The following is a 57,671-nucleotide window of genomic DNA, read 5'->3' on the forward strand; positions in this document are numbered from 1 at the left end:
AACTCTGGCACGTTGCCAAAACGTACCTTTAGCAGTAGACGATTTTGCCGGAATTAGCGAATACGCCTTGAGTCAAGGTTTTTCTTTGGTGGTAGTCGGGCCAGAAGTGCCTTTAGCTAAAGGAATCACCAACTATCTGCAAGATAAAGGATTAAAGGTATTTGGCCCAAACAGAGCCGGGGCGCAGATTGAAGCGAGTAAGGCTTGGGCAAAAGCGCTGATGCAGGAAGCAGGGATTCCCACTGCTAAGGCTGCGGTATTTACGGAGGCAGCAGCAGCTAAGTCATACATCAGAGTGCAGGGAGCGCCAATAGTAGTTAAAGCCGATGGTTTGGCGGCTGGAAAGGGTGTCACTGTTGCCGAGACAGTCGAACAGGCAGAAAGCGCCATTGATGCTATCTTTCAAGGGCAGTTCGGCAGCGCCGGGGAGTTCGCAGTCATTGAAGAATGCTTGATTGGGCAAGAAGTCTCAGTATTAGCGTTGACGGATGGAGTAACAATTCGCCCCTTACTCCCAGCCCAAGACCATAAGCGGATAGGAGAGGGTGATACAGGAGATAACACTGGAGGGATGGGAGCTTACGCACCAGCGCCAATTGCGACACCAGAGATTATGGCACGGGTGCAAACAGAGGTATTAGAAAGAGCGATCGCCGCCTTAAAATCCAAAGGTATAGATTACCGTGGTGTACTATACGCTGGCTTGATGATTACGCCCAATGGAGATTTCAAAGTTTTAGAATTTAACTGCCGCTTTGGCGATCCAGAAACGCAAGTCATTCTCCCCTTGTTAGCTACTCCCTTAGAGGAGTTGATTTTAGCTTGTGTAGAGCAGCGTTTAGGCGAACTACCCCCCATTACTTGGCAAACAGGAGCCTCCGCCACTGTAGTAGCAGCCTCTGGTGGATATCCAGGCGATTATGAAAAAGGGAAAGTCATTACAGGTATCCCCCAAGCAGAAGCCACAGGCGCGACAGTGTTTCATGCAGGCACAAAATTAAACGAGCAACAACAAATAGTTACAGACGGCGGCCGAGTCCTGAATGTAACAGGAATCGGAGAAAATTTTGAACAAGCCCTCGCACAAGCGTACACTGGAATTAAGTCCATTGACTTTTCAGATATGTACTACCGAAAAGACATTGGTCATAGAGTTCTTGGTTGACAACTGTCAATTGTCAATTGTCAACTGACCAAATGACCAAATGACCAAATGACCAAAATAACTGTTAATTTTTAAGTTGTTGGGGTTGATATCAAAAGCTACTAACAACTTTAATTGAGATGCTGGCGCTGTTAAAAACAATTCGAGAAGCGATCGCCAACTGGTGGTCAGAGTTCACTCTCCAGACCAAACTATTAGCCGCAGCCACTTTGGTGGTTTCCTTGGTAATGAGTGGTTTGACATTTTGGGCGGTGAACACAATTCAGCAAGATGCCCGAATGAATGACACTCGGTTTGGGCGAGATTTAGGGCTGCTTTTGGCTGCTAATGTTGCCCCCCTAGTGGCTGACCATAATCTTACCGAGGTTGCCCAATTTTCCCAACGCTTCTATAGCACTACTTCTAGCGTGCGCTATATGCTCTACGCTGATGAAACTGGAAAGATATTTTTTGGCATTCCTTTTTGGGAACCAGAGGTGGAAAACTCCCTCTCCATTGAGCGGCGCATCCAATTACCAGAAGATTACCCTGGTGATGGTGAGAAGCCAATGGTAAGGCAACACCTGAGTCCAGATGGAATTGTGACTGATGTGTTTATCCCCCTGATTGTCGATAAAAAATATTTAGGGGTATTGGCGATTGGCATCAACCCCAATCCCATAGCCGTCACCTCTACTAATTTCACCCGTGATGTGACCATTGCTGTGTTTATCACAATTTGGGTCATGGTGATTTTGGCAGGGGTGGTTAACGCTTTAACCATCACCAAACCCATCAAGGAATTATTGGTAGGGGTAAAACAAATCGCAGCCGGGAACTTCAAGCAGCGAATTGATTTACCCTTGGGAGGAGAATTAGGGGAGTTAATTCTCAATTTTAACGAGATGGCAGAGCGCCTAGAGCGTTATGAAGAACAAAACATTGAGGAACTAACAGCAGAAAAAGCCAAACTCGAAACCCTAGTTTCTACCATCGCCGATGGTGCTGTGTTGATTGACAACAATATGCAGGTGATTTTAGTCAACCCCACAGCACGACACATTTTTGGTTGGGAAGGGGCAGATGATGTGGTGGGGAGTAATGTATTACACCACTTACCCCCAACCGTACAAATGGAAATCACCAGAACCTTGTACGATATGGCATCTGGTGACTGCGAAAGTGCCGAGTTTCGCCTTACCCTCAGCCAACCCAGCAAACGCACAATTCGGATTCTTTTAACTACAGTCCTCGACTTGCAACGGGAAAATATCAAAGGCATTGCAATCACAGTCCAAGATATTACCCGTGAAGTGGAGTTAAATGAAGCCAAAAGCCAATTTATCAGTAACGTTTCCCACGAACTACGAACGCCGTTATTTAACATCAAATCTTTTATAGAAACCTTGCATGACTACGGCGAAGACTTAAGTTTGGAACAACGCAAGGAATTTTTGCAAACGGTTAACCATGAAACAGACCGTCTGACTCGCCTAGTTAACGATGTTTTAGATTTATCTAAGCTAGAATCTGGTCGTAGCTACAATTTTGATGGGGTGGATTTAGCCCAGGCAATTGAACAAACATTGCGTACCTATCAACTCAACGCCAGGGATAAAGGTATTGAACTCATTCAAGATGTCGCCCCAGGCTTACCACTAGTTTTAGGCAATTACGACTTGCTATTACAAGTTCTAGCAAATCTAGTTGGTAATGCCCTTAAATTTACTCCCGCAGGCGGCAAAATTGCCATTCGTACCTACAAGTTAGATACTAAACCCAATTCTCCCAATCATTCTGCTCAAGTGCGTATAGAAGTTTCTGACACGGGTATTGGTATCGCTTCAGAAGACCAACAAGCTATTTTTGACCGTTTCTTCCGAGTAGAAAATAGGGTTCACACCTTGGAGGGTACAGGTTTAGGTTTGTCAATTGTCAGAAATATCGTGGAACGACACCACAGTAAAGTCAATCTAGTTAGTGAAGTAGGTGTTGGTACTACTTTTTGGTTTGACTTGACCTTGTTTGAAGAAGAAGCACCAAAAAAGATGGCTGAAGCTATGGGTGAACAAGCAACACTACCTGCTGGTTAGTAAGGAGTAGGAAGTGAAAACCCTATTAAAAATTCCCCTAGTATGGAAAACTACTATACTGGGGAAAAATAGTTAATGAACAACAAGCTTGGGTTGGGTTAATTTACGAAACAACAAAATTGATTAAACAACTACGAAATTGCTGACGCTGAGTGAAGATACATTGTATAGTTGTGCAAGTTGTTGTTGAGTAAATCTACCACCGTTGCCATCTTGATCAAAATACAGCACTCCTGTGTTACTGTCGTAAATAAATCGTTGATTGCTCGTTGTGGCAACTGTACCCAAGGTAAACTGATTGGCAGATAGTAAACCTGCTGTTAACCCTCCACCAAAACCACTAGCAGATATTTGAATGATGTCATTCCGGTTTTCAAAGTTATAGATACTATCAACCCCTTCATCAAAACTATTGAAAACAAAGGTATCTACATTGGAACCACCAATCAGAACATCGTTACCTGTACCGCCGATTAAGGTATTCTCAGCACGCGAAGACTCAACATTTAAAGTATCATTACCTGCACCACCAATTAGAGTGTGAGATTTGGTGAGATAGCCGTTACTGGAACCTCTAGCAGATAGATAATCGTCTCCATCACCACCATCTAGGATATGTAGCCCACTTGAATAATCTGCGTCTAGGAAATCATTACCTGCACCTCCATAAAGGAAGTTGTTACCATAAGAACCGCTAACATCCAAAGTATCATTACCAGCCCCACCAATTAGGGTCTGAGTTCCGCCGTAGAAGTAGGAATAATTATTAGTAGCAGACAGATAATCATTGCCCTCTCCACCATCTAGTAAGTTGGTTCCGCCTGTAACGTCTGCATATAAAAAGTCGTCACCTGTACCGCCATAAAGATTGTTTTTACTACGTGAATTGTTGTTAACGCCTAAAGTGTCATTACCAGCATTCCCATAAAGTACTGTGTCTCCATAGTTGCCGACAATATTGTCATCATAGACCGTACCTCTAATCTCTAATCGTTCGATATTTTTGTAACTGACTTGATTTGTGTCGGCAGTAACTAAACCCTGCTTAGTAGTGGTGTTAAAGCTTGAGGTGATGGGAGCGATCGCCGTGCTATAGTCAATTAATAAGTAATCATTATCTATCCCTCCATCAACTGTTTGAGTCGCTAAGGGATGGACAACGGTGTCGGCTGGTGGGCTACTAATGTAGAATGAGTCGTTACCACTATCACCAGAGAAAGTGTTGCTACCTTGAACTCCATAGGCGTAAAAAGTATCATTTCCGTTTCCACCTGAAACTTTATTGCTGCCTTTCCATTGATAACTCACATCAAGGATGTCATTTCCATCATCTCCATATAGGACATTATTACCAGCAGAGAAATCAACTCCAAGATAATCATCTCCACTTCCACCCCGGAGTGTATTGTTTCCTTGTGAGTAGCGAGCGTAAAGTTTATCATTATCAGCACCGCCATCTAAGGTATTTTTTCCCGAAGAAAAGCGAATATCTAAAATATCTTTTCCACTTCCACCCTTGAGGGTGTTATTTCCACGGGAACTATAAGCGTAAATTTCATCATCTCCCGTTCCCCCATCTAAAAGGTTGTTCCCAGAGGAATTGGCGGCATCAAGGTAATCATTACCTGCTTCTGCATACAGAGTATTATTACCCTCTTCGCCGTCTAAATAGTCATTACCTTCACCACCGTAGAGTTTGTCATCACCTAAACCTCCATGCAGTTTGTCGTTACCTAAGCCTCCATAGAGAGTGTCATTACCTAAACCTCCATAGATGTTGTCATCTCCTGCAAATCCATTGATGATATCATCTTGATCAGTACCATAAAGGAAATCAATTTGATTGGGGTTATCTGTACCATTGATAATGGCCATAAATTTGACTCCTTTGAGATTCAAACTTGATAGAATTTTTCAGTTTTTAATTGGGATTTAAAGCTGTAGTCATGGAATAATGATTGACCAAAGCCCATGATGTCGGCAGACTTCGTTTCGCCATGAACCAGAACTATTTGTGCATGAAGATTAACTCTATTGATAAGCTTACTGATATACTTATCTAATCTTTTGCAAAAATATTTCTAGTTTGGCAATCTGTACACCAACAAATAATAATTTAGAGCAATAAATTGTCTCAAATACTAATTAATGCTCTTTTGAGTTAATGGCAATTTATTAAATTTATCTCCCCAATAAACCTGAATATTTTTGATATTCAAGGCGGTCATTGGGTAAATTAAATCCCCAACAATAGGGATAAGGGTAATAACTTACCACCCCTGAATTAAGCGCAATAAATACACAGAACACTCTAAATATAGAGATATAGTATATTGGTGGAAAAGTCTATAGATGTATAAGCATATTTACATACAACATAATTTCGTAAATTTTATAGTTCTCACTCATTACTTTATTAAAAACCTTCAGAGTCCCTGTAGGGGGTTTCCAGCGTTGTAGCAAGTGACATTGCGGCTGTGACGGGAGTCTTCTTTGGAAATTTAGATAAAATCAGATTATTTACTAATATTTTTTACTTTTAAGTTGTGGCGAAAATTTCCTGTCCCCAATGTCATCAGCAGGTTGATAGTCAGGCTATCACTTGTCCTTACTGCCGTACAACGCTCAAAGCCTACGGTCATCCTGGTATTACTCTACATCGTGCTGCTAAAGGCACATATTTGTGTGATACCTGTACTTATCACGTTGATGATAGTTGTACTTTTCCCCAGCGTCCTTACGCTAAAGATTGCACCCTTTACCAAAATATTGCTGACAGAAACGCTCAGATAGAAGAGCAAAAAAGCTCAAATAATTTTGACGCATCTATCAAAAGTTGGATTAAACGTAATCAAGCTTTGATATTGATATTGGGTTTATTGCTCATTTGTTTGCTGTTCGTCATATTCACTTCTTAATTTTGAATTGGTACATCCAATTGTGCCAACTCCTTACAAGCAAACGCCCTAACTTGCTCATCTGGGTCATTGTAGGCGCGATCGCGTAATAATTGTACAGTCTGGGGATGATGCGGATATTGTTCAATAATTGTTTCTAAGGCTAATTGTCGCGGGTTGTGCTGGAAGTTGTACTCACGGGTAAAGGGGTCGTTCATCGCACAGTGATAAAACACTTCAAACATACTTGGGTCATTTTTAAAACTGCGCGTTAATTCTTGCAGTGCTGTATGTCGCACATCTAAATGATTATCTGACATAGCACGTTTTTTGAGAATTGGCAAGGTGTCGGGGTCATCTTTAAAACCCCTAGCTAATTCCTGTAATGCGGCTTGGCGGACGTTGGCGTATTTATCTGATGTGGCGCGTTTTTTGAGAATTGGTAAGGTATCTGGGTCATCTTTAAAACCCCTGGCTAATTCTTGCACAGCCGCCCGGCGTACAGACTCATTATCATCAGATGTGGCGCGTTGTTTGAGAATAGATAAGGTATCGGGGTCATTTTTAAAACCCCTGGCTAATTCTTGTACAGCCGCCCGTCTTACATCCGAGTGTAAATCAACTACAGCACGCCCTTTGAGAATTGATAATGTCTCAGGGTCATCTTTAAAACCCCTGGCTAACTCTTGTACAGCCGCCCGGCGGACATATTTATCATTGTCAATGGTCGCACGCCCTTTCAACCAGGGGAGAGTTTGCGGTTCATCTTTGAAACCCCTAGCCAATTCTTGTACTGCGGCTTGGCGGACATCAAAAGATTTATCAGCGATCGCACTTTGTTGGAGAATAGATAAAGTATCAGGGTTATCTTTGAAACCCCTGGCTAATTCCTGCACTGCGGCTTGGCGCACATACTCATTATCATCATTAGCCGCACTCTGTTTAAGAATAGATAAGGTATCGGTGTCATCCTTAAACACCCTAGCTAATTCTTGCACTGCGGCTTGGCGGACAGTCCAGTCATTACTAGTAGCGCATCCTTTCAACCAAGACAGGGTATCGGGACTATCTTTAAAAGCTCTCACCAATTCTTGCACAACTACTTGTCTCACAGCCCCGGAATTATCAGTAACAGCCCGTTGTTGCAGCCAAGGTAGAGTATTGGAGTTATCCTTAAAACCCCTAGCTAATTCCTGCACGGCGGCTTGGCGCACGTACTCATTATCATCAATTGTTCCCCGTTGTTTGACAATTGGTAAAGTATCAGGGTCATCTCGAAAACCCCTAGCTAATTCTTGCACGGCAGCTTGGCGGACAGTCCAATCATTATCTGTGGTGGCACATTTTTTCAACCAAGATAAGGTATCAGGATCATCTTTGAAACTCCGTGCCAATTCTTGCAAGGCGACACGACGCACATAGTCGCGTTCATCACTTGTAGCTAGTTGTTGCAACCAAGGCAAAGTTTCTGAGTCATCTTTCCAAGTTGTAGCCACAGATGTCACAGCTTTAGTCCGAATTTCTTGTACTAGTTGAGTTTCTTCCTCATCTAAATAAGGTTGATAATAGTAGTCAAGGTCATATTTAGTTAATGCTTTGATTTGTTGCAGTAATTTATTGGCTGTGGATACCACTAACAAACGATTTCGTACTTCTGCCAGACATTTGGCGGCGAGAAACATATTAATAAACTTATCTTGTTCACCATTTTGAGCCATTAAGTATTCTAGAATTTCACAGACAAATCTTGGCTCAATCATGCCTGTAATTAGGCGGAGAACTTCATGCCAAGTTTCATCTTGCCAGTGTTTACTAAATACTTCTTGATTTAAGTCTTTAATTGAAAGAGTTTGAGTTTCTTTAAATTGCCAAACAAACTCCCAAGCACAGAAATATTCTAGAAAAGTTCGATGGACAAAAGCATAATAATCTGCGCCCAGGTAAGATAACATAAAGTTGCGAGTCCGTAGTTGATTAATCATGACTCTGGCAACTATCACAGGCTGGTCAAATTCGATATTTTTTAAATAACGAATTAAAATCTTTTCTAAATCACCTGTACTAATTAAATTCCCCGCTAAACCCTTGGCACTGGTTTGCATCTTATAAGCCACTTGGCGCAACATGGCTTGCTTATCTTTATAATCGATGGTTTTCGGGTCTAGGCGATAATCTTCCACCAAAGCGCGTTCTACATCCCATTGATGCAGAAGTACCCGTGATGCTTGCTCGTACAGCGTGGCTCTATCTCTAGGTAACTCTTGATTACGGTTGAGGATAGCCATCATAGTTAATAATAGGGGATTGCCTGCTAGTTCAGCGATCGCAACTGATGTATCAATTGCCCGATGCAGCCGTTCCTTCTTCCGTCTTCTATCGCCTTCATCACTGAAAGTTAATTCATGCCAACGATGGATAAAGTCTTGAATTTGTTCTGGTTCCAAATCTTGTAACATAAAATGGCGAAACTCTGCATCCCGTAACCTTTGAGGTTTGTACCCAATAACGCGAGAAGTGACAATTACCCTTACATCAGGATACTGATTTGTAAAACGGTGAATATCAGTAATAATATCTTCCCGTTTCCCCAGTTCAAATACCTCATCTAAACCATCAAACATCACTAAAGCATTACCAGTCTTTAGCTGTTCATGTAGTTTATGTTGATTGAGATGATGAACTATGCCACTACTTTTATGAAAAAAATCGAGAAAGTTACTACACTCATTATTTTCGCGCCGCCGCATATAAGTACGTAATTCAATTAATAAAGGTAGCGGCTGAGAAATGGCACTACCTAATGGTGTTTCTGCCCAATTTAATGCCAGGAATTGTAATAAAGTTGATTTTCCCGAACCTGGATCGCCTAAAATTACTATATATTGATAATTTTGCCGATTATTAATAATATCTAATACTGAAAAAGTGGGCTGATTAAGATAAACCTGTTTGTAATATGCTAATTCATCTAAAGAAATATCTTCTATTTGATGACTTTCTCTGAGTTGTTTTAAATGTTCTTTCGGCAGTTCATGGACTTGAGGCAAAACTTGATGAACTTCCCGCACATTTTGAGCGATGAACATACGCCACAACTTCAATTCGTTGTATGCGTAACCAGTGGTGTCTAAACTATCTAACCGCAAGTTCCCATATCGTTCCCGCAGACCTTCTTGATAACCAAGCAAATCAAATTCTGTAGGAATACCAGCTAACTGCTGTAAGTTGTCCTTGACTTCTTCTAAATGCTGAGAATCTAAAATTGGGCGTAACTTATCTGATTCTCGGATAATAGCTTTAACTTTCTTGAGATAACGTTTAGCTAATCTTTCCCAATCAAATTCTTGTGGTAGAAGTGGTAAATTATTCTCATGCCAAGCCTTGGTTAAACTTTGAGAATTAATAACTTGACAGTCTGGCTTAAAAGGAAGACCAAGAGTATTTTTTAAAGATTTATCTTGAATAAAGATACTTAAAGGCTGAGTATATTTTTGTAGTTCTGCTCCTTCTAAATCTGCATCTTCTAATTCCTGCTGCATTAACTGCAAAAATTCCTTCAAGGCTGTACCAGCAGCAGTTTCAATATCTTCCTTCTGCAGCTTCTGTAAGATATTATTAGGAACAGATTTTAATAAGTCTTTAGCCCAATCTTTAGCCGCGTCCTTTGCTAAGTCCTCAAAAATCGACTTAAAAGCAAACCCGACAGCTTGAGTTACGCCCCAAACAGCTAACCAATCTAACATAATACTCGCGTTTGCCTAGCTATAGACTTCGAGTATATCCATTAGCCGTTTCAATGGCTGTAGATTTCAACAAATTTGCAGAAAATCAATCTCTGGTGTTTAAGAGACTATTTATAAAGTAAATCTTAAGTAGGGTGTGTTAAGGCGTTAGGCGCTTAAGTTATTCTTTTCGTCAGACATCATCTCCCAATGTGCGCTTAACACATCCTACAGTAATTTTATTTTTACTGATGTTTAAGGATAGTTAAATCATTAGCGTTATCCCTACTCCCGTTTAAACATGGGGAAATTTCCGTACTTGATATTCTCCAGATTCCACGAACTCATAACAGTTACCCACAGCTTGCCTAAACCTTTGCTCAATAGCCTCTAAATCCTCTACTGGTATGGCTTGCCAATGTTCCTTTGTTTCCCAATGAATCACAAAGACAACCTCTGTAGAGTCGTGAGGATTAATCCAAACTTCTTTACCCAAAAACCCCGGATACTGCGCTAGTGCTGTTGTCCAAATCTCTGCATCCTTCTGGATATAAGCCTCTCGCAGATCAGGGTCAACTTTAAACTTCAGAAATTCTATAACCACATCCACTCATTCCTTATATTTGTCAATCTGCCAAAATAGAGTTGTATAGAATAAATACGCTTCCAGCATAGCTTGATTGCACCAGGAGCAAGGGTCGGCTGGTTTGAAACAAGGAACAGGAAAGGAATATGGACAGCAACAATTGGTTGCAGCAGTTAATGATGCTTGGTATCGGTACAACGTCTGTCGTAGCGGAAAAACTCAAGCAGGCTAGTGATGAATTGGTGAAGGACGGTAAGCTTAATCCAGAACAAGCTAAGGCGGTAATGGATGACATTGTACAGCAGTTAAAGTCGGAGCAAGGAAATTGGGATGCCCAAATGCAACGACAAATGCGTAATATGATGCAGGATTTAGGGGTGGCGCGTCAGTCTGAGGTGGATGAATTGCGGGGACGAATTGACCGCTTAGAACGTCAAGTGCGAGATTTAGAAAATAAGCTTTGGCGTTAGGATGCGCTTGTGTTTTAAACTAATTGTGTCCTGTTGGTAATTTTCGTTGCCAAACTACCTCATTAGGGGGCTAATTTTGAAAGCAATTTTATTCAGCATAGGTTTGATGCTGGTCTGTGTTGTAGTTTTGGTGGTAGCGCAAGTAGGCGCTAAACAGGATGCCATTGCTGCTAATTTACCTCAAACTCCACCAGCCGTCACAAGTGTTAAAGAAAACAATACTCCAACCAAGAAAGATAATATGTTTAATGCCGATAATGCTGCTAACGTCGTCACTACTGCTTCTGGACTCAAGTATGTAGAGATACAAGAAGGCACTGGTGCGACTCCTAAAACTGGACAAACTGTTGTAGTTCACTACACTGGTACTTTAGAAGATGGTACTAAATTTGATAGTTCACGCGATCGCAATAGTCCCTTCAGCTTCAAAATCGGCGTTGGACAAGTAATCAAAGGCTGGGATGAAGGACTCAGCACCATGAAAGTAGGTGGTCGTCGTAAATTAATCATTCCCTCAGAATTAGGTTATGGCGCTCGTGGTGCTGGTGGTGTAATTCCTCCCAACGCTACCTTAATCTTTGATGTTGAATTGTTAGACGTTAAGTAGGGGAAGTTGACAGTTGACAGTTGACTGGTTGTTTACTGTCCACTGTCCATTCCTTTTTAATAACCTGATCTAGCTAAGTTTTTGAACTTGGTAAATTGCGGGTCGAATAAGAGTTTTACTGTACCAGTGGGGCCGTTGCGGTGTTTGGCTACGATTACTTCGGCAATGCCGCGATCAGGGCTATCGTTGTTATAGTAATCATCGCGGTATAACATGATAACTAAATCCGCGTCCTGTTCAATAGATCCGCTTTCACGTAAGTCAGATAACATAGGGCGCTTGTTTGTACGTGCTTCTACTCCACGACTCAGCTGAGATAAAGCGATCACAGGCACAGATAATTCTCTGGCTAAACCTTTGAGCGAACGGGTAATTTTTGATAATTCTTGTACACGATTATCACCGCCTCCCTCCATTAATTGCAGATAATCTATAACTATCAAACCTAGTTCTACACCCTGTTCGGCTTGTAGCCTGCGGGCTTGAGAACGCATTTGGGTGACGGTAATATTTGGTGTATCATCGATAAATATGGGCATTTCCGAAAGCATACTAATTGCCCGGCTTAATGGTTCCCATTGTGTTTGACTCAAACGACCACTCCGTAAATAACCGCTTTCGATTTGGGCTTCACTTGCGAGTAGACGTTGTACCAGCTGCTCTTTAGACATTTCTAAACTAAAAACAGCAACAGGTAACTTCATTCCCGCAGCGATGTTATTAGCTAGGTTCAAGCAAAATGCTGTTTTTCCCATTGACGGTCTCCCCGCGACGATAATTAAATCCGATCGCTGAAAGCCACTGGTCATAGCATCTAAATCATAAAAGCCGCAGGGAATCCCAGGTAAAGCAATGCCTTGATTACGCTCCTCAATTTCTTGGAAGTTATTAATTAAGGTGTCGGCTATGTGAGCTAAACCTGATTGGGGACGTTCTTGGGTGACACCAAAAACTTTTTGTTCTGCTTGGTCTAATACTATGGGTAATTCTTTATCTGTCTCGTAACCAAGATGGACAATTTCATTGCCAGCTTTAATTAATTGCCGTCGCAGGTACTTTTCCATTACCAACCCGGCTAAGGCATCGATATTCACAGCCGACACTGTACGGTCTACCAGTGTGGCTAATTTATTTCTCCCACCAATGCGAGTTAACAAGTCGTTATCACTCAGCCAACTTGTTACCGCAAGTAAATCTGTAGGTTTACCTTGGGCATGGAGACGTAAGGCAGCTTGGTAAATATCTCTATGGGCGTTAACATAAAATGCTTCGGCAACGAGGCGATCGCTTACTCGACCAATCGCTTCTGGATCTAACAAAATTCCCCCCAAAATCGCTTCTTCTACTTCAATGTTTTGGGGTGGAAGGCGATCGCTACCATCGCCGTGAAAATTTAGTTCTTCAGACATAAGAATGGGAGTGGGGAGTAGGGAGTGGGGAGTGGGGGGAGATGGGGAAGATAAAGGGGAAACGGGAAAGGGGAAAGGAAAAAGACTTTAATCTCCGCCTTCTGCCTCCTGCCTCCTGCCTCCTGCCTTGTCTTCGACAGGCTACGCCATCTGCCTCCTGCCTCCTGCCTCCTGCCTTCTTCTAACTAGCTACAACTTCGATATCAACTACTGCTGTAACATCAGAGAATAGCTTGATTTCTGCTTTGTAAGTACCTAACTTGCCAATGTCGGGAATGGTAATACCACGACGGTCTACTTCTTGACTTGTAGCTGCTTGAATCGCATCTGCAACATCTTGGCTGGTGACTGTACCGAAAATAGCTTCGTTTTCACCAACTTGCTTGGCAATTTTCAAACTGCCAACTTTTTCTAAGCTGGCTTTCTGCTCTAAAGCTTGCTGTTTAAGTTCAGCTTGGCGTTGCCGTTCTTGTTCGCGGCGACGTTCTACTTGCTTGAGAATACCAGGAGTGGCATGAGTTGCCAAACTCTGAGGAATCAAATAATTACGAGCATAACCAGGAGCTACTTCCACTAAGTCGCCGGATCTGCCTAGCTTGCTGACATCCTTTGTTAAAACTAATTGTACGCGCTTCGCCATTGTTTTCTATTTTTCCTGTAAAATCTCATTAACTTGGGTTGCAGCAGGATAGCCTACGTTAGTGTAACCCTATTCCCAGCATTTCTATACCCTAAAGCTTACAGATCCTAGCGAACTGCTGGGGGCGATCGCAACTCTTTGCTGACAAAAAATCGAAAAATATTTTTAGTTAACTGTTAACTGTTGGCTGTCAGTGAACAATGGACAGTGGAAATGAGCTAACAACTGTCAACTGTCAACTGTCAACTAGCTAAAACCTATCTTTTAATCCCCGGATACGGGCAAAGGTTTGGATGGGGTCGTTACTGTTAACTGCTGTTTGTAATGCGGGTTGCTCCCAACGCAAAAAGGGGTTGGTGAGCTTTTCTACACTTAATAATGAGGGTACAGTGGCTATTCCTTGGGTGCGTTGTGTCTTAACTTCATCAAAGCGCTTTTGTAAGTCGGTATTCCCACCATCTACACTGAGTGCAAATTGTAAATTCTTTAAAGTGTATTCATGAGCGCACCAGACAAGGGTATTTTCTGGGAGGGAGCGTAGTTTAGTTAAAGATTCTACCATTTGTGTTGGTGTGCCTTCAAATAAGCGACCGCAACCACCAGCAAACAGGGTATCACCACAGAACAATTCTCCTGGCTCGTCTGGTATTTGGGGAGGGAAGTAATAGGCGATGTGGGCGCGGGTGTGTCCGGGTACGAAGATAACTTCGGCTACTCTATCAGCAAAGTGGACGCGATCGCCTTGTTGTAAAAACACTTGCTGTCCTGGGATTCTACCTTTATCTTCCGCTCCACCATAAACTTTTACTTGGGGAAATTTTTGGATTAACTGCTGATTCCCACCTACATGATCATTGTGATGATGTGTATTAAAAATTGTCACTAACTCTGCATTTAATTGAGCCAATTGTTTAAGTACTGGCTCTGCCTCTGCCGGATCAACAACAGCCGCGATATTTTGTTGAGGGTCATGCAGTAAGAAAATGTAATTGTCTGAAAGTGCTGCTAATCGAATTACCTGCATATTTTTAAATCTCTTTTACACATCAAGAGTCATGAGTGCTGTTAGCAGTAACGGGGCGATGAACAGCGTGCTGAGTACTAATAAAAATATTCTTACCCTGCCCCTCATTGCTCTCTAGTTAGCATTATAGGAAAAGCTTATATATGATTATTTCTATTTAAGCCTCCATAAACCATGATAGTATACAACCGTGATTACACTGGAAGTATACAAAAAAATTACAAAGGTATTGACTATTTATCAGTAATACTTCTCTGGAAGAGAGTATCAACACAAAGTTAGATTATTTGTGTTCTTTTTTGCTGAGGAATACCAAAATACTATGGATATACAGACATAAATATCTATTTTTAGTTAAAACTTGTCCAAACTTTCAGGATTGCTTACGTATTAATTTTTTATACCAAAGACCAAATTATTCCGACATTCAGTTGATGACCACAGGAAAAAATATGAGTAGTGACTACAGATACAGTTACAGCAGTGTTTATAATCAATCAGAAACAGCCGTTAAGCCAGTTGTAGATAAAATCTTACGTGCTGGTAAATTAAGTCCTGAAGATCATGCTTTGCTGACTTCTGTGGTATTGAATCATACTGATATTAGTGAAGCAGAACGTCGCCAAATTAACCGCATCTTTGACCATATCCAGACAGGGCAATTAAAACTGACTGACTGGTAAGGCAATTAAAAGAAGTACTGATGCGTTCATGATAAAGTATTATATTTAACCAAGAATGTAAAAGTACAGAGTTAAAAGGAGATGGAAATATCTTTTATCTGGACTCTAACTTCTTTTCTTATGGCTACATATCGTATGAGGATTTATGATTATCTTGGACAGGTTAAGTTATCCCACCAATATTAAATTGTGAATCTACAGACGAACAAATCTAACTTAAAAGTTTCCATTATTGTCAGCGACTTATCCAGTGCTGGGGCAGGAAGGTGGGGAGGTGGTTCTGTACGTTCTTTTCTCCTAGCTCAAGCACTGCAAAAGCTGAATTATGAAGTCGAAATTTTAGGATTTGTCTTTGGTGAATCAGCAGTTTTTCCACAATCAGAAGTTCAGATTCATCAATTTATAGGTCATAATTATCCCAAATTTCTGGGTTCGGCGGCAGAACTCTTAAAAAGAATTGATGGTGATATTATTTATGCAATGAGGCCTAAACCTACAACTTTAGGCCTATCTTTATGGAAAAAATTAAGAACTCGTCTGCCAGTAATTTTAGATATAGATGATTGGGAATTAAGCTGGTATGGGGGGGAACAATGGCAGTATCGTCCCTCTTGGAAGCAACTTTATCGAGATATTTTCAAGCCGGATGGAGCTTTACGCAATCCTGATCATCCTCTGTATTTAAAATTTTTGGAAGGGATTGCGCCAAAAGCTGATGCAGTGACAATTCATACTAAATTTTTACAAGAACGCTTTGGTGGAATTTATATACCTAATGGTAAAGATACTGATTTATTTAACCCCATCAACTACGATGCTGAAGAAAGTCGAGCTTTTTATGGGTTATCCGACTACAAGATTTTAATGTTTCCTGGTGCGCCTAGACCATATAAAGGAGTGGAAGATATCCTCATGGCGTTGGATATCCTCAACGAACCGGATTTAAGGCTCGTAATTGTGGGCGGTAGTCCTTATGATGACTATGATGCTCAACTTATGGAAAAGTGGGGGCGTTGGATTATTAAGTTACCTAAATCTCTACCTACGCAAATGCCAAAAATTGTTGCGGCTGCACATATTATTGTGGTTCCCCAACGCAATACACCTGCTGCTTTAGCCCAGTTTCCCTTGAAATTAACTGATGGGATGGCAATGGCCAAGCCTATTTTAGCGACAAGCGTCGGGGATATTCCAGAAATTGTTGGGGAAACGGCTTATTTGGTTGAGCCTGCTTGTCCTGAAGAAATGGCATCGCAGATTAAGTCAATATTTGCAGATTGGGATGCAGCTGGCGATCGCGGTCGTCAAGCTAGGATAAGATGTATAGAAAAATACAGTATATCTGCTATGGCTACTACTCTCCAGTCAGTTATTGCTAATTTGTAAGTATTCATCGGGATACGGTAATGATGAGTAGCCAATACAATGAGAAGTTAATCAAACCTTGATTGATTATGTTACAAATAATTCTAGTGTTACCCTAATAAACTAAATGCCTAATCGACGCATCTTACTAAAATTTGCGAAACCATACCCAGGATTAATTCTACTAACGATAATATTAGGATTTTCTGGGGCTTTATTTAATGGGATTAGCACAACGCTGATTGTACCGATAATTTTAAGAATAGTGGGGCAACCAGTAGACTTGAAAGGCGCTCCAGGATTACTTAAAGCCATCATGACACCATTTGATCATGTGCCAGAAAACTATCGTATTGGTGCAATGGCAGGGGCAATTGTCTTCACAATTGCTTTAAAAAATTTGGCAACTTATACTAGCACATTAGCATCAAGTTCTTTAAGCCGTCGGCTAACTGCGGATATGCGAGAAGCTGGTATCGATTTATTACTAAATATTGATATAGATTATTATGCCAAAATCAAGGTTGGTGACTTAATCAACCGATTAGGAGGAGAAATTGGCCGTGCTGCTAGTTATGTAAGTAATATTATCAAGTTAATTATTCTTGTTATTACAATTTTCGTTTTTGTTTGCCTATTGGTGTCAATTTCTTGGCAGTTAACCATTATGGCAACTATCTTGCTATCGCTAGTGACATTAGTAAATCAATTTACTATTACCCGTTCCCGCAAATACGGCAAAATATTGAGTGAGATGTCAAAAGCATACTCAATAGCTGTTTTAGAAACTCTGAATGGTATTCGCCTTGTCAAAGCTACAGCTAATGAGAATAGGGAGTTTGAAAGAATTAGAAAATTAGTTCGTGAGCGGGAATTGGCAGACTTTAAATCTCAAATGAACTCAGAGGCAGTTAACCCTCTCAGTGAGTTTTTGGGAGTCACAGCTTTATTATTAATTGTAATTTTAAGTAAGACCTTCTTTGCCGACCAAATCAGCACAATTTCGACCGTTATATTAACATATCTATTGATATTATTGCGCTTGCTGCCTCTAGTTTCTCAACTTAATAGTCTGCGTAGTAACTTTGCCAGTCTGGTTGCTAGTGTAGATATGACATCTGACTTATTACGAAGAGATGATAAACCATTTCTAGTCAATGGAAAAATCGCTTACAGCAGTTTACAAAAAGGGATTACTTTTGAATCAGTTTCCTTTAATTATCCTGGTCATAGTAAGCAGGTACTCAAAGAGGTAACTTTAGATTTACCTCGTGGCACAACTTTGGCATTAGTAGGCGGTTCTGGGGCAGGTAAGTCAACTTTAGCAGATTTATTGCCCAGATTTTATGACCCAACAGGGGGCAGTATTCGTATTGATGGTATTGACTTACGCGAATTTGATATTCCCTCGTTACGCAGATGTATGGGAATTGTTAGCCAAGATACTTTTCTCTTTAATAATTCAGTACGCAATAACATTGCCTATGGTAAACAGGATGCTACAGACGAAGAGATTTTATTAGCTGCTAAACGGGCAAATGCTTATGAATTTATTAGTAAATTACCGCAGCAATTTGATACGATGGTAGGCGATCGCGGTGTCATGTTATCTGGAGGACAAAGACAAAGACTAGCGATCGCTCGCGCACTTCTACAAGATCCTGATATTCTCATCCTTGATGAAGCAACTAGTGCTTTAGATACCGTCTCTGAACGTTTAGTACAAGCTGCTTTAGAAGAACTCAGCCGCAACAGAACTACATTAGTGATTGCACACCGTCTATCTACAGTCCGCAAAGCTAATCAAATTGCTGTCTTAGATCAAGGTAAAGTAGTTGAGGTAGGAACCCACGAAGAATTATTACAAAAAGGTGGCTACTACTCCCGTCTGTATGCAATGCAGTTTAGTAATACAGAAGCTAATAAAACCAATCAAAGTTTCTTACGAATTTCTCATGAAATTCGCAACCGCCTTAACTCAATGATTGGCATTTTACGCTTGTTACTGGATGATGTAACAGACAATAGCCAAGAACATCAAGAATTAGTTGAAGATGCTTACAAATCAGCTTTCAAAATTATTAACGCTCTAGATATTTTTGAGGATAGTTTGCAGCAACAAGTGCAATATTTAGCTAGTTCCTTAACCGAGGTCAATCAAAATCCTAAACAAATGGAGAATTTAAAAGACATCAACGAATTTCGTATAAACTTCAACAACATACTAATTTCGCTACGCTCCTTAACTGACATTACAGGAGAATTAGCTGAAGGAGAATATTCATTAATCAATGAGGCTCTAAATCTGTCAACAAATTTCCTTAATTACTTAGAAAAGTTTGAAAATAACCTCTTGTCAACACAACCAGAACTATTGACACCAAATAAATAATGAGAAATCAATACATCTTTTATAGTAAAATATTATCGCAGCAACCAGATACAGCCCATGAAATTCATGATGTTCTTTGTGCTAATGCTGCTGCTAATTTAGGCTATGATTCCGTTTTAGTATATCCAGAACCAAAACGGGGTTCTTTAAATACACTCTCATTGTTTTCGCCTTTCCAAGTAAGACAACCGGATAAAGATTTTATAGAATTTTACGATGTCCAAGATAAGTTAAAACTTGCCTCTTTACCAATGCCTTGGCCTATTGATTGTATTGGAGGTAAGTTTACTGCATCTAGTACAATTATATCACGCTATTATTTACCATTTCAGCTACTACGCCACACTAAAATTGTTCATACCAGAGATTGGAATTTTGTCCAAGCCGCAGTTAAAAATCGTATCCCTACAATTTATGAACGCCACTATTTCCAAAAAGAAAAGATTCCCACAGGCGTTGCTGAAAGTCCTTTTTTTCAAATAGCTATCACCCAATCAGAAATTATTAGACAAAGCCTAATTGAACAGGGGTTTCCACCAGAGAAAGTTGTTTGGTTACACAACGGTTTTGAGCAATCATTTTTATTAAGACAGCCACAAGAAGCCGCAGCATGGCGTAACGAATTATTAGGTAATGCAAGTCAGCCTCTAGTGGTTTATTCAGGTGCTTTATATCCCTTTAAAGGTGTTGATGTTTTAATTGATGCAGCTAAAGAACTACCACAGGTACAGTTTGTTGTCACAGGTGGTAAGGAAGAACAAGTAAAAGCATATCAACAAATAGCTAAAGATAAACAAGTAGAAAATATCAAGTTTTTAGGTTGGGTATTACCCCGCCAACGCTTAGTCAGTTTATTTCAAGCTGCTGACATTTTGGTTCATCCCCACTGTTCAGGCAAATCTGCTAATTTCACAAATCCTGTAAAATTCTTTCAATATATGGCTTCAGGAACCCCTATAGTCATTACAGAAATCCCGCCATTGATGCTGTTTAAAGAGATGCCTTTAGCTGCTGTGTGGTGTGAACCTGATAATCCTATTAAACTAGCTCAAGCATTAAAACAGGCTATAGAAATATATCCGAGAAGGATAGAAGGTTATACTAACAATATTGAATTAGCCAAGCCATTTTCTTGGGAAAATCGCATAGATAAGATTCTCAGTTATGTTGATGAATCATTCCGTCCTCAACTAATAGCTTCAGTTAAAAACTAACTTAGATAGCAATTGCTAAATAGGTGAGAATAACAACCAATATTAAATCCTTCATACTATAAATAATAAATCAATGAATATAAAAAAAATTGGTATGCTTACCAGCTATCGTCATATAGCAAAAAGAACAGATTGGTTATGGCAACAAACACCCCAACAATTTGGTAGTTGGCGCAATATTCAAATAGATGCACAGGCAGAAAAACCGGATTTTCTGTTGTTATATCAATTCGATTTTCCTAAAAATAATAAACAGTCAAGTTGGATAGATAAGTTACGGCGTAAACCACAAAATCTAGAAACAGATGTAAAATCTTTACTGAGAGATGTACCTAAAGAACGCATAATTTATCTATTACGTGAACCGCCTTTAGAAGAGATTGTTGAGAATAATAAAAATAATTATCAAGTAGCACAACAGTATTGTGGCTATATTTCGGGGCCTGATGACTTTGCGCCTCATCCTGGTTATATGCCAGCAATTTGGTATCATAACAACGCATTTCGTGAACTCAATGAAATGCCTGTACCTGAAAAAGTTTTCCCTTGCAGTTGGATAACTTCTGGTATTAGCCGCACTGCTAACCATCGTCGCCGCTTAAAATTTATCGAATTACTCCAAGCGAGTGAAGTTAAGTTTCATTTGTATGGACGAGGTTTACCTACATGGGCTAAATCATCGGGAGAATTAGGTAATAAGTGGCATGGTATGGCCCCTTATTATTACAATTTATCAATTGAAAATTATGCTGACAATGATTGGTATGTAAGTGAAAAACTATGGGATGCTTTATTGGCGTGGTGTCTACCAATTTATTATGGAGGCCCAGCAGCAGATAAATTATTACCTCCAGGCAGTTTTTTACGCCTACCCACCTTGGATGAAAAAGGTGTTGCTTACATTCAAGAAGTGACTGCTACACCTGATTTTTGGTATGCTGCTAAGGATGCGATCGCCGAAGCTAGACAAATCATCCTCCACAAATTAAACCTACTCAACTGGTTATCAGAATTTGTTAGTCAATAGTCATTAGTCAAAAGTTAACAGTCAACAAAACCAAAAATTAACAGTGAGTCCTATATGGATGGTATTTGTACCCTTGCTAATGATAGAGTTTACGACCAACTAATTGCTCTACTCAATAGTATTGAGGCAATTTACGGGGAGAAAATGCCTGTTTGTGTTTATCCTTATGACGACAATACAACACAAATTGCGGCAGAAATCGCTCGTCGTCCCCAAGTGCAGCTTTATAATAATCAAGAGTCAATTCAGCAATGGGATGAATTTGTTTGTAGTGTATGGGATACCCATCCTACCGCTCAAGCTCATTGGCAGAAAATTAGTCAGGAAAAATATCATCGTGTTGGTACTCATCGCCGTTACTGCGCCTTTGATGGCCCATTTGACCGCTTTGTCTACATGGATGCTGACACATTATTAATGAGTCCTTTAGACGCTATTTTTAATCAACTCAATCATTATGATTGGGTAGTATATGACTTTCAGTATAAAGATTTATCTCACGTTTATAATCTTCAATCTAATAAATTAACAGAGCTATTTACCAAAGAAAAATTACAAACACAAGTCTTTTGTTCGGGATTTTATGCCTCCAAAAAAGGTGTATTTAATGCTCAAAATCAACAAATTATTTTAGATAAGCTGCGTCAAGGAGAAGCCGAAGTTCTATATGATATGGCTCCTGATCAAACAGTGCTTAATTATATGGTTATGCGTCTAGGCATATCCAATTATAATTTTGCTCTCAGTTTACCTAGTAATCAAAAGACTGGTTGCTGTGTAACTTCTCCTCATTTTGAAACACAAAATAATATCTTATACGATAAGGGTAAGCAACTTACTTATATTCATTATATTGGACTAAGTTCTGCTTTATTTAGAAAACTTTGTGCAGGGGAAAACCTTGATTTTCCTTACCGAGATGTGTTCTTGTATTATAGATATTTACATGAACCAGACAAACGCCCACAGTTTACAACCAAAACAAAAGTTATTGAACATTATCCCAGTCTAGGTAAAAGAATTTTAAAAAAATTAGGTTTAACAGTGTGAGGTGAAAATATGTCTAGGGGAATTTATATTATAGCTAATGATAAAGTTATTGATCAGGCGATCGCCCTACTCAACAGTATCCGCTTACATGATGCGGACACACCAGTTGTGATGATTCCTTACGATAATAATTATCATAAAATTGCCGATATACTCAACAAACACTATGGGGTACAACTTTATAGTGATTTAGCTTTTATAGACGAACTTTCCGAAAGATTACACGAAACTTTCGGTGGCAAATTTTTCGCTCGTCCTAATCAATTTCGTAAGCAAGCTTGTTGGTTTGGCCCATTCGATGAATTTCTCTATATTGACACTGATATTGTTGTCTTTGAAAAAATTATTGATAATCTTAACTACCTAGCTCAAGCAGATTTTATTTGTTGTGATTATCAATATTCAGGCGGAATAAAAAACGTTTTTACATCCAAAGTTCTGGAAGACAAAGTTTTTACTGAAGCAGAAGTTAAAGATATTTTCAATGGCGGTTTTTGGGGTTCCAAGAAAAACTTAATCTCAGCAGATGATTTATATGCCACCTTTACAGAGTGTGCAGCCCATCCCGAATACTTCGACTTTTCCCAAAAGACTTCCGACCAACCAATTATTAATTATATGTTGCTCAAGCGCATTCCCCGCCGCTTCAACATTGTCCGCCGAGAAGGTAAAGCACCAGGTAATTGGGCTGGTTCACCCCAATTCCAAACTCAAGGTGATTTAGTATTTGACCCTAACGTCAATCAACCCCTACAATATCTGCATTGGGCGGGTATTCGTATTCAACCAGGTTGTCCTTACTGGGAAATTTGGGAACATTACCGCAATTTAAATCCTGAATTACCTCCGGCTGCTATACCCGCACCAGTAAAACAAAGCCAATGGCAAAAAGCCTTAAATCGCTTAAAAAGCCCGTTGCGGCAACTGAAAGTGAAGTAATTGAAATGGTTGTTTTGGTGGGTAATTGGTAATAAGCAATTGTTTTGAGCCACTACCAATTATCCATTATCCATTACCCATTACCCATTGCCAGCCCCCAGAATATGATCAGTATTTAAGCGAACTTAATATAAATCATAAAATTTTGATAAAGCTATTTTTATCAGGACTGTCTAGCCTGTAGCATGATGTTACCTTATATTTGCTGATGAAAAGACTACGGCTTTATATCAACTACAAATATTTACGCGGTTCTACTTAGTTAAATCTACATATCATTTAGTTATTTGATTGTCTACAATGACAGTAGATATAACTAAATAGAGTTTTTATGAATCAAGACTCGCAAAACTACTGTTTTTGTACATTGGCACTAAGAAAAAAATATCGTCTTCTGACTCAGCACTTAGCCAATGATTTAGCAAAATATGCCCCAGGCAAAATGCTGGTAGTTTACACAGACTTACCAGAAGATTTCCGTAATTACTCTAATGTTGTGGCTTTTAAGCATTATCAACGTGGTATTCTGCATTGTTACAATGATAAAAGCTTAGTCATAAAAACAGCTTTATCACAGTTTAATGCTGCTATATACATTGATGCAGACACAGAAATTCTATCTCCCATACCAGATAATCTAAAATGGCAGCCGGGAATTACAGCCGGACACTGTGAAAATCTGATTGGGCATATCAGTAAATATACCCCTGAGAGACTACCTCATATTCGTCAGGTAGCTAACAATCTTAATATAAATTTAGAAACTAGCAATTATATAGGGGAGTCCCTATTTATAATTGCCAGGGATGGCGGTAAAGAAATAGAGTACTTAAAATACTGGGAGAAAATGGGCAGGTATTTAGAACTAAGGGGTATCCATGCTGGCGAAGGTAACACTATGGGATTAGCAGCTGCTAAAGTAGGCTGGACTGTAGCGAAGGATGGCTGGGAACAAGTTAGAAATGCCGCAAAACATTTGGATGCTTCTTATACTAACAAGCCGACTACTTGGGATGCTTGGAAACGCAGAATTGGCTACCACTACCGCTTGAATAAGACTAGAATTATCGCTTTAACAGAATTTAATTTTTACTATAGTTAAGGAAATTAATCAAGTTCGTAGTAAGGACTTTATTCCTAATGTATCTCCAGCACTAAAGTACTTACTACAAACTTTCACTAAGATAAAGAATCTAAATCTAGTGATTTCATCCCCCGACGTTCGGCATAGGTTAACATACTGCCTAATTGCACCCAAATTAATAAACAAGTCAATAGACTCAGGGGTAAACCAATTCCTAAAGCGAGAATATTAGGAAAACCGAATATTTCTAAGCCACAGGAAACAAAGAAACAAACACCGACAGTAATACCTAAAAATGGGAAAAGCAATTGTTTCCTAGATGATGAAATAGGTTGGGATTTTTCTGTGCTATTGACACGCCAATCTTCTACTACCAATTTCAATGTTCCAGATAAAGCCAAGCCAGAGGTTAGCGCTACAAACAGACCTAAAACTAGTAAGAAATATGGCGGTTGTAAAGGGTAATAGTACATGAAAACTCCCGATTTTATTGGATAAAATTTATAAAAAATTTGTCAAATTTAATTTTTGGCTGAGGATTCATCAAAAAAGTTGAAAGATGCGGCTTTTGGTAAAATAGCAGCTACACTTTCTCTAGATAAATCTGTCAACAAGCCGATCGCTACATTGAAGATGCGATTTGGTTGGAGGTCATCCTTCACCAAAAACCACAGGCGTTGCACCTCTTCGGTGTGCAGGCGGTCATCTTCGGTAAGTGCTAGGACTAACTGGCGACGTAAGAATTGACCTTCATCAGATAGGAGAAATTGCAATCCCATTCTGGCTGTAGGTAATACATCAAAATTGTCATCGGTACGAGCGATCGCAATCAGATTTTCCAAGCGCTGCCACTGAAATTTACCATCTTTGAACAGCACATTCAACAACCGTCTTCTTAATTCGGGAGATTCACCAGTCAGTAGGCGTTTAGCTACGTAAGGATGACTCACTTCCACAATTTTGAAGTTGGGGTTGAGACTCAGTGCAATTCCTTCTTGCGTCACTAGGGAACGAATAATTAAAGCAAACTTGGCGGGAACGCGGAAGGGATACTCATACATCAGTTCGGAGAACTGGTCGGTAATGGTTTTAAAGTTAAAGTCCTCGACATTTTTACCGATCGCATTTCCTAATACTGCCTCCAATGCAGGAATGATGGGGCCAATATTTGTATCGGGGGTGAGAAATCCTAAATTGACGAAATCTAAAGCTAAATCGCTATAGTCTTTATTCACCAGATGCACTACCGCATCTACCAGAGTTTCTTTTGTAACTTCTTCCAACTGATCCATCATGCCAAAGTCGATATAAGCCATGCGACCATCAGGCATGGCAAATAAATTACCTGGATGGGGGTCGGCGTGGAAAAAGCCATACTCTAATAACTGTTGCAAACCGGAAGTAACACCAATACGGATAATCGCTTCTGGGTCTAGGCCAGCAGCGCGAATACTCTTGGTATCTGTTAGCTTAAAGCCGTTAATCCACTCTAAAGTTAAAACTTGATTGCTGGTAAACCGCCAGTAAATACTCGGTACTTTTACTTCTGGAGTATCGCGGAAGTTGTGGGCGAATTTTTCAGCGTTGCGCCCTTCGTTGAGGTAATCAATTTCTTCAAATAATTTGGTTCCGAACTCATCCACAATCAAAGTGAGGTCGTGACCTAAATTCAGGGGTAGCCACGGTGCTAACCAACCAGCTATCCAGCGCATTAAATAAAGGTCAAGGGTAAGGATAGGGCGCAGATGGGGACGTTGTACCTTGACTGCGACTTCTTCACCACTAAGTAAGCGTCCTCGGTAGACTTGACCCAAACTAGCAGCCGCCACCGGCGACGGCGAAAGTTCACTGTATATTTCTGATATGGATCTGCCTAATTCTGTTTCGATGATGTGATAGGCGATCGCATTATCAAAAGCTGGTAATTGGTCTTGTAGTTTAATTAGTTCTTCTAGAAAATCTTTGCGAATTAGGTCTGGTCTGGTGGAGAGGGCTTGACCTACTTTAATAAAAGTTGGACCTAAACGGGTGAGTATAGTGCGTAACTGACTAGCCCGTTTCCCCTTATTCTGCTCTACTTGATTTTGCCATTCATCCCACTTTAAGCCCAAAATAAAAGTCGCAAAGTACCAAGTTATTTTGAACAACCGCCCCAAACTTAGCCAGGGACGATAACGATAGTAACAAGCGATATCATCGGGATTGTAGCGCTTTAGCTGACCAGGTTGATACTGACCCACGCCTTTGTCTGCCTCTTCTTCTGGGAAATTTACTCTCAGTTACCAGTTATCAGTGAGCCAGCGCGGTCTTGGGGGTTTCCCCCATGAGCGACTGGCGAACCCGTAAGGGTTACTAGTTATCAGTTGAATCCCTGGAGAAACACCACAGCTATTGGTGCTAGGTTGAGTGGTGGGTTTTTAATCCTCCACTATATTATTTTGATAACTGTTCACTGTTTACTGTTCACTGATTTAATGTTGTGACCCGCAATTTGGTTGCTAGTCTGATTTGGGGCTAGTCTGCTGCAAAAAACTCTTAATCTACTTGATTTTTGCGTTTATTCGCAGCGACGCTAGCCTACTCAAACGCTTTAGATATTTCTATCTTTTTATTAATTATACTTTATAAAACTACAAGTTATTCCCTGTTATTTTCGGACTTAAGTTTGGGAACACTTTACATAGTTTCTTATTTACGGAATCAAATTTGGATATATTAGCTACAGCCATTTAGCTGCTTGCTTTTTTAATTTATCGTATGTACAATGGCTCAGGCTAAATCAAGCAGAGTTGCCCCGAATTCCTCTGCTGATGCCGTAAATAATAGCTAAGTTCCCAAGAAAGTTGCTGGGCTAGATTTTGATGAAATCAATTTCAATATTGAGGAACCGCAAATTCAATTTGCGTATATTTGCGGTGTCCATAAGTGTTTTTTTGACAATTATCTTGACAAATGCGATCACTACTAGTCAGACACCCACTACTAGAGATCCTTGGTTATGGCCATTTTCTGTTACGTCAATTTGGAATATGCCAATTGGCTCAGGTGCTAGATACATACCAGCCAACATTCAAAAGGCTGCTTGGTTTGGTGTAGATCGAGAGTACTTTTACAAGCTCAAGGCTAGCGATCCTTTACGTCCTGTATATTCTCCGGGTAGCTGGACTAATAGGTGTTCTGGCACTAACTCGATGAATATCTCTTTACCCGTTCCCGATAGCTTAATTATTCCTGACGCTACTTTGAATCCCTATAGTACGCCAAATAATGCCTCCGCTTTTCTCCAGCCTGATGGTAAAACTTTAGTACAACTTGAACCATTAGCACGTTGTCAAAATGGCGGGCCAGTTTATGGTTGGCACTATTACCCTGATTTAAGCCTATATGGCGAAGGTATAGGTGGAGCGCATTTCGGCTCTGGACTATCTTCCATTGGTGGTTCTATTCGTAAAGGTGAACTCATTAACGACCAACCAATTCGCCATGCCATCAAGTTATTGTTTTGGGGGCAAAAATACTATTACTACTCATCTAGCCGTCCTGGTTATCGCTGGCCAGCAGACCGAGCCGATAGTGTAGCCTCCACTAGTTATCAGGGTACAAACTCTGCTTTTGTCCAAGGAACCTTACTAGCAATTCCTCCATCCATCACAGAATCCAGCTTGCAATTACAAACACCAGCTGGCAAGAAATTGTTTCGGGTTTTACAAAACTACGGTGGCTACGTTGTTGATGATGCTGGTTGGGATGCTCATTACATAGCAGTGGAACAAGGAGTTCCAGAGGAGTTTAAAACTAAATATGGTTACGACCTTGAGAATTGGACTGGCGCTTTTTACGACGATGTGATGAAGCTATACAAAGCGCTTTACATCATTAATAATAACAGTCCAACTACCATAGGTGGTGGTGGTAGCAAAAGACGCGCACCTTTAGCTCCACTATTATAGTAAAGTGCTGAGTTGTAGTAGGGTGGGCAATGTCCCAACCCTACTATATTTAATTACGAATTATGAATTGCAGTCTGGGATTTAGCCTCTAAGCTTTCCAGGCGGCTTTTGAGTTCTTGGTTTTGTTGTTTGAGTTGGTCAATTTCCTCCCGTAATTGCTGTAAGGCTTTATCTGCACCGATGTTTTTCTGTACATGAGTTAGTTGTTCCTCTGCGAAACGACGCACACGTCCATCGGTTGTTTGATCAGCAAGCGATCGCAATACGCCTATTGCTTTTGGTGTCTCCATGTGTCCCAAGGAGGCGACAACTGCCATTAGGGTTAGAAAGAAGCTTTCTTTGGCCAGTTCGGCTAATCGTTCAATAATTCGTTCTAAGTTGATCAGATTTTGACCAACGCTAATCTTACCTAATGCGCGAATTGCAGATAAGCGTAATGGTTGCGGTACACCAAGTTTGGTATATTCAAGTATCAAATCTAACGCCGCTTCTGAGGTTTTGAGTGCAGCTAAACCGTTAATTGCCCCACTGCGAACAATTTCGTTCCAACCTGCTCGTTCTTCTAAAACCGATTGCAGGAGCTTAATTGCTTTTTCTTCTTTAGATTTGTCATCGAAATTAATGGCAGCGATCGCACCTAAAGCCTCACAAGCAGACGCTTCTACGTAGTAACTAGCATCACCATCTTTAACTACACTTTTGACAGCTTTATAACTAGCACGAGTTTTAATATGCGCTAATGCTTGCACAACCGCCCGGCGCACATAAGGATTTTTATCAGTTAAACCCTCAACTAATCCGTCAAAAGCTTGGTCTAGCTTAATTTCTGCCAATTGTTTGGCAACTTCCACCCGCACACCCCAGAATGGTTCATTTTTCAGGGATGCGGCTAAAGCTTTAGTTGCTTCTAATCCACCTTTTTTAGCCAAGGCTGTTGCTGCATATATGCGTGAAATTGGATCAGGGTCAGATGTTAACTGCGCTTTTAACTCTGGGATAGGATATTCCAAAGACACAGTTTTTAGCCAATTATTCCCTACATCAAAGCTGATGAAGTCAGGCTTCTGGGTTAATGGGAAGTAAAAACTCTGTTCCCTTTCATGCACCCGCACTGTAAAAATTTGCCCTGTTGCAGATTCTCCTGTCTGTATATAACCGAAACCGATGGGGATTCTCAGGTCGAATATATCTTTCTGCTTATCTGCGCTTACTTGGGTTTGGGTAACTGTCACCTTAGCTAACTTAGCTTCCCCATCCCAAGAGTAAGCCACTTTAAAATCAGGATGACCACCACGATAAACGTATTGGTCGAACAGGAAAGCCAGATTTCGTCCAGTCGCCTTTTCAATCGCCCGGAGTAAATCTATAGTTTCTACAGTTTTATGCGCATTATCTTGGACAAAAGTCTGCATTGCTTGCCAAAACAATTCCTCTCCCAATTCCGCCCGAATCATGTGATAAACACAAGACCCTTTTTCGTATGTGTGGCGATCGGAAAGTTCAATTGGTTGGCGGTAAACGTGAGTTACCATCGGACGGCGATAGCGACCGCTATCTTCACTTATGTAACTACGCGCTTCCTGTAAACGGTAATAGGCTGCTTCTTGGGCACTGTATTCGTGTTCAGTCCACATCACCTCAGAATAGGAAGCCATGCCTTCCTTCACCCAAGCGTGCGACCAATGTTTAATGACGAGTAAATCTCCGAACCATTGATGTGCTAGTTCGTGAACTACCAAACTTTCGGTATTGCGGTTATCTAAAGCGGCGCGTTCATCTAGTAAACATCTGTCTGTTAACAAGGTGGTGGAAGTATTTTCCATCCCCCCAAAGATAAAGTCACTAACGCAAACTTGGGCGTATTTGGGGAAAGCATAGGGATAACCATACTTTTCGCTCAAAAACTCAATCATTCTGGGAGTTTTGCCCATGCTGCGTTTACCATCTGCCTCGCGTCCCTTTTCTACATAATAGGTGACTGGTTTGCCGCGCCATTCATCCCGAATTTCCGCAAAGTCGGCTACAGCCAGAGTCATCAAGTAGGTGGAGTGGACTTGTTGTTGTGACCAGTGGTAGATTTTATCCTTACCATCTTCTTGGGTGTCAATGAGTTCGCCGTTGGAAATTGCCACCAGGGGTTTAGGAACACGCACCCGAATTTCTGAAGTAGAAAGTTGTCCGGGATAGTCGAAGCAGGGGAACCAATAGCGCGAGTCTTCATCTTCGCCTTGAGTCCAGACTTGCACTGTTTTCTTGGGGTAATGTGAGTCTGGTTGAATAAAGTAGATACCGCGTTGGGGTTTTTCTACAGAATAGGCGATCGCAATTAAGATCCGCTTGCCAATTTGCGTAGGTTCAGATAATTGAATCACTAGCTGTTCGCCATCGTAGTCAAAGTTCTGCTTTACCTCGTCTACAAACACAGACTGGATGTGCAAATTCACCGCATCCAAAATTAAGCGATCTATGCCGTTGCGGATGGGTAACAAACGGATGCTACAAGTACCGTCGTAACTTTGATTGGGGATATCTAAATGCAAATCGAGAAAAATATGCTCTACCTGTCCAGGGCGATCGGGGTTATAGTGGGGTCTGGCTCCTGGTAATTCAAATGACTTGTGTCCGTTATTATCTTGGTCAAAGGAATAAGAGTGTGGCATTGATGCTAACTGCCCTTTTTATTTTGAAATTTTCACTGAGTATATTTTCCAAAAATAGCGCTATTTTTTCTATTTCCCAAATCCTATAAGTCAATAGTCATTTGTCTAAGACTATCTATAATGTGATTTGTATAATACTATTTACCCGCCTAAGTGCATTTACATATGCGGCTTATAGATTTAACTTACCGTTTTTTCTAAACTAGCTCATGTAAGTAACTATATTGATAACGTTCACTTATTAGTATTTTCACCAGCTATAGCCATAGTTACACAGGTTAGAACATTCGCAAAGTGTGAATGCAAGGAATAGTAAGATTTTACCTACTGCCTCCTGCTAGAAATTAATTTTTCATACTAAAGCATGTATAATTTGATTATTACAATTGATAATTACTTGCCCAATTTTAGTTTTTTCTAAAATTTATACCAAAGCTGTGGTAGCTAATTATTCTTTTAATTCAAAAAAGATATTCCTGCCCTCGGCAATCTCTGGATGATTAAGATAATTATCATTTGCAACTTTATACATTACGGTTAGTATAGTTTAGTGCTTAGAGCAATTTTCCAGACTATACAGTATAGTCAAAAAAATTTGCTTCAGCGAGGAAACACTAGCAATTATCAGCTAGTGTGTTTTTTAGCAGAAGTAAAAACATTGATTGAGTGATATGACTAACGAAGTTCCCACAATTAATTATTATAAAAATAGATGCAGATTTAATATTTCGCATACTAACTTATTAATAAGTCTTTGTGCTACTTTGCCGATAATATCGACATTACCTGTATCAGCATTGCAGTTACAGGTAAATCCTACTAATCCCCGACTAGGGGATACAGTTTCTGTATTTATTAATCTCGATAATCCTGATAGTCCTAATAAACCAACAATATCTGTCGGCGAGAAAACTTACCCAGCTTTTGAGGTAGCGCCTAATAGATATCGGGCATTGATACCCACAACTCCCCTAGAAAAGCCAGGCACTAGAAAAATTAGAGTTACTGGTGATGGTCAAGTCAAAGAGTTATCTGTACCAGTAGCTAACCGTAAGTTTCCGGTACAGCGAATTACTTTACCACCAGGGAAGTCTGCTGATGGGGCAACTGAATACGAACTTAATCGTGTTGCCGCATTTAAAGCGTTACAAACACCCGAAAAGTACTGGAAGGGGGCGTTCCTTAACCCCAATAATGGACGACTCAGCACAGGTTATGGTGTACGTCGCTACTACAACGGCAAGTTTGCCAAAGACTACTACCATCGTGGGATCGACTACGCAGGTGCGGACGGATCTCGTGTAGTTGCTCCAGCAGCTGGCAAGGTAGCTTTAGTAGGTAGAGTATCCCAAGGATTTCGGGTTCATGGTAACGTCGTAGGCATTGACCACGGTCAAGGAGTTGTCAGTATTTTCATGCACTTGAGCCGAATTAATGTTAAAGAAGGTGATTTTGTCAAAGCAGGGCAATTAATCGGCGCAGTCGGTTCCACAGGGGCTGCTACTGGGCCTCACTTACACTGGGGTCTGTATGTGAATGGTCAATCTGTTGATCCAATTCCTTGGAAAACAAAAACTTTCCCATAATATACGTATGATTGATGGCTGCTAGTGTTGACTTTGTATATTTTTTGTCGATAATGAGTTAGGAAAAATAAGTTGTAATTGGTTCGGTACTTACCTTGCTTGGGTGGCTTAAATAAAAGATGAGCGTTATGAGTATTGAAAAAATTGTAGAACAAGCTCTCCAGGATGGTTATTTGACACCAGCAATGGAAGCAGAAGTCGGACGCATCTGTGATAATGCCTCAGAACTCTCCATAGAAGAGTACATGGCGTTAGATCGTTTGATGGGAGCGTTATTAACTGGTGAGGTAGTGGCAGTTCCTCGCAAACAGTTTATTAACGTTATGGAAGAATTAGTGTTAACTGAAGCGATCGCCAGAGTAGCAGAAATCGAAGCTACTAGCGAGAGTTCTATCGATGTTGGGGATATTGCAGCCTACGCCCTCAATCGTCTACCCCCCTTATACGCCACTACAGAAGAGGGTGCTAGCTACCAACGCATCCACGCTAAGGCTGAACTTCAAGAATTAATTTCACAGCAGGTAAGCGAGGCAATTAACCTTAACCTGAACCAACCAAACGACAACAGAACCCCTGTGTCAACAAAAACAACTGGCAACGAAATCTTACGCCAGGTTAGTAGTTTACTACAAGTCTACGCTCCCAGCTTTGAACAGAAATCTTAAATTAGTCATTAGTCATTAGTCATTAGTCAACAGTCATTAGTCATTAGTCAACAGTCAAGCTTTTGGACTATGGACTATGGACTATGGACTATGAACTATGGACTATGGACTAATTTTGAACTACCACGGGTGTACCTACTTCTACTTGGTCATATAACATACGGACATCAGAATTACGCATTCTTAGGCAACCGTGAGAAATAGCTGTGCCTAAAAGGTGGGTATCTGGTGTGCCGTGAAATCCTATTTTATTGCGTCCATCTGACCAAAAACCAATCCATCTTTCTCCCAATGGACTATCAGGGCCTGGTGGAAATACTTTACCCGTAATGGGGTGTTTCCAAATTGGATCATGTTCCATGTGGGCGACTGTAAAAGTTCCTGTAGGGGTTTCCCAGCCCTTTTTACCTATAGCAATTGGGTAACTAGCAATCACTATATCTCCACCATAAACATAAGCGCGGCGATCGCTCAAATCCACCACTACTTCCTTCTTCGCATTCTCTACAAGCTTATTGGAGGTTTTTTGGTGGGCTGAAGGCTGAGACAACCGTGACTGACTAGAAGGTGTTAATAGTTCCGGTTTTTTGGGTATGTTAGTCGTTAAAGATACATTTTGATTAACAGTATCCGACTTATCATTAGGCTCAATAGCCGAAGACTGTGGTTGGGATGATTGAGATGGAGTAGAGTCACCAGGAGGTACAGGCGCACCAAAAGCGGTTTCGCCAATTCCCCCCCTGTAAACGCCACCGGGACGGTTTACGGTTGTCAAGACTGGTTTTTTAGACTGCTCCTGCGCTGTAGTAATGCGCCAATGCACAGCTAACGACAAGATAGCTGTGCCGAAGCCAAGAAACATTACCATACGCCCTACAGATTCATTTCTTACCATTGCCATCGCCTATTGTTAATCCCTGACATATCCGACCGATTAATTGAACATTTTTATTTTTTAATTATCAAGAATTTATAAATTCTTATCTGTTTACACATAACTATGTTTGAGCTAATGGGCAGACTAAAGATATATATCCATTACAGTTAGACAATTTCTCAAACAGAAGTTTGTTTAACTGGAGTGTAAAACTAAGAACTTTTAACATCAAACTTACTTGTAACACTTGCCAAGTGAGGAACTTAATCATAAACGGTGTGGGTAGGAGAAATACTATGTTAGAAAAACTATGTCTAGCAATCACAATTACGTTTGCCCTCAACTTATTTTTCCAAGTACATGTCCCTGAACAAACCAGTTCTAAGGCTAGTTATCAACAACACATAGACACATCAACAACAATTTTAGTAAAAAGACCGGATAAATGACATTTTCTGGTGTCTGTAAACCAAGAAATCCCTGAGAATATACTTTTGGTTGATGTTTACTGGCAAAGTTTTCAATAAACAATCTGGAACTTTTAGAGGGAAAATAACCTTTATACTTCCAGGTTGTGTAATTCAATGTTTCATATAAATTATTAGTTAGTATTACTAGTAAAAATAGTTTTAAGCGGGCTTAGTTTCTGTCTGCCAAATAACTAAGTTTTTCATTTTAATAAAACCTACCTTGTTTTGTCATGGTTTTGCAATATAGTAATGGTGATAATAAATGAAAAGAATATTTTCATAATTATTTCTGTTATTAACTTATATTTGTTGTGTTTTTGTCCGAGCATTTGTCAAAACTTAAGGATTAAGTCTTGGACTAATGACTAAAAATTTTTCTCTGCGAAAATAATGCTAAAGTCAATTTAGTAAATATTACCCAGAAATTTTATAAAAATTACTTACCTCTACTTTTATCTACATACAAAAAATTAGGCAGTTAACATAGACTGGAAGTTATCCACTTGACAACTATTCATCAATAAGAACTGGGATTTTAATAGATTAATTTCTATGTATTCCTAAAAGCCTCCTCTAGAGTAACTTAACCTGTAGAGAACAAGAAGTAGTTTTGACTCCTAGATAGTGCATTAAAGTAATGCACGCATTGCATCCTTTGTCAAGTATAAGTGGTCAGTTAGTGTGGGTTCCACAGCCATCTGTAATATAGCCTGGGGTTGACAGGTACACAAAAGAATCCACAAAGAGCGAGATCGACGTTGTGGAGCCGAACAAATGCACCTAATCCTAGACAAGTTGGTGTTACACTCCTAAATCCGTCACCTGATTCTGGAACAAGGGACAAATAAGCATGTCTAATAGATAGGGATGAATTACAGCCAGTACGATCTATGAGTCAATCGATTACTGTATCCTGGTCAACGGTTGATGCGAGGTGTCCAGAAGCATCGGTGCAAGTTGACAAACTCTCTAACCACGATTTAATCTTGCGCTGTCAAGCAGGGCTGCGTCCAGATCGTGCTGCGTTTGCTGAACTTTTGCGTCGTTATCAAACCCAGGTTGACAGAGTTTTGTACCACCTAGCCCCAGACTGGGCAGATAGAGCCGACTTGGCTCAAGAAGTGTGGATTCGTGTGTATCGCAATATTAACCGATTACAAGAACCTGCTAAGTTTAGGGGCTGGTTAAGCCGCATTGCCACCAATTTGTTTTATGACGAGTTGCGTAAACGTAAGCGCGTTGTCGCTCCCTTGTCGTTAGATGCCCCTCGTTCTGTAGATGATGGTGAAATGGATTGGGAAATTGCTGGAGATACACCAGGACCGGAGGAAGAACTGACAACTAGAGAGTTTTACGAACAATTGCGGGAAGCGATCGCTGATTTACCTGAAGTTTTTCGGACTACAATTGTGTTGCGGGAAATCGAAGGCATGGCATACGAAGAAATTGCGGAAATCACAGGGGTATCCTTGGGAACAGTAAAATCAAGAATCGCCAGAGCTAGATCCAGATTGCAAACTCAATTGCAAAATTATCTTGATGCCTAATTTACAATATCTTTGAACTGCCTTATGGCAGAATTTAACTATTGATTAAGAATTGTGAGGGAACTGTATTATGCCCCCGCCATCTATAAAAGAGAGGAATATCTCACGGTTGCCCTCATTGTGAGCGTGAACGAATTAGTAAAAATGTTAGTATGACTACTGATTCTGATTTTAATAACCGTTGTCGGCGGCAATTTTCGAGAGATTTACTAAACAAGATGGCTAGGCATACCAATGAAGCAACGGGTGCTATGGATATGGTGAAGCGCGATCGCTTTGAATTATTGAGTGCATACCTCGACGGCGAGGTGACAGCAGCAGAACGTAAGCAAGTGGAAGACTGGTTAGCTAATGATGTTGCAGTGCAGTGCCTCTATTCGAGGCTGTTAAAGCTCAGGCAAGGTATCCGTACCATGCCCATACCCACAACCCAACAAGCCCCAGAAGTTACGGCCGAGCAAGTAATCGCCAAAGTTAACCGTCGTTCTCGCTTAAAGTGGGTATTTGGTGGCGCAGTAGCCGCCTGTGTGATTGGAGCAGTTTCTAGCTGGCTACCAAGACAGGAAGCACTAACACCACAACTAGCTCAAAATCGGCAAGAACAAACTTCTCAAACTGTTGCCCAGTCCAGCGTCCAACTCAAGGTAGCTTTGAATGAGCCAGTGATTGAAATTCCGAAGGCGGCTGTAGCTTCCCCTGAAAAGGAAAACAATCAAAGGCGATCGCAACTCCGGGAAGTTCCCCCTAATATTAACTAAGCTCTAATTCGTGGTCATCATTATAAACACTTAAACGAATTACCACTCCACCAACCATCAGGTAGATAAATACCTCCTAACTGTTTCACTGTTTTTGGCTGCATTAAGTAAACCCAAGCCAAACCGAGAGAAGAACCCAGGAGGTTAAATATTTTAACATTCTGGCGATTGTAAAGATTCTCTGACATTGCTCTCTCAGGTTGATAATCTTCCAGTCCGTCCAAAGTCGCCAAAACTCCCAAATCAGCAAAACTAAGTAAATATCCATGAACGATGTCCTTCCCCATCGTCATGGCTGGATATCCCATTGGCAAAGCAAATAACCGCCCTAATGTAGTTGCCCTCTGGGCTTCCACAACTTTACCAGCACAGTATCTAAGATAATTCCGTTCATCTGGCTTGAGTGTGCCGTAAACAAAAACATTCATTAGTTCAGTTGTCAGTTGTTATTAGTCAATAGTCAACAGTCAACAGTAATTAGTTATTCTCCTCTGCTCCCCCAACTCCCTCCACTCCCACCCTGCGGGTTCCCGTAGCGTCTGTCTCCGACACGCTACGCGAACGTTAGAGAAGCAAGCTACATCTCCCTCATCATCCTCTACCGCCCGCTTCCCACAATTCATCTATTGCCAGTTTTCAAACCTTTGCCTACCATCATCTACAATATGGAGGCAGACAAGATTACAGACGAGTAGGAGAATATTCGGTGGACTCCCGATACACACCCGCAGCAATTGAGGCAAAATGGCAGAAAACATGGGCAGAACTTGGCTTAGATAAGACCCCTACACAGAGCAATAAACCAAAATTCTACGCTCTATCCATGTTCCCCTACCCATCGGGCAGCCTGCACATGGGTCACGTCCGTAACTACACAATTACAGATGTGATAGCCCGCCTCAAACGTATGCAGGGTTATCGGGTGCTGCACCCAATGGGATGGGATGCTTTTGGTTTACCAGCAGAAAACGCCGCCATTGACCGTGGTGTGCCGCCTGCTAAATGGACTTATCAAAATATTGCCCAAATGCGGCAACAATTGCAACGTCTTGGTTTATCCATCGACTGGGATAGCGAAGTTGCCACCTGTTCCCCAGATTATTACAAATGGACGCAATGGATTTTCTTACAGTTTTTGCAAGCCGGGTTGGCTTATCAAAAAGAAGCGGCTGTAAACTGGGATCCTATTGACCAAACTGTATTAGCCAATGAGCAAGTTGACAGTGAAGGGCGTTCTTGGCGCAGTGGGGCGATAGTTGAGCGTAAATTGTTGCGGCAGTGGTTTTTGAAGATTACTGACTACGCCGAAGAATTATTAAACGACCTGGATAAATTAACAGGTTGGCCAGAACGAGTCAAATTGATGCAGGCGAACTGGATAGGGAAATCTTCAGGAGCATATTTGGAATTTCCTATCGTTGGTAGCACAGAAAAAATTGGTGTATACACCACTCGTCCTGATACAGTTTTCGGTGTCAGCTATGTAGTTTTAGCACCAGAACACCCGCTCACCAAGCAAGTCACTACCAAAGCACAACAAGCGGCAGTAGATACGTTTATTCAAGAGGTAAAAAATCAAAGCGAGTTAGAACGTACTGCCGAAGATAAACCCAAACGCGGCATACCCACTGGTGGGAAGGCAATTAACCCATTCACAGGGGAAGAAGTACCTATTTGGATTGCCGACTATGTACTGTATGAGTATGGTACTGGGGCGGTGATGGGTGTACCTGCCCATGATATAAGGGATTTCAAATTTGCTCAAAGATACGATTTACCCATTGATTTTGTCATTGCTGCCCCTGATGATGTGGCAGGTTTTAACTTAAGCTCAACATCACAGACTGAAGAAGTTACCCAAGTTGTGCAAATTGAATATAACGAAGCGTATACAGAACCAGGAATTTTAATTAATTCTGGGGCTTTTACTGGCATGAGTTCCACAGATGCCAAACAAGCCATAGTTAAATACGCCCAAGAAAAGGGTTTTGGTAAAGAACGCATTCAATACCGCTTGCGCGACTGGTTGATTTCTCGCCAACGTTATTGGGGCGCACCAATTCCTGTAATTCATTGCCCCAACTGTGGCATTGTACCAGTACCAGATAAGGATTTGCCTGTCACTTTACCCGAAGAAGTGGAGTTTACTGGACGCGGTGGTTCACCATTGGCACAGTTAGAAAGCTGGGTGAATGTACCTTGTCCTAGCTGTGGCACTCCCGCCAAACGGGAAACAGACACGATGGATACATTTATCGATTCTTCGTGGTATTTCTTACGGTTTACTGACGCTAAGAACGAAGGACAGGTATTTGAGTCAGCCAAAACTAATGACTGGATGCCAGTAGACCAATATGTAGGCGGTATTGAACACGCAATTTTACACTTATTGTATTCTCGCTTCTTTACCAAAGTATTGCGCGATCGCGGTTTGTTGAACTTCGACGAACCCTTTGAGCGTTTATTAACTCAAGGCATGGTACAGGGTTTAACTTACCTCAACCCGAACAAGGGCGGCAAAGATAAATGGATACCTTCCCATCTGGTTAACCCTAATGACCCCCGTGACCCCCAAACAGGGGAACCATTGCAACGCCTTTACGCCACCATGTCCAAATCTAAAGGTAACGGTGTCGCGCCGGAAGAGGTTATTGGTAAATATGGTATAGATACAGCGCGGATGTTCATCTTATTTAAAGCGCCACCAGAAAAAGATTTGGAGTGGGATGAAGCCGATGTGGAGGGGCAATTCCGCTTCTTAAATCGGGTTTGGCGTTTGGTGACAGATTATGTTGCATCGGGGGTCAACCCTCAGACTAAATCAGGTGAATTGAGCAAGTCACAAAAAGATTTACGCCGAGCAATTCACACTGCGATTAAGTCGGTAACAGAAGATGTCCAAGATGAGTATCAATTTAATACTGCTGTTTCTGAGTTGATGAAGTTGAGTAATGCCCTGACTGATGCTAGTGGTAAAGATTCAGCAGTGTATGCTGAAGGTATCCACACACTAGTATTGTTACTCGCTCCCTTTGCGCCACACATCGCTGATGAATTGTGGCATTTGTTGGGGAATAGCGACTCAGTGCATACGCAAACTTGGCCTGCTTTTGACACGGCTGCTTTAGTTGCTGACGAAATCACTTTGGTAATTCAGGTGAACGGCAAAAAGCGTGCTGATCTCCAAGTTCCAGCACAAGCAGATAAAGCTGAGTTGGAAAAATACGCCCGTGAGTCTGAGGTTGTGCAACGTCATCTTGAGGGTAAGGAAATCAAAAAGGTGATTGTCGTACCTGGAAAGTTGGTTAATTTCGTAGTTGGTTAATTCCCTTGTTCTACGGACACTTTGCTCAAGTAGGGAAACCCGCCCACGCAAGTGTCCTCCTCTGTGTCTCTGTGGTTAAAAACACAAAGGCACGGAGGATTATAGCGATATTACAGTTTCAGTAGACTGATCTATTGCATGACGAGGGCGCAGATGTAAAGTAACTTCTGTATCGAGTCGCTTCAAGAAAATGAGAAGTTTGCCTTCGCTGAAGCGTTGAAATTCGCCTTTCATCAAGTGCGATACTTCTGGTTGAGGAATGCTTAGAAGTTCGCTGATTTCACGCTGTTTTAGGTTACGTTGTTTTAGGAGGCGTAGGACTTGAATACCAATCTTACCCCGTGTAAAAAGTTCATCCGCATCTGATAAACCCATGTCGGCGAATACGTTACCACTGCTTTGTTCAAAAACGGGTTCTTGTGTCATTGTTCTTTCTCTCTTGCTACTGCGTCTTTATAGCGTTGTTTAATCAGATCAATATCAGCTTGTGGGGTTTTAATACCCTGCTTTGATTTCTTCTGAAAAGCATGAAGTACATAGATTTTCTCTCCAATCTTTACCGCATAAACTGCCCTGTAAGTATCGGTATCGAAGCGTTTGACAATTTCATACACGCCGCTTCCAATGCCTTTAAGTGGCTTGGCATCCATAGGTGTTTCACCTGCTTGCACTAATTGCAATGCGTAGCCAACTGATACACGCACCTCTTCAGGAAATGAACGGATCTTTTTAAGCGAGTCACCCATCCAAAATAGAGGTCGTAAAGGAAACTCTATAATTTCCTCATCATTGTCCATTTTATATGAAATTTCCTATAAATTTAGTGAAACAATACCATAAAATGTCCACCGCAGTTGCTCACCAATCGCCTGCTTTACCTCTGTGTATTCAGTGATAACAGTTTAAGTTAAGTTGGAATCATTATTAATACTTTTATTTTGCAAGCTGCTGAGGTTGCGGCTAGCGACATCAGCGCTAATTCCCCATAGGATTAATCCTAAGTAGTCAGAGAAGGGTTTCGCGCCAAAGGTGAGTCCGTTATCTACATATAGTGAACCGATACCAACTAAGGATAAGCCAACTAGTAGGGTGAGGGATAAAAAGGGACGGATGAGCCAAAATGTAGCACCGATGCGGATATCGTCAGATACGCCTGAGAGAAATATGAGGTAATCTTGACAGCGAGTTTGCCATTTTGGCTGGTTGAATGGTATGTCTTTTGGAGCGATCGCATCGGCGCGAATTAAGTAATCATGTACTGCATGAGCTAATTCCAGAGGTAAGAAAGTTTCATCCTGCAAGAAATGTTTATCTGCTTGCCACTTTTGGTTGATGCTGGCTAAACCTTTCATCACATCCTGCATACATCTTTGGGCAATAGCATCATTTTTTTGTGCTAAAAAGTTACGAGTTTTAATAATATTTTTTTGTACATCTTCAGCCATTTTATCTAAGGTGTCTAATCCTTGCATTTCTAATAATTGAGTTTCTATTTGTCGCAGCTTATTTAATGCTTCTAACCGGGTTTCAATTGCATCTACTTCTGCTAAAGCTCTATCTATCTTTTCCCATCTAATTAGTTGTTCTACCCAATCAACCATGTTGTTGAGTATTGTTTGGTCTTCGGGATATTCTACTTCTTCTCTGATTCTGGCTTTGAGGCGATAAACTGCTTTAATTACTCTGGTGATATCATTACCAGACTCCTGCATATATTTAAATAATCGACCTAAAACCACACCAAATATTAATACCGTCAAGGGCAAAATTGGCCCAGAGCGCATTTTTAAATCTACGGGGATAGCTAGTCTTTGAGTTTGTCCTGCAAGGGTAAAGTAGATAGCGCCTGTATAACGGTCTGGAGGAATGAGGGAACGATGTAGGGTTAATGGTAGAGTGACTATGCGATCGCTTGCTAAATTCACTGGACTTTGTGGTAAACTCAGGGCTGTCTCTGTCAACTGATACCCTGTTTGTTCACCTTTGATAATAACTTTGGCATCAACGATAGTTACAGGTGCTTGGCTAGAATTATCAAATTGCAATTGCCACTGATTTAAAAATGCACTCGCAGGTAATAACCCTCTCGCAGTTAAGCAATCAAAAAAGCCCAAAATTCCATCGCAATTGACTAGGCGCAGTTGAATTTGTTCTGTACCACCCAAGGGAATAAGAGTAGGTTTAGCTTTAGCAATTACTTGAATGGGAATAGTTTGTACTTGCTGCTGACCCTGATTTGGCAGTAATACTTGAATTGTCCCTTCATAAGTTCCAGGTAAGCGGATATCGCTTACCCTCAATTGAAAATCTTGAGGAATACCTTCAGAAAGTTGTGGCTGACCGACGATAGTTATTTGGTTACGATTAATTATTTCCCCGCCTTCCTTCCGCCGCAAATCTGAAGGTAGAAAGACAAATCTCTCAATATTTTCTCCCTGTGCAGTTAATCGTAAGTTACCAATTAATGCGCTTTCTTCACCCAACCAACCACTGATACGTATAGATTTATCATGAGAATCTATTAGTATATTGGGCGCAGCTTTTGTCGGGACGGCGTGTGTAATAACTATCACCGACAGCAACAGAGATATTATGCGATATTTCATGAGTAATTCTCTAGACTCAGAGCAAATTGATATCAATAGGAATTACGCATGAAATTCGGAAAATCGGGAGGGAGCAGGGGAGAAAAAACAACTGTTAACTGTCAACCATATCTAATCGTACAACCAAGTGTTAGAAGCAAAATCATCCTTGGTTTCAATTGTTGGCAATGGTTGTGTTGGTCGATTGTCAGGAAGTCGAGTTGATTTTCTATAAGGTACTGGTTTGTAGCTTTGTTTTTCTTTTTGCAGTTTTTCTTGTTGTAGCTTTTCTAGTTGTAGTTTCTCTTGTTCTAGTTTTTCTAGTTGCTCTTTTTCTTGTGCTATGACTAATGCTTTATGTTCCTCTATCAGTTGAGAGTTGGCTTGTGCAAGTTGTAGCGCAGTTTTTTTGGTTTCTTCTAACTCTTTTGTGAGCTTTTTGACTGAGGCTTTTTGTTCAGATAAAGCTGATTGTAATTCTTCTATTTTTTGCTGAAAGGATTTTTCTTTTTGTTGAAAGGATTTTTCCTGTTGTTCTGATTTTTTTAAACTTGTTTGTAATTCTTTAATGGTGGCTTCTAAATCTGCCTTAGTGGGAACACCACGTTTAGCACCATTGGCTTCAGTCTGTTGAGATTCTTCTGGGGTTTCAGCAGTTTCTTCCGCCACTGGTTGAGCGGTGACTTCAATTGCTGCTTCATCAGCAGAGGGGGTAAATTTTTGGGCTTCCTCTTGAATTAAGTCGGAAAGGTTCTGTTTTCTAGGCATTATTTTCTCCAATCACGCTGTAGTTCTTCGGCCACGCGGTGGTAATCTGATTCCGCTTCTCTAGCATTTTTGCCTCGCCATTGGTCAATAGCTACACCATCCAAGGCGGCTCTTTCATGGGCTTTGTAAATCCTGATAAAAGCCTTACAAACGGGTATTCCTAGCCTTTGGAGAGTATTTTGTGCTTCTATTGCTTCATTTATACTCCGAGTATCGACCTTTGTGAGTAAAACCCGATGGGCAACTCCAGCCGGAACTACAGCCGCTTTGACTGTCTCAATTAATACAGCCAAATCCATTGCGGATGGTGGTGTAGGTAAAACTAGATAATCTGCGATCGCTACTACTGTGGCTAGTGCTTCCGAGTGTAGCGCAGGTGGCGTATCTACTACTACTAAATCGTATTCTTTGATAGTTTGTAACCTACCTAAAAGCTGAGGATTGGTTTCTTGGGATAGATCAAACCCCATCCCATTTTGACTTCTGCCAAACCACCAACTGGCAGAACCCTGTACATCTGTATCAACAAGAATCACTTTTTTCTTCTTCGCAAACTGAGCAGCTAAATTTATGGAGGTAGTCGTTTTACCGACACCCCCCTTACCGTTGAGAATAGTGATGATTTTTGGCACTTGTTATCATCCGACCCTGCCATACTTGAATATACCGCTTTGTGTGACTGTCGTTGCATTTGAGTTGAAAATAGGACTGGGGAGGTGGGGGAGATGAGGAAGAGGGGGGAGATGAGGGAGATGAACAAAAGGTTAAAGGTGAAACGAGAAAGCTAACAATAAACTCCCTTTCCCTTTCTTTGGACTATGGACTGTTGACTAATGACTAATGACTAATGACTAATGACTAATGACTAATGACTAATGACTAATGACTAATGACCACCCACAGTTTGAGAAAAAATCGTAAGAATAGAAGTCTGTAGACTTAAACTTTTATTTTTATGACAGCTACTTACAACCTACCCCAAGGCCCTAGAATCCCGCGTTTGCTGCGGTTATTTAAGTTTATTACCCAGCCACTAGAGTATGTAGAAGATTTTGCTAAAGTCTACGGTGATAACTTTACTATCTGGAGTAGCAGAGAATCGCATTTTGTGTACTTCAGTCATCCCCAAGCACTGGAGCAGATTTTTAGTAATGTTAATTGTTTTGACACTGGGGGAGCAGGTGGGCCGCTTTTAGAACTTTTGCTAGGTAAGAGTTCTTTAATTTTACTGGAAGGCGATCGCCATCAGCGTCAACGTCAACTCTTAACCCCTCCTTTCCACGGTGAAAGAATGCGGGCTTATGGTCAAGCTATCCGTGAAATTACGGGGCAAGTAACTCAACAATGGCAAATAGGCAAGCCCTTCAATATCCGCGCTTCTATGCAGGAAATTACCATGCGGGTGATTTTGCGAGTAGTGTTTGGTGTAGATGAAGGGCCAATGTTTGAGGAACTGCGGCAACTACTAACTACTTTGTTAGATTTTATGGGTTCGCCTTTGATGTCCAGCACGTTATTTTTTGGTTTTACACAAAAAGATTACGGCGCATGGAGTCCTTGGGGGCGGATGGTGCGCCTCATCGAGAAAATTGACGAATTGATATACGCTTTAATTGATCAGCGTCGGGCTGATGTTGCGGAAAACCGTCAAGATATTCTCAGTTTATTGATTTCGGCACGTTATGAAGATGGACAGCCGATGTCAGATTTAGAGTTGCGTGATGAATTAATGACAATGTTGGTTGCAGGACATGAAACTACTGCTTCTGCTTTAACTTGGGCATTTTATTGGATTGATAGTCTACCAGAAGTGCGGGAAAAGTTATCCCAAGAATTAGATACTATTGATGAAAATTCAGAACCCAGCAGTATTGCTAAACTACCTTACTTAACAGCAGTTTGCCAGGAAACTCTCCGCTTTTATCCCATTGTGCTGAATGCTTTCTTTAGGCGAACCAACAACCCTGTAGAAATTATGGGTTATCAATTGCCGAAAGGAACATTGGTTGTTCCGAGTATTTATTTAGCCCACCATCGAGAAGAAGTTTATCCCCAATCTAAACAATTTAGACCAGAACGCTTTTTAGAAAGACAATTTTCTCCTTACGAATACCTACCCTTTGGCGGCGGAAATCGGCGTTGTATCGGTCTAGCATTTGCCCAATATGAAATGAAAATTGTCTTAGCAACAATCTTGTCACAGTTTCGAGTATCCAGACTCAGTAAGCGTCCAGTTCGTCCAGTCCGTCGCGGTTTAACCTTGGCTGCGCCGGGCGGAATGAGAATGGTGACGAATAAATTGGGGAGTGGGGAGCAGGGAGTGGGGAGTGGGGGGAGATGAGGGAGTAGAGGAGAAAAAACAACTGTCAACTGTCTCCTCACAATTTTTCCCGTAGCCAAGCTACTGCTGCATCAACGTTTGCAACTTGTTCTGCGTCTGGTACTGGTGGACGTTTTACCATGACAACTTGTATGCCTAATTTTCGTGCGGCGATAATTTTGGCATAGGTGGCGTTACCACCGCTATTTTTGCTGACGATGGTGTCGATATGATTTTGAATGAGGAGTTCTTTTTCTTGTGTGAGGGTGAAGGGGCCGCGATCGCACAATATCATCCCAGGCGGCACTAAGGCATCAGCCGCCGGGGGGTCAATCATTCGCATGAGAAACCAGATGTCTTGTAGATGGGCGAAGGCGGCGAGTTCTTGTCTACCAACGGTTAAAAATACTCTTTTGGCTTGGTTTTCTACAACATCGGCGGCGGCGCTGGTACTATCAACTTCAATCCAGCGATCGCCTGCTACTTTTTCCCAAGGCGGACGAATTAACATTAAATGTGGTATGCCGACTTCATGCGCCGCCGTAGCTGCATTCAATGAAATTTGTGATGCAAAGGGATGAGTAGCATCAATTAATACATCAATTTGCATCTGATGAAGATATTCAGCTAGTCCAGCCGCACCGCCAAAACCCCCGACTCGGAAGTTACCTGATGGAAGGATGGGTTCACGGGTGCGACCGGCTAGAGATGCGATCGCCTCAATACCTGAAATATTTGCTACTTTGGCGCTGAGTTCGGCTGCATCTCCAGTTCCACCCAGAATTAAAAGGCGCATCGGAAAAATTCAAAATTCAAAAATTAAGCATACACCTACAGCCTAATTATTGATAGGTAAGGTTGGAATCCGAGCTAGAATACCCTTTTTTAAAGGTTCAGGGCGTTCTGACCAAGGTAGTAAACCATCTGCTTTATCGTAGTATTTGCTGGCACATTCCAACACGGCAGAGATATTATCATCTAAAGCTAAATCACCGAAAAGATAGGTTAATTTGCCTTTACCACTAAAAGCAACAACACAAGAACGGTTGCAAGCACTCATACATTCAACTTCTTGGATGGGAAATTTATCTCGTAATTCCCAATCTTGCGCTAATTGCTGGAGTTGGTTTAAAAGCTTTTGACCACCGCTTTCACCTACACGCTTACCATCTTGCCAAACACTCGCGCATGTTTTGCAAACAAATAAGGTGTGTTCAGCCACACCCAAGGAGTTATCAATAGTCATCCGTACCTCGCAGATGTTGAGAATAATAGACAAAATTCGGCGGGCATTCTGGCTGGGAAAGTCAACACCATTACTTTCCTTCACAGTTGCGGGACAGCGCCGGATTTTCACCGCGAGCCTACGACGCACCGCAGGCGTACTTTCCCCGTTACCTCTGGTGACTGCTCCCCACCAGAACCGAACATTCACTCAATCGTAACTTAAAAGCGTAAACCTACACCACCTTGGACAGCGACAGCCGCACCGCCACCGTCACGATAAGCATCAAAAGCGATAACGGCATTACCAAATAAAACAGTATTACTGTTAGGAACTATGTAATCAACACCTGGTTGTAAGGCAAAGCTAATTTTGTCACCCACAGGAGAGGCGCTATTACCACCAGTCAACACTAACCCAGCACCCAGATAAGCATCTGTTTGCCAGTTCAAGGGGATATCATAGGAAACTGTGGGTACAACTGCGGTATTTTGCCCTACCAAAGCTTGGGCGCGGAAGGAAATAGGTGATTCCAGCAGTTTGTAACGAAAGGCTAGCACCCCCCCTACTTGGATACCATTAGTCAAACCAACAGTCGGCCCGATACCAACATAACTACCGTATGCAGCTTGTGCCTGTGCTGGTTGAGTGTTAATTACCAGACTCAAAGCAGAACTAATCCCCAAAACCGTAACTAAATAAGGTAAATACTTCATCACCCGACTCCTCACACCATCTTGGATTTTGAAAGTTCCTTTGAATACCTATGTTATCGCTGATGTCGGTTCTAGGTCATGGGTAATATCAATTTAAAATTCAAAATTAATACACTATGTCATAGATACCCAGTGTTTGTAGTTTTAGGCAGAATGACAATGTGTTAAAAACTCAATACTAGATAGCATAGAGGCATCACAGTAGAGAGGTAATTAATAGTGATGAGCATTGTAGACAGTATATTCATGCAGATGTTTGGTCGCCCAAAGGGTATGCTAGGTAGGTTGGGTGGCATGATTATGACATCCATGAACCAAGCATTTACCTATTCGGTGATCGACCAACTCGATATTCAGCCAAATGACCAAGTGTTGGAAGTTGGATTTGGCTCAGGAGTTGGTATTCAGCGTTTATCCTCTTTAGCATCAGCAGGATATATCGCAGGCATCGATTACTCTCAAGAAATGGTTGAGCAAGCTACAGCTAGAAACATGGCGAAGATTGAGATGGGTCTGGTTGATTTACGGCAAGGTTCGGTGGAAAGTTTGCCCTTTGAAGACAACAAATTTGATAAAGTGCTGGCGGTTAACTCTATGCAAGTCTGGACAGATGCCGTAGTTGGGCTGCGGGAAGTGCGGCGAGTTATGAAGGTTGGTGGTCGAATAGCACTTGGTTTTACTTCTTATTCAGGGCAATCAAGTACTGGATTAACTCAGATACTTACGACTGCTGGTTTCACTCAAACGCGCCTAGTTGAGACAGATCGCGATTTTTGTGCATTGGCGATCGCCTCATGAGCATCGGTGAGAAATTAAGATAATTTTACTTTTGTCAATTAGAAATTGTGCTGAAAATTTAGGAAAAACACAGGTATTAAGTTAACTATTGTACTTAACTTATGGGGCAAGAATGAATGATGCGTATCAAGATTAAGCGTAGGCATCGCCTGCTCAAAAAGTGTGTTTCCGACCCCGATTTCAGCAATATTTTAACTACTATTGCTTATTGACAAATGCTATCTGATCTTAACCTCTCACAAATGCTACACCCTGATCTAACTACGGACAACGAGGATGAATCCCGCCTTGAGTGCAAATATAAGCTAGTTGCTTGGCATCTAAATTTTTCGCTTGAGAAAAATCTACGCCTTTGACTACCGCAGACACCGAACCTAAATCTGGGGTTTGGACAAATTGATCAGATGGGTCTTGTTTGCTGGGGGTGAGGATTGTATTTTTAAAGTCAGCACCGGCAACGTTTGCTCCTCGTAAATCTACAAGACTTAGGTCAGCATTTTGCAGATTAGCATTTTCTAGTTGAGCCGATCGCAAAGTCGCTCCTGTCATGCGACTGGAACTGAAGTCAGCATTGCTGAGATTGGCTCGCTCTAAATCAGCACCAGAAAGGTCTGAATTTTGCCAACTAGTTTTAGTTAGGTTTGCAAACGATAATTGAGTGCCTATGGCGATGACTCGACCAAGACGTGCGCCATAGAGGTTAGCTTCTTGTAATTTAGCATCACCTAAATCTGCCCCTGTTAAGCTGGCATTTTCTAAAACAGCGCCTCGCAAATCGGCTCCTACTAATTGAGCGCTGCTGAGGTTTGCACCAATTAAGCGGGCATTTGCTAAGTTAGCTCTGTTGAGGGTAGCGCGGCTTAAGTCGCTGCGAGTCATGAGGACACGACTGAGGTTAGCATCAGTGAAATTGGCTTGTTTCATCTGCGCTTGACTTAAATCAGCGATCGCATCATCAAAAGTATCCCAGCGTCCATCTTCACCAACACCACGAAAACGGCTACCCTTAAAACTAGCTTGGTTAAGATTAGCACCTTTAAATTTGATGCCTGATAAATCACTATTGTCTAAAACCAAGCTGAAGAAAGAACTACCCGCAGTACCGCTTTGACCAAGTTGAGTCCGGCTCAGGTCAAGCCCTGTAGTTTTACCACTGTAAACATTGAGGATTTTATTAATTGTCTGTTGGTTAATTTGTAGCCGCTTTTGTCGCGCTTCTCGTTCTGGGGAGGCGCTACCAACAGAATCTAATTCTGAAGCCAAAAACTGGTTTTTGTTTTGTAATTCGGGAATGGCATCTATTCCTACACTGGTTAGCGACTGTTGGATGGTGTCTATCAGGATGGGATTATTTTCCTTGACCATCATATCCGTCAAAAACTGGATAGACTGGAAATCTTTGAGACTACCCAAAGCTAAAATTGTTCTTTGGCGGTCTTCAATGGTAGCCCCAGACTCAGGACTTAATTGTTGCACCAGTGCCAAGAACTGCTGACTATTAACTTTTTGCGATTCTCGATTCCCGTGCTGAGTTTGGATGTAAACTTGAGTCCCAATTAAGGTAGCTAATACAGCCGTCATACTGGTGAGGGCGACACCGAACAGGGTGAGGTTAGGATTTTGCTGCATCCGCCGCCATAGAGAAACCAAGCTGCTGTTATCTGTAGCTAAAGCTTCTGGTTGGTGGTAACTCATGGCCATTGCTGTTGCACCTAATGCCTGATTTCCCTCCTCAGTCTGATTAGCAGTCGCCAAACTCCGTCCACTAGCAGCTACATCTGGGGCGGCTACGGGACGATTAGCATCGACTACGTAAGTACCTGCCAACCAATCATGCAAGGCTTTCCGTCCTCGGCGTGCGGGTAAGGCTAAAGCTTCACCTACCACCATCAATACTGCCAATGAGGTGAACAATGGCAAGTTGGGGAAAGCAAAACTGTAGCGCCAGAGAATGTAAGCAACAGACACAGGTACAGTCCAGCGACCTATCCCTTCCCTGACGACAACGGCGGCTAAACCTGGGGGAGTACCTTCCTCGTTGACGACCTTCACACCAAACCAGCGTTTAGGAAGGGTGCTACCTGTTTTTGCTAGTAAGTATAATTGCCACCATGAAAGGGTAGTGGGTGCTAATAAAGCTAACATCCATAAGTAATTAGTTGGCCAAGCTACATTACGAATACCGTAGTCTGCGGGTAATGCCAAAGGTCTAGCGATCGCTCTTTCTGTCACCACTAATACTGGATGAAGCGGTTCTCGATTAATCTCACTTCTGGAATTGACAAACATACCCAGACCATAAGGAACCAAGCCGGCGGCAGCCAATAAGCTAATTTCAGTCACCCAAGCTGCCAAGCGTCTTTTGACTAAGGGTATCGAACTGGTTTTGGCTGGATTGTTACCAAGGGGATTATTAGTTTTTTTAACAATTGGGGTGGTCATTTAGATAATTTCCTTTAAAGTTATTTCTTTGCCCTTTCCGGCATGGTTAACATAAGACTATGGCTTATTTTGCGAATTGCCAGATACAAAAAATTTGTATCCAAGATACACCAACCCTGCCAATAGCGCCAAAGATATTGCTGATACAACGGCTTTCACCACCATTTGAGCGATCGCTAGACCTAATATTACTGACACCCCCCCAACTATGAGCTTATTTGTTTGTGATAAGCCGTTAAACCAGACTTGTATTTTCTGGAAATTGGGTGGCCAACTTAACCAACTCAACGGCGAATTATTCTCTGGTGCTGAAGGCTGGGACTTCATTTCTGCCTCTAGCTGTTGCAAACGCCGCTCTAAATCATCTTCTGGTTGAGGACTCATAAGATACTTACCAAGGGAAGGGGGATGAAAAAATATATTAGGAGAAAAGGGAGACAAGGCAGAGCAGAATTTTTTTCCAGTTCCTATTGCTCCTAATATCCACTGCCTATGGTAGCGGAAGTCCTGAGTTTCCCAATCCCTAGTTTCTCTTTTCCAGATAGCCATCTTATTAATTAGATACTTTATCTAATCTTTAATATTTAGCTATATATTCATTAATTTACTAAATAAAATTTTATACAGTATATTTTGGAACATAGACGGATAGGCAGCGTCATATAACTCAGACTATTTATATTTATATCGCTCTAAAAATAGTCGGGAGCATTAATTTATATGAGAAAGTTTAACTTATTTCAACTTGTTCCCGCAGCTTTGGTGATGGTTTTGGCATCAAGTCAAGCCAATTTGGCTCAAGTACCACCAGTTCAAATTAGTAAGAAGTTACCCTCAGAACCAATGGTTTTGAGTGGACAGTCTGGCGCATCAGTAAAAAGTAATTGCGGTAACGTCGGTACTACTCCTAATCAAATTATCCAAGTTAAAGAAGCAATACCTTACTTACGATTGACAGTTGAAAGTGAGGGAAAACCTACACTATTGATTGATGGACCTGGTGGACGTTTCTGTGTTTTAGCAGATAGTTACTCAGGAGATAAACCCGAATTTTCTGGTTACTGGGACTCAGGCAGGTACTTAATATACATAGGAAATTTATCCCCAGGACAGTATAACTATAAGCTTTTAATTTCACAAGAAAAAGTGCCAAACAGCAAAAAAGTTAGGCAGGCTCGGTAACTTCAAGCGTGCTGAGTGGGCAGTTATACATCTTCCTTGTCTCCTCTATCTCACCCACTCCTTACTCTCTTTTCTACAATTAGAAAAACAAGCTTCCAGGTGCGGACAGTCTTCACACTGGACTTCTTTACCAGGGTTAGGACAACCACAGGGAGGATTTACAAAACAATCCTTCGGGTCTGTAGGATATACAGGCTTTTTAGATAAGAATTGTAAAGCCGCTTCTTGTAAACACAAAATACAATCTTGTACCATCTTTACCTCTTAATAAGCCTTGTAATTACGGCGCAATAATCGCAATAAATAGATAAACGCATCTTTTCCCACAGCCTATACTTCTTGAAAGGTGGAACTATGACGCTACTGACCACCTAACCCATGCTGAAACTTGGTCTTCCACCACAAATACTCGCTTGCGCGAATTAGCAGTTTCAGCCACAAGCACTTTTAATGTCGCGCTATCTACTTGATTAATGGGGGAATTGCCATAACCAACAACTTTTCCTAAATGCCCAGTCTGTTGATTAATTACATAATCTCCAATGGAGAACATAGTATTATTACAATTTTTTAAAAAAATTATTAGATTCTTTATTATTTTCTATGAAAGGTTGAGGAAGTGCTTCATACTTCCAGGTTGTTTAAATCAAAACCTCGGAAATATTTTTCGTTGATTCATTCTCCTCCTTTAGATATAAGTAATTAATTCTTATTGAGTTATTACCATATTTACGATTTACTTATAATCAATTAAATTAAGGCAAAATAATAATGTTTATTGTGATTATTGTTAATAAACTTAAACCAAAATAAATAAAACTCCCTTATCCTTACTTGTGCTTATAAAAGCCTAGTTCTTGCTCATTCTTTTTTCAAAAAAACACCTTATTTCATACTTAGATATTTTCAGAAATAAAATCGGATTCCTATAAATTCTCATAAAATTAAACTGTGGTGGTTAATAATATACACCACAGTTTGTTGAGTAAGAGATTAAGAAAAGAATAGAAAGCTTAAACTAGTTCAAGCTTTTGTGTTTACCGACTTAATAAACTGCGATTTTTTACCTACTAATAAACCCAGTCCAATCACGGATAAGCCAAGTATAGATGCAGGTTCAGGAACACTACTGTAATTTACAGATTCTACGCTAGTCGCATCAATAAAATTGTCCCTGTAGACTGAGAATTGATTTGGTACAACAAATTCTAATCCTAAGAATTGATTGTTAGCAATTTTCCCAGAAAAATCAGTCCAAACAGACGCATTTGAGTAGTCTGCTTCAGTGAATGTCTGACCACCATAGTTAGCAACAATCTTTAACCCTTCTGCCACTGTAGCTTGTTGGTCATCTGCTACTGCGGCTTGGTCAAAAGAGAAAAAGCCAGTAAGTGTTTTGCTCGTGTTGGAGAAGTTATAGGTGATGGTGGCGGCTTGGGTAGGAATACTCTCTCCTAAAGCGAATATGAGAGTGGTTCCTACTGTTACAGCTGCTAATTGTTTGAAGATAGAGCCAGTCATTTTTGCCTCGATTTAAAGAACAGATGGCAGTTGATGAAGTATTTTTATGAGGGAGAAAGCGATTTTTTAGCTACTTTCTCTATTTTTTTGTTTGTAGTAAGCACTTAGTGCTAAGAACAAGTAGGACTAAAGTCCTTACTACAAACTTGTATTAAAGCGAACCAGTTAAAGCAGCTCTCATTGCTTGGAAGATATGGCTTTGATCCAACACACTGGAAACACCTGGTGCAGTGTATGTACCAGAACTATCTGTAAATTGGATTGGTTGGCCTAAATATCTAACGAGGGTTGAAGAGTAAGCGCCTTGAAAATAAATGGGTACAAGCCTTCTGCTATGGCTTCCCCAGAGGTATTTTTGATTGGGATCTGAACCCCAGAAATGACCAGCTTCTTTAGGGTTGTGCTTGTTGTAGGTAATCTCTTTGGCGTTATACTTCAAGCCTCTAGAATTGTTGGGGTTGGAATTGGGAGTGAGTTTAGAAGCAAAGTCATTGTTGAGGGTTAAATAGTGGTCATGGTCGGCTGTGACAATTAACAGATTCTTCTGCCAACCACCATTTTTGTCAATCCAATTAATTACCTCTTGGACAGCCTTATCAAAGTCATTCATTGTACCGATGAGGTTGTCCATATTGTCATCATGAGCAGCCCAGTCAATATCGCCACCCTCAATCATTAGCCAAAAGCCGTCTTTGTCTTTACCTAATACGTTAAGAGCAGCTTTGCTCAAATCAGCCAAGGTGGGGTTTTCGTTGATTTCTCTAGCGATGAAACTTGCGTCTGTTTCACCAGGAGATAAGGGACGAACTGTATCGGGTGTGGGGCCATTAACTGGATTACCGTTGGCATCAAGGACAGGAACACATTCACCGACAGACGCAGGAATAATCTTTCCTGATGGGCAAGGAGATGTGGATGTGGCAGTTCTGACAACAGTGCTATAGAGGGAGAAGTTATCTAACCCTGTGGTGCTGTAGTCTCCTTTGGAGGAGCTTGTAGGTAAGTTGCCATTTTGTCCACGCGCTCCATAGAGACCGAATAATCTTTCGCCCTTATTTGGGTCTATCTGCGCTGCTTTAGCTAATAAGGTTTTCGTGGCGTTGGGACCACGCTCTAAGAAGTTGTAACCGTAGCGGTTAGATGAGGGATTGGGATTGTTTTTGAGATGTTCGTAGGTGTCTTGGGTAATGTAAGTATATTTGGGTATCGGGCCTGTATTAGTTCTGTTTTCAAAGTCTAAAGGATGTCCACCACCCAACAAGACATTAGGTTTAAAGTCCAGTAAGGTCTGTTGTAAGATGCTATCTTGGTTGGTCTTGTTAGGGTCATAAACACTGTCGTATTTGCTACGACGGTTGACATAAGAAGCTGCTGCCGCAGGTGTAGCGTGGCTTATAGGTACTGATGTTACTAGTCCTGTAGCTTTGCCTTGTTCTTTGGCAATTTCTAGGATTGTTTTCAATTTCTGCTCGTAAACATCTACCCCTAAAGCGTTGTTGTAGCTCTTAACACCTGTGTAGAGGGTGGTAGCGGTGTTAGCAGAGTCGGGATAGCTATGTTTGATGTACTCCTTATCGTAGCTACCAGGAGTAGCGGGAGATAGGGGTATCCAAGGTGCAGGTCCGCCTTTGCTGGGGTCGTAACCTGTTAAGTTACCGGGTGCTTCACTATTCCCATCAGCGCGATCGCCTGGATTAAATGGTGTAGGTAAAAATTCAAAGTTGGGACGCACAGAACTCTTACCTGTCGATGGATTAGTCCCATCTAGAGCTGAGTTATTGGTAATGTGTGTCTGATTGGTAGGATCAGCTGGCGTACTATTTTGAATAGTTGTACCGTAAGTTGTTACTAATCCATATCCAGTCAGCTTTTGGAAGCTCAAACCAGAACCTTTCCCACTGGTATAGAAAGGTGCGCCTTTAGCTACGGCTGCGGCTCTGGCCATTTGCCAGCCCATACCATCACCAATCATGATAATGACGTTAATTCCATTACCTGCGGCTAGGGCAGATTCAACTCCAGGGGTAGCAAATACGAGCCAGATAGCACAGAAAAAAGTAGACATGGCAAAGCATAGCGCTCGCCTGTAATTTTGCAAAATGGAAATCATTGCAGTGCGCCTTGTAGTTATTTAACTAAGTGTCAAACCAATTCCCAAGACAAAGTAATAGATGCTTTCCTAGAAAAGTCTTGCTGCATCTAGCTTCTTAATTACGAATTGGGATTAACTATAGATTTTGATAAAAGTTGGGTTCTTCATGACTGGCAAAAAATTCAGGGTTGCCAGATGTTGCTTGCATCTGAGTGACAACCGGAACATTTTGCGCCTTAGCGACAATCGGATTGTGTTTTGCAGTTCCCAAAGATAGTAAAATTGCTACTACTAGACCTGATACAAACCAAGCGATAAACCTTTGATGACGCTGAAGTAAAGAAATCATTGGACAAGTTCCTCTAAGGTGGGAAACAATAGTTTTTCTGCCTGCTGGCGTTCTTGACAATCTGGCGATTCTGGAGGACACATACAGGCTAGTTCATTAATATCGATTATTTGACCCCGTAAACACTGCACGCTTTGAATTAGCAAATAAGCAGCGAAAGAAGCTATCAACATTGCTACCACTAAGCTGATGACACCATCAGCCCATGTCCAGTTCAGCCATATAATAGCGATCGCAGCTAGCACTGCACCAACAGAACTGGCCAAATCCGCTATTAAATGTAGTAATGCACCTTTAATATTGAGGTCATGATGACTGCATTTGTGTAGATAAAAAGCGTTAAAACTGTTAACACCTACACCAATTAACGCAGTTGCTAACATCGGTACGCCTAAAATCTCTGTGGTGGGAGATTGCAACCGTACCAAAGCTTCTTTAACTATCCAACAAGCAATACAAGCTAAACTGATACCATTAATTAATGCCGCAACAATTTCTAATCGATAGCGCCCAAATATAGTTTTTTGGGATATTGATTGAGATAACCAGGCAGCAATTAGTGCTAGTCCTAATGCTGCTACATCTGAAAGAATATGTTCCGCATCTGCTAACAGGGACAGACTATGGCTCCAAATTCCTGCACCTAGTTCCACACAAAAAAAGATGCTGAGTAAAATTAAGGTAGTCCACAACGCCTGGATATTTTGTTTAACCGGGCTTATGTGCGTTGAACCTGAACTCAGGGAACTGCTAGAGGTTGACTCGGATTTCGAGCTATCCATCAGATGCTGTTGTGCCGAAAGCACCATTCTTGATACCTGAATATCTGTACGTTCCTGCATTAATGTATCAGTAGTAAGGTTAATAATTTGATAACTAACGTTTAATAAAAAGTAAAAGTCTGGTTGAGACTCTTTTATATAATAATGGTTATCATTTACATTAAGTGATTATTTTTTTATCTATGTAATATAAGTTACTCTAACAATCAATATTAGTTATTAACCTGATTTACATAGGTAGGAAGTAGGACTTTAGTCTTTCTGGCATATACACCTGTTGCATAAATACTTTCGTATTACTGAAAGTATTGTGTTTGACAGGTTACAAGTTTTTAGACCCCCGACTTTAAAAAAAAGTCGGGGGTCTAAGTTATATACCCTTACATTCTGTCTTAATAGATAACCTGGGTGTATAAGTTCTATATACAGCACATTTCATTTGAGTGAGGTACACTAGGGCGGGCAAGATACCTACGATAATTTTATAATTTAACGTGTATCTCATTTACCTGCAACGTACTGTATATAGCTTTTCTTACCCCAATTAGGTATGGGCAAGAATAATTAAACGCAGATGCACGCAGATAAATTTGTACCTCAGCAGACTAGGAAACGCTATGACTTCCTAATTATTATTTTGTGAAGTATCTGCGGGTTTTTCGTTTTTCTCAGATGATGTTTGAGTTTGACTATCGGTAGAGGAATTT

The 57,671-nt window shown here is 41.1% G+C and carries 50 protein-coding genes and 1 riboswitch (2 of these 51 cut by a window edge); of the genes, 22 read left to right on the forward strand and 28 right to left on the reverse strand.

The genetic code is table 11. From position 1 onward, the window contains the following. Both purD and nblS read left to right on the forward strand, forming a co-directional pair. Window positions 1–1,165, forward strand: the 3' portion of a protein-coding gene (gene purD / locus NSMS1_RS26425) for a phosphoribosylamine--glycine ligase (protein WP_224087613.1). It extends 113 nt beyond the left edge of the window; the window shows 1,165 of its 1,278 coding nt (coding positions 114–1,278); the start codon falls outside the window, past its left edge; its stop codon occupies window positions 1,163–1,165. A 119-nt stretch (window positions 1,166–1,284) separates the two neighbouring features. Further along, on the forward strand, window positions 1,285–3,237 hold the full coding sequence (gene nblS / locus NSMS1_RS26430; protein WP_224087614.1) for a two-component system sensor histidine kinase NblS: 1,953 nt from the start codon (window positions 1,285–1,287) through the stop codon (window positions 3,235–3,237). A 123-nt stretch (window positions 3,238–3,360) separates the two neighbouring features. On the opposite strand, the gene NSMS1_RS26435 is transcribed toward nblS, so the two are convergent. Then, window positions 3,361–5,112: a calcium-binding protein gene (locus NSMS1_RS26435; RefSeq protein WP_224087615.1), complete on the reverse strand. Its 1,752-nt coding sequence runs from the start codon at window positions 5,110–5,112 to the stop codon at window positions 3,361–3,363. A 671-nt stretch (window positions 5,113–5,783) separates the two neighbouring features. Here NSMS1_RS26435 and NSMS1_RS26440 point away from each other — a divergent pair. Beyond that, window positions 5,784–6,155 (forward strand): zinc ribbon domain-containing protein, encoded by a 372-nt coding sequence (locus NSMS1_RS26440; RefSeq protein WP_224087616.1) that lies wholly within the window; start codon window positions 5,784–5,786, stop codon window positions 6,153–6,155. Here the strand turns inward: NSMS1_RS26440 and NSMS1_RS26445 are convergent. Then, on the reverse strand, window positions 6,152–9,877 hold the full coding sequence (locus NSMS1_RS26445) for a HEAT repeat domain-containing protein (RefSeq protein WP_224087617.1): 3,726 nt from the start codon (window positions 9,875–9,877) through the stop codon (window positions 6,152–6,154). The two genes, NSMS1_RS26440 and NSMS1_RS26445, sit on opposite strands and share 4 nt — an antisense overlap. Before the next feature lie 274 nt (window positions 9,878–10,151). Further along, window positions 10,152–10,460: a TIGR03792 family protein gene (locus NSMS1_RS26450; protein ID WP_224087618.1), complete on the reverse strand. Its 309-nt coding sequence runs from the start codon at window positions 10,458–10,460 to the stop codon at window positions 10,152–10,154. 128 nt (window positions 10,461–10,588) lie between these two features. Between NSMS1_RS26450 and NSMS1_RS26455 the strand changes: the two genes are divergently transcribed. Continuing rightward, the gene (locus tag NSMS1_RS26455) at window positions 10,589–10,912 is read left to right on the forward strand and encodes a phasin family protein (RefSeq protein WP_067768075.1); all 324 of its coding nucleotides are present in this window, start codon (window positions 10,589–10,591) and stop codon (window positions 10,910–10,912) included. Window positions 10,913–10,988: 76 nt separating this feature from the next. After that, complete coding sequence (locus tag NSMS1_RS26460; protein WP_224087619.1) at window positions 10,989–11,519, forward strand: FKBP-type peptidyl-prolyl cis-trans isomerase; 531 nt, start codon at window positions 10,989–10,991, stop codon at window positions 11,517–11,519. Window positions 11,520–11,575: 56 nt separating this feature from the next. Here the strand turns inward: NSMS1_RS26460 and dnaB are convergent, their stop codons facing one another. The 3 genes from dnaB to gloB all read right to left on the reverse strand — a co-directional run bounded on the left by dnaB (window position 11,576) and on the right by gloB (window position 14,592). Continuing rightward, window positions 11,576–12,928, reverse strand: a complete 1,353-nt coding sequence (dnaB, locus tag NSMS1_RS26465) for a replicative DNA helicase (RefSeq protein WP_224087620.1) — start codon at window positions 12,926–12,928, stop codon at window positions 11,576–11,578. A gap of 181 nt (window positions 12,929–13,109) precedes the next feature. Beyond that, window positions 13,110–13,568, reverse strand: a complete 459-nt coding sequence (rplI, locus tag NSMS1_RS26470; protein ID WP_067768082.1) for a 50S ribosomal protein L9 — start codon at window positions 13,566–13,568, stop codon at window positions 13,110–13,112. A gap of 250 nt (window positions 13,569–13,818) precedes the next feature. Beyond that, entirely contained in the window at window positions 13,819–14,592 is a 774-nt protein-coding gene (gloB, locus tag NSMS1_RS26475) for a hydroxyacylglutathione hydrolase (protein WP_224087621.1), read from the reverse strand. A 452-nt stretch (window positions 14,593–15,044) separates the two neighbouring features. Between gloB and NSMS1_RS26480 the strand changes: the two genes are divergently transcribed. The 8 genes from NSMS1_RS26480 to NSMS1_RS26515 all read left to right on the forward strand — a co-directional run bounded on the left by NSMS1_RS26480 (window position 15,045) and on the right by NSMS1_RS26515 (window position 24,364). Then, window positions 15,045–15,275, forward strand: a complete 231-nt coding sequence (locus tag NSMS1_RS26480) for a hypothetical protein (RefSeq protein WP_224087622.1) — start codon at window positions 15,045–15,047, stop codon at window positions 15,273–15,275. Window positions 15,276–15,464: 189 nt separating this feature from the next. Next, on the forward strand, window positions 15,465–16,661 hold the full coding sequence (locus tag NSMS1_RS26485) for a glycosyltransferase family 4 protein (RefSeq protein WP_224087623.1): 1,197 nt from the start codon (window positions 15,465–15,467) through the stop codon (window positions 16,659–16,661). A gap of 106 nt (window positions 16,662–16,767) precedes the next feature. After that, the gene (locus NSMS1_RS26490; RefSeq protein ID WP_224087624.1) at window positions 16,768–19,032 is read left to right on the forward strand and encodes an ATP-binding cassette domain-containing protein; all 2,265 of its coding nucleotides are present in this window, start codon (window positions 16,768–16,770) and stop codon (window positions 19,030–19,032) included. Further along, window positions 19,032–20,246, forward strand: coding sequence for a glycosyltransferase (locus tag NSMS1_RS26495; RefSeq protein ID WP_224087625.1), 1,215 nt, complete (start codon window positions 19,032–19,034; stop codon window positions 20,244–20,246). Before NSMS1_RS26490 ends, NSMS1_RS26495 begins: the two co-directional genes overlap by 1 nt. Before the next feature lie 73 nt (window positions 20,247–20,319). Next, on the forward strand, window positions 20,320–21,273 hold the full coding sequence (locus NSMS1_RS26500) for a glycosyltransferase family 10 domain-containing protein (RefSeq protein ID WP_224087626.1): 954 nt from the start codon (window positions 20,320–20,322) through the stop codon (window positions 21,271–21,273). Between the two features lie 54 nt (window positions 21,274–21,327). Further along, the gene (locus tag NSMS1_RS26505; RefSeq protein ID WP_224087627.1) at window positions 21,328–22,323 is read left to right on the forward strand and encodes an Npun_R2821/Npun_R2822 family protein; all 996 of its coding nucleotides are present in this window, start codon (window positions 21,328–21,330) and stop codon (window positions 22,321–22,323) included. Window positions 22,324–22,332: 9 nt separating this feature from the next. After that, complete coding sequence (locus NSMS1_RS26510) at window positions 22,333–23,262, forward strand: alpha-1,3-mannosyltransferase family protein (RefSeq protein WP_224087628.1); 930 nt, start codon at window positions 22,333–22,335, stop codon at window positions 23,260–23,262. 331 nt (window positions 23,263–23,593) lie between these two features. Then, window positions 23,594–24,364, forward strand: a complete 771-nt coding sequence (locus NSMS1_RS26515; RefSeq protein WP_224087629.1) for a hypothetical protein — start codon at window positions 23,594–23,596, stop codon at window positions 24,362–24,364. Between the two features lie 77 nt (window positions 24,365–24,441). Here the strand turns inward: NSMS1_RS26515 and NSMS1_RS26520 are convergent, their stop codons facing one another. Next, on the reverse strand, window positions 24,442–24,819 hold the full coding sequence (locus NSMS1_RS26520; protein ID WP_224087630.1) for a hypothetical protein: 378 nt from the start codon (window positions 24,817–24,819) through the stop codon (window positions 24,442–24,444). 48 nt (window positions 24,820–24,867) lie between these two features. Then, window positions 24,868–26,586 carry an ABC1 kinase family protein gene (locus NSMS1_RS26525; RefSeq protein WP_224087631.1) on the reverse strand — a complete coding sequence of 573 codons (1,719 nt, stop codon included), beginning with the start codon at window positions 26,584–26,586 and terminating at the stop codon, window positions 24,868–24,870. 705 nt (window positions 26,587–27,291) lie between these two features. Here NSMS1_RS26525 and NSMS1_RS26530 point away from each other — a divergent pair. After that, entirely contained in the window at window positions 27,292–28,296 is a 1,005-nt protein-coding gene (locus NSMS1_RS26530) for a hypothetical protein (protein WP_224087632.1), read from the forward strand. 53 nt (window positions 28,297–28,349) lie between these two features. Here NSMS1_RS26530 and NSMS1_RS26535 read toward each other — a convergent pair whose 3' ends face one another. Further along, a complete protein-coding gene (locus NSMS1_RS26535) occupies window positions 28,350–30,956 on the reverse strand; it encodes a M1 family metallopeptidase (RefSeq protein WP_224087633.1) in 2,607 nt (868 codons plus the stop codon). Between the two features lie 671 nt (window positions 30,957–31,627). Between NSMS1_RS26535 and NSMS1_RS26540 the strand changes: the two genes are divergently transcribed. Both NSMS1_RS26540 and NSMS1_RS26545 read left to right on the forward strand, forming a co-directional pair. Beyond that, entirely contained in the window at window positions 31,628–32,542 is a 915-nt protein-coding gene (locus NSMS1_RS26540) for a M23 family metallopeptidase (RefSeq protein WP_224087634.1), read from the forward strand. 128 nt (window positions 32,543–32,670) lie between these two features. Beyond that, window positions 32,671–33,207, forward strand: a complete 537-nt coding sequence (locus NSMS1_RS26545; RefSeq protein ID WP_224087635.1) for a late competence development ComFB family protein — start codon at window positions 32,671–32,673, stop codon at window positions 33,205–33,207. A 109-nt stretch (window positions 33,208–33,316) separates the two neighbouring features. Here the strand turns inward: NSMS1_RS26545 and NSMS1_RS26550 are convergent, their stop codons facing one another. Next, complete coding sequence (locus NSMS1_RS26550) at window positions 33,317–34,108, reverse strand: L,D-transpeptidase (protein ID WP_224087636.1); 792 nt, start codon at window positions 34,106–34,108, stop codon at window positions 33,317–33,319. 1,336 nt (window positions 34,109–35,444) lie between these two features. Here NSMS1_RS26550 and NSMS1_RS26560 point away from each other — a divergent pair. Further along, window positions 35,445–36,101: a sigma-70 family RNA polymerase sigma factor gene (locus NSMS1_RS26560; protein ID WP_224087638.1), complete on the forward strand. Its 657-nt coding sequence runs from the start codon at window positions 35,445–35,447 to the stop codon at window positions 36,099–36,101. 152 nt (window positions 36,102–36,253) lie between these two features. Then, entirely contained in the window at window positions 36,254–36,859 is a 606-nt protein-coding gene (locus tag NSMS1_RS26565) for an anti-sigma factor family protein (RefSeq protein WP_224087639.1), read from the forward strand. A 20-nt stretch (window positions 36,860–36,879) separates the two neighbouring features. Here NSMS1_RS26565 and NSMS1_RS26570 read toward each other — a convergent pair whose 3' ends face one another. Continuing rightward, on the reverse strand, window positions 36,880–37,287 hold the full coding sequence (locus NSMS1_RS26570; RefSeq protein ID WP_224087640.1) for a gamma-glutamylcyclotransferase: 408 nt from the start codon (window positions 37,285–37,287) through the stop codon (window positions 36,880–36,882). 278 nt (window positions 37,288–37,565) lie between these two features. On the opposite strand from NSMS1_RS26570, the gene leuS reads away from it, so the two are divergent. Continuing rightward, complete coding sequence (leuS, locus tag NSMS1_RS26575) at window positions 37,566–40,184, forward strand: leucine--tRNA ligase (protein WP_224087641.1); 2,619 nt, start codon at window positions 37,566–37,568, stop codon at window positions 40,182–40,184. Between the two features lie 99 nt (window positions 40,185–40,283). Here the strand turns inward: leuS and NSMS1_RS26580 are convergent, their stop codons facing one another. The 5 genes from NSMS1_RS26580 to NSMS1_RS26600 all read right to left on the reverse strand — a co-directional run bounded on the left by NSMS1_RS26580 (window position 40,284) and on the right by NSMS1_RS26600 (window position 44,169). Next, on the reverse strand, window positions 40,284–40,610 hold the full coding sequence (locus NSMS1_RS26580; RefSeq protein WP_224087642.1) for a helix-turn-helix domain-containing protein: 327 nt from the start codon (window positions 40,608–40,610) through the stop codon (window positions 40,284–40,286). Beyond that, window positions 40,607–40,981 (reverse strand): type II toxin-antitoxin system RelE/ParE family toxin, encoded by a 375-nt coding sequence (locus tag NSMS1_RS26585; RefSeq protein ID WP_224087643.1) that lies wholly within the window; start codon window positions 40,979–40,981, stop codon window positions 40,607–40,609. Before NSMS1_RS26585 ends, NSMS1_RS26580 begins: the two co-directional genes overlap by 4 nt. Before the next feature lie 105 nt (window positions 40,982–41,086). Next, the gene (locus NSMS1_RS26590; protein WP_224087644.1) at window positions 41,087–42,790 is read right to left on the reverse strand and encodes a hypothetical protein; all 1,704 of its coding nucleotides are present in this window, start codon (window positions 42,788–42,790) and stop codon (window positions 41,087–41,089) included. Window positions 42,791–42,901: 111 nt separating this feature from the next. Then, complete coding sequence (locus tag NSMS1_RS26595; RefSeq protein WP_224087645.1) at window positions 42,902–43,537, reverse strand: hypothetical protein; 636 nt, start codon at window positions 43,535–43,537, stop codon at window positions 42,902–42,904. Beyond that, window positions 43,537–44,169 (reverse strand): ParA family protein, encoded by a 633-nt coding sequence (locus tag NSMS1_RS26600; protein WP_224087646.1) that lies wholly within the window; start codon window positions 44,167–44,169, stop codon window positions 43,537–43,539. Before NSMS1_RS26600 ends, NSMS1_RS26595 begins: the two co-directional genes overlap by 1 nt. A gap of 323 nt (window positions 44,170–44,492) precedes the next feature. Here NSMS1_RS26600 and NSMS1_RS26605 point away from each other — a divergent pair, with 323 nt between their 5' ends. After that, on the forward strand, window positions 44,493–45,878 hold the full coding sequence (locus NSMS1_RS26605; RefSeq protein WP_224087647.1) for a cytochrome P450: 1,386 nt from the start codon (window positions 44,493–44,495) through the stop codon (window positions 45,876–45,878). 37 nt (window positions 45,879–45,915) lie between these two features. Here NSMS1_RS26605 and NSMS1_RS26610 read toward each other — a convergent pair whose 3' ends face one another. The 3 genes from NSMS1_RS26610 to NSMS1_RS26620 form a co-directional block, all read right to left on the reverse strand. Then, a complete protein-coding gene (locus tag NSMS1_RS26610; protein ID WP_224087648.1) occupies window positions 45,916–46,653 on the reverse strand; it encodes a cobalt-precorrin-6A reductase in 738 nt (245 codons plus the stop codon). A gap of 42 nt (window positions 46,654–46,695) precedes the next feature. Then, entirely contained in the window at window positions 46,696–47,103 is a 408-nt protein-coding gene (locus NSMS1_RS26615; protein ID WP_224087649.1) for a DUF1636 family protein, read from the reverse strand. A 20-nt stretch (window positions 47,104–47,123) separates the two neighbouring features. Further along, window positions 47,124–47,300: riboswitch (cobalamin riboswitch) on the reverse strand. Between the two features lie 3 nt (window positions 47,301–47,303). Continuing rightward, window positions 47,304–47,798 carry a hypothetical protein gene (locus NSMS1_RS26620; RefSeq protein ID WP_224087650.1) on the reverse strand — a complete coding sequence of 165 codons (495 nt, stop codon included), beginning with the start codon at window positions 47,796–47,798 and terminating at the stop codon, window positions 47,304–47,306. 222 nt (window positions 47,799–48,020) lie between these two features. Between NSMS1_RS26620 and NSMS1_RS26625 the strand changes: the two genes are divergently transcribed. Then, window positions 48,021–48,596 (forward strand): class I SAM-dependent methyltransferase, encoded by a 576-nt coding sequence (locus NSMS1_RS26625; RefSeq protein ID WP_224087651.1) that lies wholly within the window; start codon window positions 48,021–48,023, stop codon window positions 48,594–48,596. 261 nt (window positions 48,597–48,857) lie between these two features. Here NSMS1_RS26625 and NSMS1_RS26630 read toward each other — a convergent pair whose 3' ends face one another. Together NSMS1_RS26630 and NSMS1_RS26635 are read right to left on the reverse strand one after the other, a co-directional pair. Further along, entirely contained in the window at window positions 48,858–51,038 is a 2,181-nt protein-coding gene (locus tag NSMS1_RS26630; protein ID WP_224087652.1) for a pentapeptide repeat-containing protein, read from the reverse strand. A gap of 57 nt (window positions 51,039–51,095) precedes the next feature. Next, window positions 51,096–51,587, reverse strand: a complete 492-nt coding sequence (locus tag NSMS1_RS26635) for a hypothetical protein (protein WP_317986550.1) — start codon at window positions 51,585–51,587, stop codon at window positions 51,096–51,098. Between the two features lie 171 nt (window positions 51,588–51,758). On the opposite strand from NSMS1_RS26635, the gene NSMS1_RS26640 reads away from it, so the two are divergent. Beyond that, entirely contained in the window at window positions 51,759–52,220 is a 462-nt protein-coding gene (locus NSMS1_RS26640; protein ID WP_224087653.1) for a hypothetical protein, read from the forward strand. 45 nt (window positions 52,221–52,265) lie between these two features. Here the strand turns inward: NSMS1_RS26640 and NSMS1_RS26645 are convergent, their stop codons facing one another. From NSMS1_RS26645 to NSMS1_RS26675, 7 genes are all read right to left on the reverse strand, one after another. After that, complete coding sequence (locus NSMS1_RS26645) at window positions 52,266–52,475, reverse strand: hypothetical protein (protein ID WP_224087654.1); 210 nt, start codon at window positions 52,473–52,475, stop codon at window positions 52,266–52,268. Between the two features lie 97 nt (window positions 52,476–52,572). Then, complete coding sequence (locus NSMS1_RS26650) at window positions 52,573–52,773, reverse strand: hypothetical protein (RefSeq protein WP_224087655.1); 201 nt, start codon at window positions 52,771–52,773, stop codon at window positions 52,573–52,575. Between the two features lie 470 nt (window positions 52,774–53,243). Continuing rightward, window positions 53,244–53,741 carry a PEP-CTERM sorting domain-containing protein gene (locus tag NSMS1_RS26655; protein ID WP_224087656.1) on the reverse strand — a complete coding sequence of 166 codons (498 nt, stop codon included), beginning with the start codon at window positions 53,739–53,741 and terminating at the stop codon, window positions 53,244–53,246. Between the two features lie 151 nt (window positions 53,742–53,892). Continuing rightward, window positions 53,893–55,851 carry an alkaline phosphatase gene (locus tag NSMS1_RS26660; protein ID WP_224087657.1) on the reverse strand — a complete coding sequence of 653 codons (1,959 nt, stop codon included), beginning with the start codon at window positions 55,849–55,851 and terminating at the stop codon, window positions 53,893–53,895. Window positions 55,852–55,969: 118 nt separating this feature from the next. Continuing rightward, window positions 55,970–56,182, reverse strand: coding sequence for a hypothetical protein (locus NSMS1_RS26665; protein ID WP_224087658.1), 213 nt, complete (start codon window positions 56,180–56,182; stop codon window positions 55,970–55,972). Then, entirely contained in the window at window positions 56,179–57,024 is an 846-nt protein-coding gene (locus NSMS1_RS26670) for a cation diffusion facilitator family transporter (RefSeq protein ID WP_224087659.1), read from the reverse strand. The genes NSMS1_RS26665 and NSMS1_RS26670 overlap by 4 nt, the downstream gene beginning before the upstream one ends. Before the next feature lie 565 nt (window positions 57,025–57,589). Next, window positions 57,590–57,671, reverse strand: partial view of a serine/threonine protein kinase gene (locus tag NSMS1_RS26675; RefSeq protein WP_224087660.1) — the 3' end only. Its footprint extends 1,523 nt past the window's final position; 82 of the gene's 1,605 nt are visible here — the last part of the coding sequence; the start codon falls outside the window, past its right edge; it ends in the stop codon at window positions 57,590–57,592.

Source organism: Nostoc sp. MS1 (assembly GCF_019976755.1).
Lineage (GTDB): Bacteria > Cyanobacteriota > Cyanobacteriia > Cyanobacteriales > Nostocaceae > Trichormus.

Coding starts and splice junctions, on each gene's coding strand:
- NSMS1_RS26580 (WP_224087642.1), bottom strand. CDS start 40,610: ATGACACAAGAACCCGTTTTTGAACAAAGCAGTGGTAACGTATTCGCC.
- NSMS1_RS26435 (WP_224087615.1), bottom strand. CDS start 5,112: ATGGCCATTATCAATGGTACAGATAACCCCAATCAAATTGATTTCCTT.
- NSMS1_RS26665 (WP_224087658.1), bottom strand. CDS start 56,182: ATGATTTCTTTACTTCAGCGTCATCAAAGGTTTATCGCTTGGTTTGTA.
- NSMS1_RS26480 (WP_224087622.1), top strand. CDS start 15,045: ATGAGTAGTGACTACAGATACAGTTACAGCAGTGTTTATAATCAATCA.
- NSMS1_RS26490 (WP_224087624.1), top strand. CDS start 16,768: ATGCCTAATCGACGCATCTTACTAAAATTTGCGAAACCATACCCAGGA.
- NSMS1_RS26610 (WP_224087648.1), bottom strand. CDS start 46,653: ATGCGCCTTTTAATTCTGGGTGGAACTGGAGATGCAGCCGAACTCAGC.
- NSMS1_RS26615 (WP_224087649.1), bottom strand. CDS start 47,103: ATGACTATTGATAACTCCTTGGGTGTGGCTGAACACACCTTATTTGTT.
- NSMS1_RS26605 (WP_224087647.1), top strand. CDS start 44,493: ATGACAGCTACTTACAACCTACCCCAAGGCCCTAGAATCCCGCGTTTG.
- NSMS1_RS26520 (WP_224087630.1), bottom strand. CDS start 24,819: ATGTACTATTACCCTTTACAACCGCCATATTTCTTACTAGTTTTAGGT.
- NSMS1_RS26640 (WP_224087653.1), top strand. CDS start 51,759: ATGAGAAAGTTTAACTTATTTCAACTTGTTCCCGCAGCTTTGGTGATG.
- NSMS1_RS26495 (WP_224087625.1), top strand. CDS start 19,032: ATGAGAAATCAATACATCTTTTATAGTAAAATATTATCGCAGCAACCA.
- rplI (WP_067768082.1), bottom strand. CDS start 13,568: ATGGCGAAGCGCGTACAATTAGTTTTAACAAAGGATGTCAGCAAGCTA.
- NSMS1_RS26570 (WP_224087640.1), bottom strand. CDS start 37,287: ATGAATGTTTTTGTTTACGGCACACTCAAGCCAGATGAACGGAATTAT.
- NSMS1_RS26535 (WP_224087633.1), bottom strand. CDS start 30,956: ATGCCACACTCTTATTCCTTTGACCAAGATAATAACGGACACAAGTCA.
- NSMS1_RS26545 (WP_224087635.1), top strand. CDS start 32,671: ATGAGTATTGAAAAAATTGTAGAACAAGCTCTCCAGGATGGTTATTTG.
- NSMS1_RS26515 (WP_224087629.1), top strand. CDS start 23,594: ATGAATCAAGACTCGCAAAACTACTGTTTTTGTACATTGGCACTAAGA.
- NSMS1_RS26625 (WP_224087651.1), top strand. CDS start 48,021: ATGAGCATTGTAGACAGTATATTCATGCAGATGTTTGGTCGCCCAAAG.
- NSMS1_RS26670 (WP_224087659.1), bottom strand. CDS start 57,024: ATGCAGGAACGTACAGATATTCAGGTATCAAGAATGGTGCTTTCGGCA.
- nblS (WP_224087614.1), top strand. CDS start 1,285: ATGCTGGCGCTGTTAAAAACAATTCGAGAAGCGATCGCCAACTGGTGG.
- NSMS1_RS26550 (WP_224087636.1), bottom strand. CDS start 34,108: ATGGCAATGGTAAGAAATGAATCTGTAGGGCGTATGGTAATGTTTCTT.
- NSMS1_RS26630 (WP_224087652.1), bottom strand. CDS start 51,038: ATGACCACCCCAATTGTTAAAAAAACTAATAATCCCCTTGGTAACAAT.
- gloB (WP_224087621.1), bottom strand. CDS start 14,592: ATGCAGGTAATTCGATTAGCAGCACTTTCAGACAATTACATTTTCTTA.
- dnaB (WP_224087620.1), bottom strand. CDS start 12,928: ATGTCTGAAGAACTAAATTTTCACGGCGATGGTAGCGATCGCCTTCCA.
- NSMS1_RS26655 (WP_224087656.1), bottom strand. CDS start 53,741: ATGACTGGCTCTATCTTCAAACAATTAGCAGCTGTAACAGTAGGAACC.
- NSMS1_RS26540 (WP_224087634.1), top strand. CDS start 31,628: ATGACTAACGAAGTTCCCACAATTAATTATTATAAAAATAGATGCAGA.
- NSMS1_RS26595 (WP_224087645.1), bottom strand. CDS start 43,537: ATGCCTAGAAAACAGAACCTTTCCGACTTAATTCAAGAGGAAGCCCAA.
- NSMS1_RS26645 (WP_224087654.1), bottom strand. CDS start 52,475: ATGGTACAAGATTGTATTTTGTGTTTACAAGAAGCGGCTTTACAATTC.
- NSMS1_RS26500 (WP_224087626.1), top strand. CDS start 20,320: ATGAATATAAAAAAAATTGGTATGCTTACCAGCTATCGTCATATAGCA.
- NSMS1_RS26590 (WP_224087644.1), bottom strand. CDS start 42,790: ATGAAATATCGCATAATATCTCTGTTGCTGTCGGTGATAGTTATTACA.
- NSMS1_RS26660 (WP_224087657.1), bottom strand. CDS start 55,851: ATGATTTCCATTTTGCAAAATTACAGGCGAGCGCTATGCTTTGCCATG.
- NSMS1_RS26620 (WP_224087650.1), bottom strand. CDS start 47,798: ATGAAGTATTTACCTTATTTAGTTACGGTTTTGGGGATTAGTTCTGCT.
- NSMS1_RS26585 (WP_224087643.1), bottom strand. CDS start 40,981: ATGGACAATGATGAGGAAATTATAGAGTTTCCTTTACGACCTCTATTT.
- NSMS1_RS26455 (WP_067768075.1), top strand. CDS start 10,589: ATGGACAGCAACAATTGGTTGCAGCAGTTAATGATGCTTGGTATCGGT.
- NSMS1_RS26635 (WP_317986550.1), bottom strand. CDS start 51,587: ATGGCTATCTGGAAAAGAGAAACTAGGGATTGGGAAACTCAGGACTTC.
- NSMS1_RS26445 (WP_224087617.1), bottom strand. CDS start 9,877: ATGTTAGATTGGTTAGCTGTTTGGGGCGTAACTCAAGCTGTCGGGTTT.
- NSMS1_RS26565 (WP_224087639.1), top strand. CDS start 36,254: ATGACTACTGATTCTGATTTTAATAACCGTTGTCGGCGGCAATTTTCG.
- NSMS1_RS26650 (WP_224087655.1), bottom strand. CDS start 52,773: ATGTTCTCCATTGGAGATTATGTAATTAATCAACAGACTGGGCATTTA.
- NSMS1_RS26560 (WP_224087638.1), top strand. CDS start 35,445: ATGAGTCAATCGATTACTGTATCCTGGTCAACGGTTGATGCGAGGTGT.
- NSMS1_RS26505 (WP_224087627.1), top strand. CDS start 21,328: ATGGATGGTATTTGTACCCTTGCTAATGATAGAGTTTACGACCAACTA.
- NSMS1_RS26510 (WP_224087628.1), top strand. CDS start 22,333: ATGTCTAGGGGAATTTATATTATAGCTAATGATAAAGTTATTGATCAG.